Below are 57671 nucleotides of genomic sequence, written 5' to 3' on the forward strand. Positions count from 1 at the left end.
TTTGGACAAGTTTAAAGAAGATGCAGTTCAATATAGAAACGATGATCCTGAATTGACACTACACAAGACGTCTGAAAATATTGGGATTAGTGAATCAGTAGTGAAAAATTGGCTGAAATCATCAAAGGAACAGAAAGGAATTGCCAGTGAAACGTCAGGTTTCTGTCAGTGGGATGTTGCGCAAATTGTCTGTTTCACGTTCTGGTTGCAATGCATGGAAAACACATACTCCTTCTGAGAACGAAATTCGTCGAGGTGTACTCAAAAAAGAAATTTTGGATATTTGAAAAACTTAAGGAAGAAGGAAAAACTGTATTATATGGAGGGGAAACTGATTACAATACCATCTTTGCACGAGATATGGTAGAACAGTTTGAGAATGGAAAGTTCTATTGTGGTGTGAAATATATGGGTATGGCACATATACAAATATGAAAAAACTGTGGCAAATTACTATGTGCACGATTCTGGAATAATACAGAATAGAGAAGTTGTGGAAATGATTGTAAGTGATGACGCAAAGGTTGTTGACTATTTGGAGATTTTTACAGAGTATGAAAAAAATAGGAATATATAAAATTATTGGAGAAAAACCAGAATCATGTGATAATATTGAAGCGAGGTAAAGTCATTGTAAAGGAGTAGATTGGGATGACACTAAGCGAAGTAAGATGGAGTCAATTTGCAGGAAGATTATTGGGATATATTTCAGAAGGACGTAATAGATTGATTCAGACTGATTATGAAATTGATTTAGATATGTCTGATTTGGACATTCTCCATGAATTATGGAATGTTACCAGTGTTGAGCAATTATCACCGGAATTACAACGGGTTGCTAGAGAATATATGGAATGGGAAAAAAGACAAAAATTCTGATTGTGTGAGATGGTATTTAAGTAAGAAAGATGATGAGAAAAGTTATGAAAAGCAGTTCATTGAACCTATAGAGGAAAGAGTCGGGATAGACAAATTGCCAGCGATAGTTTTACTGGCTGATGAGGCAGTGTATATGAACCACACAGGAATAATTAATGTTGAGAAAGTAGTAGGTTGGATGAAAAATATAGAGATGTAGATACCACAGGTCAAAAAGGTCTGTGGTATTTTTATAGATGCTACATATGGTTTGGTGGAGAATGGTGCATTAAATAAGGAGATAGAAAAGGATTATAAGCGATTAACAGGCATTTCCCAAAAGTATGCAAAAGTTATTGAGGATATGTTATACTTAGAATATCCGGAAGCGTTCGAAAACGGAAGAAGAGGTATTAAACTAAAGAATGAGTACCGTGGTATATCTGATATTCTGAACGGAATGTCAAAAGGAGAAATACGTTTGGGTTATAGGCATGAAGATTCCTATTGGAAAAAGGAAAAAGTATTGGAACGAGAAACTTGGGTTCAATATGGAAGAATGTTATTTCAAAATGACAAGAAAGTCACGGAAATGGCAGAAACCCTCTTTCCTGAAACTACAAGAGAAGTATTCAGGATATTAAAGGAGATGATAAAATAATGTGGTATGGACGCATGACATCTGAATTAGAAGAATTGTATGACAAATATTATAACATGTTTAAAGGTGACCCTGACGAATACATAGACCTTGAATATGGGGAAGATGATTATGATGATTATGTAAGTGATATAAAGAAATCTTTAGAATTAAAAAAAGAGCTACCTGAATTATATGATTAAATACCACTGGGAAATAGTAGTTAATAGTATTGTTATATTCATTTTAGGAAGGGGTAAAGGAGATGCTTCCAAAGAAAGTAAGAGTATTGTTTAAAGAATATACAATAAAAGAATAGATAAAAGCAACATGTATATATGAAATTGTATATGCGTCAGATGATTGATTAGAAAAAAATAAAAAAGTTGAACACGTTGTTTTTGACAATTTTGTCATAACGTGTTCAACTTTTTTGTTTTAAACTAAAAGATGATAAATCTTTATGAAACAACCAATAATTGAATAAGTAAAAGCGACAGGGAAGAATGCTTAATCAAATAGCAAATGAATTGACGATGTAATATGTAAGAAAAGCTTGGTAGTAAACATAAGGATATTAAAAAACTATGTTTTATCTGTCAATTAATCCATCTAGATATGCTTGAAACAATTCCTTCTTCCTAGAATTTAAGTTTCTATACTTGTTGATAAGTTCATCTTCCTCTGGAGAAAGTGATGTATCGTTTAAAGGGTACGATTGAAAATCAAAAAATTCAGGAAGGGTAATATTCAAACCTTTACACAATTTTTCTATCGTTGCAACGGTAGGGCAGGTACGTCTATGCATAATATTATTGAGACTTGAATAAGGCATTTCCGAATTTTTAGCAAGACGATATAAACTAAGATGCTTTTTTTTAGAAAGTTCTTCGATACGTTCAAATACTTTGTCTTCTACCATTGATAGTCCTCGCTTTCGTTATATTATGTTTAGTATACCTAAAATGAGAAATAAAGATTAGTATTAACAATGGGTTACAACTTGACAAACATATCAATATGGAGTTATATTTATAAAAGAATATAATACTATGGAGGAAAGAGTAATGAGAAAGAAAAAAATGTGGAAACAAGTAATAGGTGCTTCGGTATGTTTGATGATGGTGCTTGTTTCGCCAAATGTACAAGCTGCAAATAATAATGTAGCATCTATGAAAAAAGTTGAAGAGGCATCTGTAAAACCGTCAGTTAAATGTAACCAAAAAGTATTTAATGGTAAAGATGATATTACATTTTATTTCAATCTAGGAAGTGGTAAAGATAAAGCAAGTGAGATTAAAATTGTTGACCTTTGGGTAGCATCAAACCCTTATGATGATACATCTGAGTTGGAAGAAGGCTTAGAGATAGAACCGAGTGAAGTAAAAATTGATTATGCTAAGGGAACTGTAACAATTAAAGCAGACTTACTTATTGATTTATTAGAAAATGCACAAGGGTATAGTGATGGAGTAAGATTTGGCTTAGGTTTAACATTTAATAATACAAAGAGTATTTTAGGTGGAGAACTTGTTGTAAACACAAAGGAAAAACCAGAGGTTCCATGGACTGACTTAACACCAGCAAAACCAATCGAGAAACCAGGTATGCCATGGACAGACTTGACACCTGCAAAACCTATTGAGAAACCAGGTATGCCATGGACTGACTTAACACCAGCAAAACCTATTGAGAAGCCAGAGATTCCATGGACAGACTTAACACCTGCAAAACCTATTGAAAATAATCATAGCACAGAACAGGTAAAACCAAATACAACTGTAAGTAAAGATAATATTTCTGTTGCAGATGGGAATGTAAGTACAGCTCCAAAAACAAGTGATACATCAAATGTAGTAGGATTAACAAGTGTCGGTCTTGGGGCGTTCGGATTAGCAGTAGCAGAATTGCTTAGAAGACTTAGAAAATAATTTGTTTGTAGTCAATTAAAGGAGTGAGATTTTTAAGATTCTCACTCCTTTGTTGTTTTTTGGTAGATTTTATTGTTGATTCTGATATTCATAGATAAAAAAATTCATTTTCGCTTTTTTGCCATTTATATTAAATGTAAATTCTTTGGCATTTTTTCTAACCATTCCTTGATGTTCGTAAAAACCATAATTACAACTAGTATCAGTAAACAAATAAAAAGTATCGATTTCTTCTTCTTTCATATAATTCAGAGCAGACTCAAATAATGTTTTTCCTATGCCTTTTCCCCGATAAGATGGTTCTATAGCAAATAAAGTAAGTTCTGCTGGATATTCTTTTTCACATTCTTTTAAAAGTTGTTTATCCATATCGTCTATGTGTTCAAAAATTTCAGATGCTTTTCGACCTTCTTTTGAAAAAAAGAGAGAGATCATTGCTCGAATAAATTGAAATTTTATGCCTATCGGGCATTTGTGTTTTATTTTGTTGTTTGCGAGTATAATTCCAATAGGTTCGCCCTGATCAAGAGCTACACGAGAAAATGTATGATTTGTTAGACAACTATATAAAAATACTTTTGATAGTTTCTGAGCTGTTTTGGGACTACAGAAGTCGTCATAACACCATGTTTTCCTAATGAGATTTTTTAATGTTTTAAAATCTTCTTTTTGATAGTTTCGAAATGTGATTTCCATGTCTACTTCTCCTTGTTACGCATGTTTATATTTTATATAATAAACTATACAGTAACTGTAAAGTCAATGATGAAAGGAAAAGAATATGAAATACAATTCTATAAAATTGACAATAGCTCAATTTGCCAAGTTACACAATGTTAATAAAAGAACTTTGCACTATTATGATGAGATTGGACTATTTTCACCTGTTACAAAAGGAGAAAATGGTTATAGGTATTACGATTTATCACAAAGTCTTGATTTTGAATATATTCGTATGTTAAAAGAATTGCACATGAGTATTGAGGAAATTCAACAATATATTAATCATCCAACACCTGAAAAATTTTTATCTATTGCAGATGCTAAAGAGGTTGAAATAGATCGAGAAATCAAAAAACTTATATATATGAAAAAGGCGATTCAAATGAAGAAAAAGCAAATAGAAATAACTACTAATTTACAAGAAAAAACAATAGAAATCGTAGAGTGTGAAGAAGAAAAATTAAGTTTTTTACCATATGATTTTTGCGATGATACTATTTTTACTGCTTTTTCTTATATAAAGAATGTTTGGGGAGTAGAACAAATTCGAATGGGGGTCGGTGCGATGATTTCGGTCGAAAAAATCTTAGCGGATGATTTTTCAAAGTATGATGGGATTTATACAGCTGCATCACATAATATATTGACAAAACATACTTTTTATAGACCAAAAGGAAAATATATTTGTTGCTATCATAAAGGAGAGTGGAATACACTGCCCAAAACATATCGAAAAATGATTTCCTATGCCAACAAAAAAAGACTTAAATTAACGGGGTATGCTTATGAAATGGGGATGAATGAATTTGCTATTGCAAAAGAAGAAGAGTATATTACAAAAATTATGATGAAAGTAGAAGAAGTTTCTTGATTATATCCATGTAAATAGCAACAAAATACAGATAAAAATTGAACAAAATACATATATAGATTTTTAGAAGCAAGAAAAAATACATCAAAAGTAATAAATTCATCTTGTTTTAATGCGGCAAGAGTGGTAAAATATAACAAAATGCGATTTCTGTATAGCAGATATAGAAGGAAATGAATGGAGGAAAAATTATGAAAAGAAAGCAAGTAATCGGTTTACTATTAGCAGTAACCCTTGCAAGTTCAAGTGTTTTTTCGGGGATAGCAACAATTGATGTTTCTGCAAAAACAACAGACGGTGTAACAGCAGAAGATTTATCAGACCACAAAATAAAGGAGCCAGAAAAAGATAAAGTCGTACCAAGTGAAAATCAGTATAAATATCAGAAAGATGAATTAGCTGCATTTTGCCATTTTGGTATGAACACATACACAGGAAGTGAATGGGGAAATGGAAAGGAAAAACCAGAACAATTTGCGTTGACAAATGATTTTGATGCAGAAACATTGGTCAAAACACTCCATGAAGCAGGATTTAAAAAGTTAATTGTAACAGCAAAACATCATGATGGATTTTGTATTTGGCCAAGTAAGTATACGAAACATGATTCAGAGACAGCAGGATATAAAGGTGATGTTTTAGCAGAATTATCAGCAGCTTGTACAAAATATAATATGGATATGGGACTTTATCTTTCGCCATGGGATGTAAATGCAAAAAGTTATGGATATTATGATAAAGATGGAAAGGCCCTCTGTGATAATAAGGGGAATCCTTTAAATAATAAAACGTGGAAAGAAGTAGAAGAACTGGATGTTGATGACTATAATGATTACTATAATAATCAATTAGAAGAAATTTTAGGTGATAAGAAATACGGAAATGATGGTCATTTTGTAGAAGTTTGGATGGATGGAGCTAAAGGCTCAGGTTCTGCTGTACAAAACTATGATTTCAAAAGATGGTTTGATACAATTCAAAAATATGAAGGAAAGAAAGACGGAAAATATAAAGATGATTGTATGTTGTTTGGGGCAGAGGCATATACAACAGTTCGTTGGATTGGAAACGAAAATGGTTTTGCAGATACAGAAACATGGTCGAAATCAAATGTAAATAAGGAGAAGAATACAATCGATAGTAATACACAAAATGGTTATACAAAAGGATTTGCGAATGGAAATCAATGGACAGTGCCGGAAGCAGATGCGCGTATTACATCAGGTTGGTTCTGGGGAGAAGGGAAAAAGACTCCAAAAGATATGAAAGCGTTATCTGAAATGTATTTCCGCTCTGTAGGACATAATGCACCATTATTATTAAATGTTCCACCAAACAAAGAGGGAAAAGTGGATCCAGCTATTTTAAATCGAGTAACTGAATTTGGAAAAGGGATAAAGGATACATTTAAAAATAATTTAGCAAAAGATGGGAAAGTAGCAGCAAGTAGTGTACGTGGAAATGATAAGAAATTTTCTCCACAGAATGTATTAGACGGAAAAGATGATACATATTGGACTGTTGATGATAATGCAAAAACAGGTACACTTACGATTGATTTAAATGGAGTTAAAACATTTGATGTTGTTTCTATTGAAGAGTCTATTGAATTTGGACAAAGAATCGGCTCATATAAAGTAGAATATGAAACAGAAAAAGGCGAATGGAAAACATTTGAGGAAGGAAAAACAATTGGAGCAAAACGTCTTTGTAGAAAAGCAGCTGTAAAAGGAAAGAAAGTTCGCATTACAGTTACAGCGGATGAGAAAGCAGAACACAAAGTCCCAATGCTAAGTGAAATTGGTGTATACAAAGCAACGGATGATATGGCATTAGGAAATGGTATTCCAGCAGGGTTAACAGTGACTGATGATAGAAATTTCAAAGCAACAGGTTGGACACAGGAATCAGGAGAACAGTTTGTTGAAGGTACAGGAATGTGGTGTGGACCTAATAAAGAGGCAACAGTTGAATTTCAAGGAACAAAGGCATGGCTTGTAGGAACTGTTGATCCAAATCATGGACCTGCAGATATTTATATTGATGATAAAAAAGTAGCTACAATTAATACAAAAGGAACGACAAGAAAATTAGGACAAAGAATTTTTGAATCGGATACTTTAGAAGATAAAAAGCATACTTTAAAAATTGTAAATACTGGAACAGGAAATCAAGCAATAGGAGTTGATGCATTACTTTCATTAAATAATGGTGGAAAAGGGATGTTAGATATTGAATATCCTTCTTACCGTGTAAACGAAGATAGCAAAGTGCCAATCAAAGTTAAACGTGTCGGTGGAACAAAAGGAGAAACAAAAGTAACATTCCAGGTAAATCCAGGTAGTGCATGGCAGGATCACTTCAATGCAGATGGAAATATGGAATTGACATTGAAGGATGGACAGGAAGAAGCAGAAGCATATGTAACAACAAAACGTGTTCCAGCTAAAACAGGAGATTTGTCATTTACAGCAGAATTGGTGAATCCAACAAATCAGGTTATTACAGGATTTAATACACCAACACGAATCACAATCTCAGATTCTGAAGAATTTGATAAGTCTGCATTAGAAAAGAAATTAAATGATGTAAAGAAAGCAAACTACAAAGAAGAGGAGTATTCAGCAGCAAGTTATAAAGCATTGCAGGATGCAATCCAGTTTGCTGAAAAAGTATTGAAGAAAGCAAAACCTTCAGCACAGGATTGTGCGGAAGCAGTTGGAAAATTGGATGCAGCAGTAAGAAGTCTTGCAAAGAGAGCAACTTATACGGCACAAGATCCTTATCAATTACCAAAGAGAAAAGGAAACAAAAAGAACTTAGAGGCAGAACATTTCATTTTGGATAAAGGAACATCTGCAGAAAATAAATATGTTCGTATTCAAGAAGATAAAGATGCAAGTAATGGAGCAAAAATAGGTTGGTTTGAACAAGGAAATAAAATTAAACTTCCATTCTATGCAGCAAAAGAAGGCACATATACATTTAAAGCAAGAATACAAAGCGGAAGAAGAGCAGATAATCCAAATGCTTTAAACTGGTCAGGAACAAATGTAGAATCAGGAAAGATTGATGTTCACAATGATGGAAAAGATAGTCAATATAAAGAAGTGGAATTTGATGTAAAAGTAACGAAAGCAGGAGCAGGTGAACTTGTTTTCACAGCAGATCAAAAAGCTTCACCAAACATTGATAAATTTGAAGTAACAGCAAAAGAAGTTGCTATGGGTAAATTTGATATCACTGCTTCAGCAGGAGAAAATGGAGCAATTTCACCAGCAGGAAAAGTGGAAGTAAATGAGGGTGAAAATAAAGAATTTACAATGCAACCAAAAGAAGGATACATGGTAAAAGATGTATTGGTAGATAATGTATCAGTAGGTAATGTGTTGAAATATACATTTACAGATGTAGATGCCGCTCATACAATTAAAGTAGAATTTGAAAAAGAAAAAATCACAGCAGATAATCGATTTGACTTCCCAACAACAGGAGAGAAGAGATTAGAGGCAGAAAGATTTGAGTTACACAATACAGGAGAACCAGAAGATTGGAAGTTGGAAATCAAAGCTGCCGACTGGGCAAGTAATGGAAAATTTGTTAATTCTTTAAATAAGGGTGATCAAATTAAATTATACTACAATGCAGAAAAAGCAGGGGATTACGCAGTGATCGTTACTTATCGAAGCGGTTCGGCAGAAAATGGATTCTCTTGGAGTGAAAAAGATGGAAAAATTGAAGCAGGAACAGCAACGGTAGGAGCTACAGATGGTGCAAAAGAAACACATCAAAAAGAAATTTTATTTAAAGTAAAAACTGCAGGAGCAGGTGTGTTAACAATTACTGGTGGAGAAAAAGGTGCACCACAAATTGATAAGTTTGATATTGTTAGTCCTGAACTAGTTACAGTTGAATTAGAAAAAGCAATTACAGATGGAAATAAAGTTGTTCTTGATGAATATAAAGATGGAGCGACAAAAGATGCATTTGTAAAAGCATTAAAAGATGCAAAAGATATTTTAGCGAAAGCAAAAGAAGGAAAAAGTACACAACAAGAAATTGATACAGCAGCAAAAGCACTAAAAGATGCACAAGGAAAATTAGAGGATAAAGATCAAGCTCCAACAATAGATAAGACGGCATTGAAAAACGCCATCGACAGAGCAAACGGAATTGATTTGAAAAAATATCAAGATGGTGTTGAAAAAGATGCATTTGCAAAAGCGTTAGACAAAGCAAAAGCAGTTTATGCAAATGCACAAGCAACAGAACAAGAAATTGCGGAAGCAACTTTGGAATTAAATACGTCGATTGGAAAACTGAAACTAATTGAAACATCTGAAGGTGGAAATAGCGAAAATAGCGGAAATAATGGAAATGGAAATAACCAGACTCCATCAGGAGATTCTACTCAAAAACCATCTGTACAAAAACCATCTGCCCCTGTAAAAACAGGAGATACAGCAGAACCAGTTGGTTACATGGTAGGAATTACAGCAGGACTTGCAGCTGTTGTAGCAATCCTTAGAAAAAGAAAATAAAACAAAGAAGGAAAAAGGCAGAGATTTTCTGTCTTTTTTCTATTTTAGTTGAATAATCATTTATAGGTATGCTATACTCATACAGAGGTGAAAATATGCTGAAGAAAAGAGAATTTCTGAAAGAATACAATATCACAGAAGAAGAATTTTGTGAGGCAGAAATAGAATGGAATGAGTTAGAAGCCATTTATGATCACTACAAAGAGATTGAAGATAAATTGAGAAAAATTGGTAAAGAATTTGTCAATGATTATTTGTATGATATAGAAAGAGCAGGAATACACTCCTATCGTTATCGAACGAAAGCAGCAGGGCACTTGATTGAGAAAATTATCCGCAAAAGAAGAGAAGCGAAAGAAAAATACGCTGGCATTAATCGGGATAATTATTATAAATATAATACAGATTTAATTGGAATTCGTGTGCTTTTTTTATATCGTGAAGATTGGATTCACTTTCATAAGTATATTACAACTGTTTTTGAAAACGATCCCAGTAAATATGTGGTAGATCGATTAAATGACTTTGATGAGGATACGACACATAATTATATCGCAGAGCGTCCCAAAGTGTATAAGCGCTCGGGAGATAGCCGTATATACGATGAAAATTTGATTGAAATCAAAGCAGGTGGAATATACCGTTCTCTACATTATATTATTAAATATAAAGGATATTATGTGGAGATTCAGGGAAGAACACTTTTTGAAGAAGGTTGGAGTGAAGTGGATCACGACATTGTTTATCCATATTTCCAAGATGACGCAATGTTAAAAGACTTTTCTACATTATTAAATCGTTTATCAGGAATGGCAGATGAAATGAGTTCTTATTTTCGAAGAATGAAAATGGAAAAAGAAGCCGAAAGGTTTCTAAAAGAAGAATAAAACAATGCTTATATATGTCCATAATTGGTTGGATGTCTCTACAAACTACCGTAATAGTTTACTATAAGCCTTGCTAAAGGCAGAAGACTATCTATCGGTAGTTTTTTGCTGTTTAAAAAGAAAAATGGAGGAATATATGAGTACATTTGTTTTAAAAGGAAATATTTGTTTTAGTAAAAATCAGACAAAGCTTACAATGAAAGAAAATGCATATCTTGTCTGTGAAGAGGGAATTTGTAAAGGAGTATACGAAGAACTACCAGAAAAATATAAAAGTTTACCATGTCATGATTATGGAGAGAAACTTATTATTCCGGGATTAATAGATTTACATGTTCATGCACCTCAATATACATTTCGTGGACTTGCAATGGATTTGGAGTTAATTGATTGGTTAAATACACATACATTTAAAGAAGAAGCAAAGTATGCAAATTTAGATTATGCTGAGCAAGCATATGAAATTTTTGTAGATGATTTAATGAAGAGTGCTACAACACGAGCATGTATTTTTGGAACTATTCATAATGAAGCCACATTAAAATTAATGGAAATGCTTGAAGATAGAGGGTTTAAAGGTTATGTTGGAAAAGTAAATATGGATAGAAATAGTCCAGAAGAATTGTGTGAAGAAAGTGATAGTGCGTCAGCAGAAAAGACAATAGAATGGATAGAAGAAGCAAAAAATCGATTCCATAAAATCAAACCAATTTTAACACCACGATTTATTCCTACATGTTCAGATGAATTGATGAAAAAGTTAGAAAGTATACAGGAAAAATATCATTTACCAGTACAATCTCATTTATCAGAGAATATAGGAGAAATTGAGTGGGTGCAAGAACTTTGTCCAAACACAAAATTTTATGGTGAAGCGTACAATCAATTTGGAATGTTTGGAAATAAATATCCTGCGATTATGGCACACTGTGTCCATAGCACAGAAGAAGAATTAGAATTAATGGAAAAACAAAATGTGTTTATTGCCCATTGTCCACAATCTAATACAAACCTTTCGTCAGGTGTTGCTCCAATACGAAAATATTTAGATAAAGGAATAAAAATAGGATTAGGAAGCGATGTTGCAGGAGGATTTGATTTATCAATTTTCAGAGCAATGGCAGATGCACTTCAGGTATCAAAATTGAGATGGAGATTATTGGATACAAATCTTACTCCATTAAAGCTAGAAGAAGCGTTCTACTTAGCAACAAAAGGAGGGGGACAATTCTTTGGAAAAGTTGGAAGTTTTGAAGAGGGATATGAATTTGATGCAGTGGTATTGGATGATTCTTTCTTTAGAACGATGAGAAAATTAAATGTAAAAGAAAGACTAGAACGCTTGATATATTTAGCAAATGATGCATGCATAGTTGATAAATATATTGCAGGTGAAAATGTGAAATAAGTGTGAAAAGGGACGTAGCATTTTTAAGTTTTGCTACGTCCCTTTTTACTATTCAGTTACAAAAATGAATTTAACTTCTCCGTCCATTTCATCAGAAATACCTGAGAAATTCTTATAATTTTTAGAACTGTCTAATATTGTATTTACTTTATCTAAAAGACCATCAATATCACCGTCAAATACATTGACAAGTTTTTCGATACCTTCTTTGTTGAATTTAATCATACCTTCGTTTAATGTAGTAGCACCTGCATCGAGTTTCTTTACGCCATCGATTAAGGCACTAGAACCTTGGTTTAATGTGTGTAATCCAGTGACAAGTGCGTTTGCACCAGTATCTAATTGGCTTGCACCAGCTGAAAGTTGTACAGTACCTTTATGCAATTCTTTTGCACCAGAATTAGCAAGGATCATTTTTTCATTTAATGTGGCAGCACCTGTATTTACTTTAGAAGCACCAGTAGCAAGTTGATTTAATCCATTAGCTAAACCGTTTTTTCCACCAATTCCTTCGCGAAGTTGTGAAGTACCATTCTTAAGCGAAGAAACGCCACCATTGATCTGTGCGATTAATCCGGATTTAGAATCTGTGACTTTTATATTTAACACTTTCGCACCTTGTGCTAATTGAGCACTTCCAACATTGATTTTAGCCATATTACCAGCTACCTTATCTGTGATTGCGCTAGTTGTTTTAGCTCCGATTACAACTTGTTGTAGGAGTTGTTGTGTATTTGCAATTGCTTTATTTTGTGCAGAATGTTGTACACCAATTTGTTTATCTAACTGTATAGCAGCAGCTTGACGTGCTTGTTTATCTTTTTCTAAAGAGGCAATATTTGCACGAATAGATGCTTTTGCGTCTTCCGGAATATCATCTCGATTCAATAAACTAGTTAAAGAAGCAATTGCTTTATCTGTTTCACCATTACCTTTTGCAACTGTTTCACCTGATATAGATGGTGCAGAAGAAGGTTTCATACTTTTTGCAAGTGCCTCTGCTGCATCAGCAGTATCCTTTGCAATTTTATTTAAACTTTTTCCACCTGTTTCAGCAGTACCTTTGTTTATCACATCATTTACAGCTGAAATACTTGCATTTAAACCTGGTTGAGAAGATGTGATCGGACTATTTAATCCTGCATCTAATTTTTGGACACCCTGTGCTAATTCTTTCATGCCTGGAGTTAATTTTTCTTGCATAGAAGAAACACCTTTGTCTAACTGCACAGCACCTGGAACTAATACGGAAGATGTTTTTGAAGATGCAGAAGCAAGACCTTCATTTACTTGAGAAGCACCTGCTTTCAAAGAATTTGTTCCGGATTGTAATTGAGTTGTGCCACTTGCAAGAGTTTGACTTCCGTTAACTAATGCTTTACTACCAGTTACAAGAGAAGAAGTTCCTTTCTTTAAAGTATCTCCTCCGTTTACTAATTTATGAATACCATCTGTTAGTGTGGCAGAAGACGAAAGGAGAGTATCCAGTCCTTTTTTTAATTCTCCTGAACCATTTACTAACTTATTAGCTGAATCTTGAAGTGTTTTCATAGAATTTTTTAATTCTGAAAGACTATCAAATTTGTCTGTTTCTAAATCGTTAAAGATATCATTAGTTGCAATTGTCATTCCTTCAGATAATTCATATTCTTTTACATCTGCCTCTACTTCAAAGTAATCAGGAATGTTAAGTTCTTTTACATCTAATTTTTCATTTAAGGAAGGAAGTCCCATACCTAAAATAACATCACGATCACCATCGGACATTAATTTTGCATTTGTTAATTTTACATTAGAAATTTTATTTGTGTCAAAAACCAATCCTGTTACCATTACAAATGGTACATATTCAGTGCTAGAAGCTGTTTTATTTATATATTGATAACGCATAACTAAATGTCCAGATTTTCCTTTTAATTCTTTTGCGTTAATTTCCTTTCCATCTAACACATAAGTGATTTTAATTCCAACAGGAAGAGATTGTGTTGTTGTACCTTGATAACAAATATCTTCTTTGTTTGTGTCCCAAATAAGAGAATTTTGTGTCTTTGAAAATTTTTCTTCTCCTTTTACATTCTCAATATTACTTAGAATAGAGTTATCTTTTAGTTTGTTTATGTGATCTAGATTTTTTAATTGGTCTGATACAGTAATAGAAGAGATATTTCCATTTCCATCAACTTTTGCATATACAGTTTCAGATTTAAAAGGCTTTACTTCAGTGCTATTTGTATTAGATGTTTTTTCAGAAGTTGTAGTCTCTATCGTAGTAGCTTTCTTATTATCTTTTGCATAGGAAGGAGAAACCATTCCTAAACTTCCTAAAACTAAAGCAGTAGAAGTAGCGATTGCTACAAGCGTTTTATAATCTCTATTTTTCATGTTTATTACCTCCTATAAAATTAAGCATTTGCTGAAGCATTCTTTTTTGCTTCTATTTTTTTCAAATTCATTTCTTTAGTAGTTGCACAAATTAATTTATCAAATACCATTAATGCAGATGGTAAAATAAATATTACGGTAATCATACTTATAATTGCACCACGTGCCATTAATGAACAAAGTGCAGAAATCATATCTATGTCTGAGTATAATCCAACACCAAATGTTGCTGCAAAGAATCCAAGTCCAGAAACAATGACAGAACTAATTGAAGAAGAAAGAGCAATATAAATTGCTTCCTTTTTAACTTTTCCTTTACAACGTTCTTTTTTATATCTTGTTGTCATTAAAATAGCATAGTCAACAGTTGCCCCTAATTGTATTGTACCGATAACAATAGATGCGATAAATGGCATTTTTGTTCCAGTAAAGTAAGGTATTCCTAAGTTAATAAAAATAGCAAATTCAATAACTGCTACAAGAATAACTGGTAATGAAACAGATTTGAATACAAATGCAATAATGATGAAAATAGCAATAATTGAAATGGCACTTACTACTTTAAAGTCTTTATCTGTAATTGTAATTAAATCTTTTGTACATGGAGCTTCTCCAATTAACATTGCAGAACGATCATGTTTTTTGATGATTTTATTTAATTCAGTACACTGTTTGTTGACTTCATTAGTTGCGGCTTTATACTCAGATTGAATTAAAATAAGTTGCCAATCTCCTTGTTTCAATTTATCTGTTAATTCAGATGGAACAATGTCACGTGGAACAGCTGCTCCAAGCAAGCTATCTAATCCCAATGCAAATTTTACACCTTTTACATCTGACATTTCGTTTAACATTTCTTTAGCTTCTTTTGCAGGAAGATCCGCATCTGCTAATACCATGTGAGTAGCGTTCATATCAAAAGTCTTTGATAGTTTTTCATTTGATTTAATGCTATCTAAATATTTAGGAAGAGTAGCATCTAAGTTGTAGTAAACTTCGGCTTTTGTATATCCCCAAATAGCAGGAATTAATAAAACAAGAAAGACAACGACAAATGTCTTGTAGTGATTTATAACAAAATGTGAAGTTTTTTCCATTTTCGGTATAAGTGATCGGTGTGAAGTCTTTTCAATTTGTTTGTCGAAAATCAAAATGAATGATGGAAGAATAGTTACACAACCAATTACACCAAGAACAACACCTTTTGCCATGACAATACCTAAATCTTTACCGAGAGTAAAACTCATAAAGCAAAGAGCGATAAATCCAGCAACGGTTGTTACAGAACTACCAAGTACAGATGAAAATGTGTTTGAAATGGCATGCGCCATAGCACGTTCTTTATCATTTGGAAAACGTTCTTGATTTTCTTGATAACTGTGCCACAAGAAAATGGAATAATCCATTGTAACACCAAGTTGTAAAACAGCGCTAAGTGCTTTGGTAATATAAGAAATTTCTCCTAAGAAATAGTTGGTTCCCATATTATACATGATTGCCATTCCGATACTTAGCATAAAGAAAATCGGAAGAATCCAGCAGTTTGTACATAGAGCTAAAACGATAGAAGTAAGAACTGCTGCAATTAGCACGTACATAGGTGTTTCTTTTTCAGATATTGCTTTAATATCAGTTACAACAGAAGACATACTACTTAAGTAACATTGTTTGTTTGTGACTTTTCGAATTTGTGTAATAGCGTCCATTGTTGCATCTGCAGATGTCGTATCGTTGAAGAAAATAGCCATTAAAGTAGCATCATCTTTTTGAAAAACATCTTTGATTTTATTTGGAAGAGCATTGATAGGAATAGATAAGTCTGCAAGTGAGTCATACCAAATAACATCAGCTACTCCGTCCACTTTTTCTATTTTCTTTTTCACATCAGTAACTTCTTTTGTACTCATGCCTTCCACAACTTCTAGAGCGAAAGCGCCTTTTCCAAAATCGTTCATTAAAATGTCTTGCCCTTTCATAGTATCTATATTATCAGGAAGATAATATAGAATGTCGTAATTGACTCTGGTCTTAAAGTATCCTAAAGCAGAAGGGATTAGAAGTAAAAAACCTAAGATTAAAATGAGAACTCGGAATTTTACTATTTTTTTTCCTACTTTAACCATGAATAATTCCTCCTTTTAATAAACATGACTATTAGTCACTTTTTGAATATATGCAGTATACTGCAAAAATGACTATAAGTCAATAATTTTTCAACAAAAAGTTGACTATTGGTCATTTTGAAACTATAATGAATAGAAACAACGGATAAAGAGGGAGATAGAAATGGGAAAAGTTGAAGAAAACAAACAACAGAAAGAGGAAGCCCTATTTGAAAGTGCGTATGATTTGTTTATGACAAAAGGCATTGCAAAAACATCTATACATGATATTGTACAAAATGCAGGAGTGGCCAAAGGAACCTTTTATTTGTATTTTAAAGATAAGTATGAAATAAGGGATAGACTGATTGCAAAAACAGCTAGTAGGCTATTTCATTCGGCAAATAGAGAACTTGAAAAGGCACAGATTCCAAAGTTTGAAGATAAAATTATTTTCATTGTAGATTTTGTATTAGATGAGATGCAAAAAAAGAAGGCAGTACTGCAGTTTGTATCTAAAAATTTAAGTTGGGGTATTTTTAGACAAGCAATAGAAAGCAAAGAGGAAAATACAGAAGTAAAGAAGTTGTTTTATAAATTATTAGAAGACGAGCCAGATGTTAAATTGCGAGCACCGGAAACGATGTTATTTCTTATTATAGAGTTAGCTAGTTCAACTTCGTATAGTACGATATTAGAGAATGATCCAATTAGTTATGAAGAACTAAAACCGTATCTTAATGAAAGTATAAGAGCGATTATACGGAATCATATGTGTTAATTTGAGTAAAGGAGACTTCATTATGTGAAGTCTCCTTATATATTTATCTTATGTTATCCTCTATAGCGATTAAAGCAGGCATAAATTTCTTGTGGTCGAGGAAGGGCAAGTCCTAATGAAATATAAGAAGAATCAAAAACAAAAGATAATCCATTTTCTTTTATTTGTGCAGTAAGTTTAGTAACAATTTCTTGAAGAGTTAAATTGTTTTCACCATAATGTGAAATTACATATTTTAATAAATAAGCAAGGCAGGCTGTTTGTTCGGAATCGATAAGTTGTTCAACATATCGTAAATCAACAGTTTGTCTATCAATTTGGAAAGAGTCTTTTCCATGAAACTTTAATTTGATCCGATCATTCGGATGATGGCTTTGTTTTCGGGAAAAAATAGTTCTTTGGAAATCGGGTATTTTATAATTTGGTGCAAAAAGAGAAGGTGCAGTTGTTTTTTTGCATCTTTCCTTTACTGTTTCAGTGATTTCTTTTGTTACATAACAATCCATTTGTAAAATCGTGTCAGCTGCATAAAAGTAGGAACCAGAACTTCCAGCGACAAGAATAGTGGAAATCTTGGACTGTTTATATAAATCGGTTACACGTTCTAAAAATGGTGTAATAGGTTCTTTTTCTCTAGTTACAATACTTTGCATTAATTCATCACGGACCATAAAGTTTGTGGCAGAAGTATCTTCATCAATTAAGAAAAGTTTACTTTCGGTTTCAATGGCTTCAATAACATTAGCTGCTTGAGAAGTACTTCCACTTGCGTTTTCTGTAGAAAAAGAACGAGTATCTTTTTTGTTTGGAAGATCATTGATAAAAAGAGAAATATCAGTATTTTTTATACATCGCCCATCTTCTGCACGAAGTTTTATGGCTGTGTTATTTGTGATGACATATTCTCTCCCGTCTCCTTTGATGTGATTGTACACACCTGCTTCGATCGCATTTAACAATGTAGATTTCCCATGATAACCTCCTCCTACAATGAGAGTTATTCCTTCTTTTATTCCCATTCCTTGTATTTTTCTTTGTCGAGGAAGTAGAAGTTCGACAAGCATAGAATGAGGGGATTGAAAAGGAATAGCATTTCTCATTGGTTTGTCAGAAATTCCAGATTCTCTGGGAAGAATAGAACCGTTTGCGATAAAGCAAACCAACTGTTTTTCTTTTAGTTGTTTGCGAATAGCAGTTTGATCTTCTGCAAGATAAATAACAGATGCGACATGATCTGCATTTAGATTTTTATAATAAAAAACAGATTCTACACATTTTGGAAGAAATTGAAAAAGAATTTTTTCTAATTCAGTTGCATTTATTGTTCTTCCGTTAGCAGGAAATCCAATTTCAAGTCGAACAATAATTTCTGTTTCGGTAAATTCGCAAGCAGTTCGTTCTAAAACTTTTTGCCCACACTGACTTGTGGCTAAAAGACCACTTTTTCCAGAACCTTTTGCTTTGAAACTAAATAAGGAAAGTTTTTCTGAAAAAAGACGTAAAAGATAATCTTGCAATGCAATTCGTTTATCATAACGATCAAAATATATTGAAGGAAATTGTGCTAATTTGTGTGGAATATGAATACTAACGGATGATGGAGAAGCAAAAGGATCTCCTTGTACATGATCAATGGATAAATGATAGTTCTTGAATGTATAATTTCCTTTTAATGATTTGTAGGCTGGATAACTTTTGCGATGAATCGATTGTAACTGTTTTTGTAATCTGTACATAGATTAAACTCCTTTATAATATGAAATTTATTTATGTATAGTATAAAGAAAAAGGTAGAAGAAAACAAGAGATGCTTATTTGACAGTTGATAAGAATATGCGTATTATATAAAGCAATAAATGAAAATTGTTGAAGAGGAGTTTGGAGATGGATTTTGTTCCCATTCAGAGTTTGTATACTTCGGATAATATGAATAACTGTATATGTAGTTTTGAAGTAGAAGTTTTTGAAGACGCTACAGAACCTTTAATACATCCAATGTCGAGATTGTGGTTGGTAAATGAAGGAATAGGAAAGATTCTAATAAATAATAAAGAATATATTGTAACAAAAGGAAGTCTTGTGTCTATACTTCCTTGGCAGATTACGGAAATTGTGGAAGTAAAAAAAACATTACAATTTTATGTGCTCCAATATCATTTTGAACAAGTTAACCAATTAGTTAAGACGTTGTTTAATCCGGATAAAGTACAATTAGCTTTTGTGCAAAAACTTAAGAATGAGCCGGTAATTACATTTGGAGAAGATAAATATGAGGAACTACAAAATGTGTTTCATCAAATACAAAATGAAATTAGACATGTGAATGAAGAAAAAAGTGACCAAGGAGAATGTATCATTAGTAATGTATATATTGCGAATAAGTTAACTGAGATTTTGATTTCTTTTATTCGAAGAAACAGAGAAGTAACGAAAGAAAAACGGGTTGATGTAAGCGAAATCTTGCAATTTATGTATACACACTTAAATGAAAAACTTACAATTTCTATACTTTCACAAAAATTTTATATGAGCGAGTCTGCAATTCGATCTTATATTAAAAGTACAACCGGATTATCTTTTTTTGATTTGTTAAATGAAATGAGAGTAGGAAAAATGATTAACTATTTACTTTATACAAATTTAACGGTAGAAGAATTGTCAGAAATTCTAGGGTTTACAGATGATTCACATATGTGTAAAGTTTTTAAAACACGAATGGGAATTAAGATAAATGAATTTCGTAATATATATCAGATTGTTGGTGAGCGATGCCATATCGCAGACAAAAAGGAATTTTATGAAATTATAGAGTATATTTACAGAAATCATACCGAGGATTTACAATTACAAGAAATTAGCAATCAGTTTCAAATGTCACCTAAAGATCTGAATAAAGTATTGCTTTATAAAGTAGAAATGAGTTTTAATGAATTTTTGAATTTTGTTCGTGTTAATCATGCTGCACAGTTATTGCTTAATAGCAATAAAAATATGCTGACAATCGCATTAGAGGTTGGATATAAGACAGAAAAGACATTGTCTCGAAATTTTCTTCAAATAAAGGGACGAACTGCAAGCGACTTCAGAAGAAAAGTAACATTTAAAAGATAACGTAAAATACAGAAATAATGTAATAAAATGTCGGATATATATATTACATATATGTTAAAATATTGTCATGATTATTTATAGATGTATAAATAGTATATAGAATTAAGGAGGTAAATATTATGTTAAATTTTGAAATGCCTAAGTATCATCATCCGGATTTCACACAAGAGATGTTTGTAAATGCACCAGATGCAAAATACGAAGAAGCGGAAAAGGATGGAGTAGTACCTGAATATTATCACAGTACATCTATGTATCCAGAATATTTTAAAATTGATGGAGAATGGAAACTTGCAGAAGAAAGCCGTATGGATTCATGTGTAGTTCTTTGTGATGATGGACATCTTGCAGTTGTTGAAGCGAGAAATATTAAAAAAGGTGACAAAGTACTTCTTGGAAGAACAGAAAGATGCGAAGAAGGAGTATATATGCACTGTCATGGATTTGAAGAGGCGGGAGAAAAATTGGATGACCAGTTTGTATTTCGTCAAGGAAGAAGTCGTGAAACATCATATGCAAGGGATTATGATAAGTTATTTGAATTATTAAAATATGAAAAAGAAAATGGTGGTAAAATTGTTTGGGTAATGGGTCCTGCATTTGCTTTTGATGCAAATGCAAGAGCAGCAATGCAAGCACTTGTTGAAAATGGATATGCACATGGTCTTTTAGCAGGAAATGCTTTAGCAACTCATGATTTAGAGGGGGCATTACTCCATACAGCACTTGGACAAGATATTTATACACAGAAATCTCAGCCAAACGGACATTATAATCACTTAGATGTATTGAATAAAGTAAGAAGAAGTGGATCTATTCCTCAATTTATGAAAGATTATAACTTGAATGACGGTATTATTTGTAGTTGTGTGAATAATAATGTTCCAATTGTACTTGCAGGATCTATCCGTGATGATGGACCACTTCCAGAAGTGTATGGAAATGTTTATGAAGCTGCAAATGCAATGCGAAGTATTGTTAAAGAAGCAACAACAGTTATTTGTCTTGCAACAATGTTACATACAATTGCTGTTGGTAATATGACACCTTCTTTCCGTGTATTAAAAGATGGAACGATTCGCCCAGTATATCTTTACACAGTAGATGCAGATGAATTTGTTGTAAATAAACTTTTAGATCGAGGAAGTTTATCAGCAACAACTATGGTTACTAATGTTCAGGACTTTATTACACGTGTTGCAAAAGGACTTGATGTAATAAAATAGTTCCTTATAGTGAAGGAATGGAGAAAACTTATGAAGAAAAATAGTATATTTGGTAAATTGGCTCTTTTATTCGTGGCAATTGCATGGGGAAGTTCTATGGTTGTGATCAAAGGTTCTACAGACACCCTACCTGCTGGAGCACTTCTTGCGTGTCGTTTTACGGTAGCAGGAGTACTTTTGGCCTTAGCGAATATAAAAAAATTAAAGCAACTTGATAAAGATTATATTAAGAGTGGTATTTTTATTGGTATATGTCTGTTTATGGCATACTTTACACAGACTATAGGTGTTATGCTTGAAATGCCTGGAAAGAGTCATTTTCTTTCTTCCGCATATTGCGTGTTTGTACCATTTCTTGGTTGGCTAATTTTAAAAGAAAAGCCAAAAGCTTATCATATTATTGCGGCAGCTATGTGTGCAATTGGTATTATATTGGTATCGGTTGCAGGAAATTTCAGTATAAGTTATGGGGATAGCATTTCTATTATTAGTTCAGTATTTTGGGCATCACAGATTATAGCTATTGCAAAATGGGGGAAAGATAAAGATCCAGCATTGATTACAATGCTTCAATTTGTTGTATGTGCTGTTTTAGCTTGGGTGTTTACATTAACAATGGAAGATCCAGGAGCAATCCAATGGAATATGGGAGCTGTTGGAGGCGTTTTATATCTTGGTATTGTTTGTTCGGGAATTTGTTTCTTATTGCAAACAATAGCACAGAAAACAGAAAATCCAACAAGTGTTTCAATTATTTTGAGTTTTGAAAATATTTTTGGACTTGTGTTTGGAGCAATTTTCTTTAATGAAAAGTTTACACCACGTTCAATTATGGGATTCGTAATGATTTTTGCTGCTATTATTATAGCGGAAACAGAATTCTCATTTTCGGGTAAAAAAAGCAAAAAACAGTAGGAAAAAGTTATTTGTCTAGATTTTTATAACTATATCATAAAATATCGGCGGCTAGATAACCGCCGATATTTTATGAAAAGATTGCCAGTATACCGAATATTCTGCTATACTATATGAAAGTACGAAAAAGAAATGAGGAGCAGAAATGAATATACTAATTGTAGATGCACAAGGTGGAGGTATGGGAAAACAACTTGTGTCAGCAATTAAACAAGAATTTCCTGAAGCAGAGATAACAGCAGTAGGAACAAATTCTTTGGCAACAACGAATATGTTGAAAGCAGGAGCAAATCATGCGGCAACAGGTGAGAATGCAGTTGTTGTTGGATGCAGAAAAGCAGACATAATTATAGGACCAGTAGGGATTGCAATTGCTGATTCTATGTATGGAGAAATTACTTCGAAAATGGCAGAAGCTATTGGACAAAGTGGAGCGAAAAAATTATTAATTCCGATGAATCATTGTAATAATATTATTGTTGGAGTTAGAAATACATCGATGAGTTTTTTAATCGCATCGGTAATTGAAGAATTAATTGAATATTCAAATTGCTAGAAAGCAATATCATATGAGTAGTATATGACCAAGAAAGACGACATGAAGCGTACAAGAAATACAGAAGTATTTCATAGAAAAGGTGAAATACAAAAAATCATATTGGTAAACGAAAATAGAAATGTCAGAAGGCGTAAGAATATATCCAGAAGGAGTATTCATATGCTTTTTTTCATTTAAGAAGAGAGGGAAAAATATGAAAAAAAGAATGTTAAGTATAGTATGTGTAATCGCTATGATGTCAGTAGTGATTTCTGGTTGCGGGAATAAAAAGGATGAAAAGAAGAGTTCAAGCAAAAAAGAAGGAATCAAAGCGTATGTAGGAACAACTTTATTTGAAGAGAGTTTAGACCCAATTAAAGGAGCGTTGCCACATGGATATCCATTTATTAATAATGCATTATTACGTGTAGATAGTAACTCGAAATATGTAGGAGATTTGGCAAAGAATTGGGAAGTGAGTAAAGATGCTTTGACGTATACTTTTCATTTGAACAAAGATATAAAATTTAGTGATGGTAGTGATTTTGATGCGGAAGATGTTGTGTTTACCTATGAAACAGTGAAAAAAAATCAGGCTGATAATGAATATGTAGATTTAACACGTCTTGATACAGTTAAAGCAATCGATAAAGAAACGGTTGAGTTTAAATTAAAAGAGGCATACTCTCCATTTTTGGATACAACAGCACTTCTTCAAATTGTACCTTCAGATGCATATGATAAAAAGTCCTTTGATACAAAACCAATAGGGACAGGTGCATATAAGGTTGTACAGTATGATGCAGATCAACAGATTATTTTAGAAGCAAATGAAAACTATTTTGGTAAAATTCCAGATATTAAAAAAGTGACTCTTGTAAAGATGGATATGGATTCCGCATTTGCAGCAGCAAAAGCTGGGGAATTAGATATTGTTATGGTTGGGACAAATTATGCTAAGGAGAAAATTTCCGGAATGACTTTGCAGAGACTAGAAACAATGGATGTGAGAAATGTTAGCCTTCCAGTGCGAAGAGTAACTGAAATGAAAAATTCTGATGGAAAAAAAGTAAAGGTTGGAAATAATGTAACATCAGATTTAGCAGTAAGAAAAGCACTTGCTATAGGGATTGATCGACAGAAAATCATTGATCATTCATCGGATGGAATAGGAATTTCGTCAGTAAATTTCACAGATAATCTTGTATGGGCAAGTAGAGATACATATAAAGATAAGCAAGTAGTTGAAGCAAAGAAACTTTTGGATGAAGCAGGATGGAAAGTTGGAAAAGATGGAATTCGTGAAAAAGCCGGACAAAAATGTAGTTTTGATTTATATGCGACAGCAGGAGAAACAGATAGATATAATCTTTGTGTAGCATTATCTGAAAATGCAAAAGAGTTAGGAATAGAAATAAAAGTAAAAACAGCAACATGGGAAGAAATTATTACATTGCAAAATACATCGGCAGTTTTGTGGGGGTGGGGACAGTATTCTCCAACTGTATTGTCATCACTTTTCCAATCAAATTTATTTTTAACTGGAGGATATGATAACGTAGTGGGATATAATAATCCAAAAGTAGATGCAAAAATTCAAGAAGCTTTATCTGCTAATAGTCAAGAATCAGCAATTGCGTCATGGAAAGAAGTGCAAAAAATTGCAGATGCAGATTATACAAATCTATTTCTTGTAAATATAGAGCATTGCTATTTTGTTAGTGATAATTTAGATATTTCTAAAAATACGCAGATTCCACATCCACATGGGCATGGAACGCCAATTATCTGTAATATGGCAGATTGGAAAATGAAATAGAACCGGAGAAAATGAATGAAAAATGGAAAGAAGTTAATAGAAGAATGTGTGCGAATGATATTGCTTTTGGTGGCAGTAAGTATTGTAGCTTTTTTATTAATTACAAAAGCTCCTATTGATCCGCTTGTTTCTTATGTAGGCACAAATTCAACATTGTCAGAAGCGGCGAAAGAAGAAATAGAAGAAGAATGGGGATTAAATAGACCACTTTCGGAGAGATTTATCAAGTGGGCAAATCATGCATTACATGGTGATTTTGGAATGTCTATTACATACAAAAAACCAGTTATAGAAATAATTAAAACAAGATTTTTGTATTCGATTGTGTTAATGATGCTAGCATGGGGATTATCTGGAGTTATTGGATTTATATTAGGTGTTAGTTGTGGAATGCATCAAGGCGGTATTTTAGATAAATTCGTAAAAATATTTTGTCTTATTATGAAATCGGCACCTGTATTTTGGGTTGGTCTTTTAGCTTTAACAATATTTGCTGTGCAACTTGGATGGTTTCCGATTGGAATGGCAGTTCCCGTAGGAAAATTAGCAGAAGATGTCACAATAAGTGACAGAATATATCATCTAATTTTGCCGGTATTTACATTAACAATTGTAAATATTAGTGAAGTTGTTCTATATACAAGACAAAAAGTAATTGAAATTATGAATAGCGATTTTATTTTGTATGCAAAAGCAAGAGGAGAAAGTAATATTCAACTTGTAAAACGTCACATCTTACGAAATGTTGCATTGCCAGCAATTACAGTGCAGTTTGCTTCTTTCAATGAATTATTTGGGGGAATGGCTTTGGCGGAAACGGTGTTTGCTTATCCTGGAATAGGAAATGCAATAACATCTGCTGCGATGAATGCAGATGTTCCCCTTCTTTTAGGAATAGCGGTGTTTAGTGCTGTGTTTGTATTTGTGGGAAATTTGATTGCGAATTTTTTATATGGAGTTTTTGACCCTAGAATTCGAGAGGGGGAAACACATGAATAAAAAGAAAATAGCGAATAGAAGAGTTAGGATGGTCTTATTAGTGACTTTTGCACTTATTTATTTAGGTGGAATCTTCTTTTGGGGAATATGTATGGATCCATCTCGTTATGCTTCTAACTATGCAGATAAATTTATGACACCGGGAATGCAACATTTATTTGGGACAGATTTTATAGGAAGAGATATGTTCTATCGTTCTATTAAAGGGCTGTCTAATAGTTTGATTATTGGTGTTTTGGCATCTATTGTTAGTTCTATTATTGCATTAATTGCAGGTATTTCCTCTGCTGTGTTTGGCGGATGGATAGATAAATTTGTTAATTGGTGTGTAGATTTATGTATGGGACTTCCACATTTAGTCCTTTTAATGTTGATTTCTTTTATGGTCGGAAAAGGAGTAAAAGGGGTGACAATAGCAGTAGCTTTGACTCATTGGCCTTCATTAACAAGAATTGTTCGAGCAGAAGTTATGCAGATAAGGTCTGCGCAGTATGTACAAGCAGCGTATAAAATGGGAAAATCTAAGATACAGGTGGCGGTACAACATATTTTACCTCATGTTCTGCCCGTGTATTTAATTGGATTGGTACTATTATTTCCGCATGCAATTATGCACGAAGCATCTATTACATTTCTTGGTTTTGGAATGCCAGCAGAGATGCCAGCGATAGGTGTTATTTTATCAGAGGCAATGAAGCATATTGCAACTGGTAAATGGTGGCTTGCATTATTTCCAGGTTTGATGCTTCTGATTGCAGTGATTGTATTTGACGTTATAGGAGAAAATTTAAAAAAACTTTGGAATCCAGGAAGTGCGAATGAATAGGAGAAGTACGATGAAAGAAACAAGGGTTTTAACAGTAGATGATTTAGTTGTGTCATTTAGCATGTATAAAGGAATTTTTCATAAACAGGATTTAGAGGTTGTTCATTCTCTTTCGTTAGATGTAAAAAAAGGAGAGATTGTTGCGGTAGTAGGTTCAAGTGGTTCGGGGAAAAGTCTTTTGGCACATGCTATTATGGGATTGCTTCCAAACAATGCGAATATAAAAGGTGAAATTTTTTATAATGGAGAGAAGTTGACGGAGAAAAAAAGAAAAGAATTTCTTGGAAGAAAGATTGTTTTTATTCCACAGTCAGTAGATTACTTAGACCCCGTAATGAAAGTGGGCAAACAGGTTGTTGGGGTATATTCTACAAAGGAAAGACAGAAGGAATTATTTGAAAAATATAAACTAGAAAAAGAGGTAGAAAACATGTACCCATTTCAACTTTCGGGAGGAATGGCTAGAAGGGTTCTTGTTTCTTCTGCAGTTATGGAAAATCCAGAACTGATTATTGCTGATGAGCCAACACCGGGATTGAGTATTGATATGGCAATGGATACATTGAAACATTTTAGAAAATTCGCAGATAACGGGGCGGGAGTACTTTTAATTACACATGATATTGATTTGGCATTTCATGTGGCTGATAGAATAGCAGTATTTTATGCGGGAACGATTGTTGAAATAGCTCCCGTTGAAGATTTTCTTGCTGGTACAGAAAAACTTCGTCATCCATATAGTAAAGCGTTGATTTCTGCATTACCACAAAATGAATTTAAAGCAATTAAAGGGATACAACCTTATGCAAATAATTTACCGACAGGATGTCTGTTTGCGGAACGGTGTCCTTATATGACAGAAGAATGTTGCGGAGAAATTCCTATAAGAAATTTAAGAGGCGGAAAGGTTAGGTGTGTACATGCAACTTAAGGCAGAAGAGATAAGTTTTCGTTATACGGATAAATCTCCTTGGATTTTAAAAGGTGTAAATATAGAAGTAAAAACAGGTGAACGAGTAGGGATTGTAGGTTCTTCAGGATGTGGAAAGAGTACACTGGCAAAAATTCTTGCAGGATATAATTGTGCGACTTCCGGACAAGTTTTATTAGATGGGAAACCTTTGCAGAAAAATGGTTTTTCTCCAGTACAAATGATTTATCAACATCCTGAGTTGGCAGTAAATCCAAGATGGAAGATGAAAAAGATATTAAATGAATGTTGGAATCCTGATGAGAAGATGTTGGAGCGTTTTGGTATTGAAAAGGAATGGTTAACAAGATGGCCAAGGGAACTTTCCGGTGGAGAATTACAACGCTTTTGTATTGTGAGATTATTAAGTCCAGAAAGTAAATTTCTTATTTGTGATGAAATTACAACTATGTTAGATGTGATTTCTCAAGCACAAATTTGGAATGCTTTATTGGAAATATCAAAGCAAAGGAATTATGGAATGATCATTATAACGCACAATATGGAATTGGCGAAACGTGTTTGTACAAGGATAGTGGATTTAAGCGAGATAAATCGGAGGGAATAAATATGGACACAAAGAAAATATTAGAACAGGTAAAAAAAGGTGAAATTTCTATAGAAGATGCAGAAGAACTTTTTCGAAGACAACCCTTTGAAGAGTTGGGATATGCAAAATTAGATACACATAGAAAATTACGCTCTGGTTGTGCGGAAGTAGTGTTTTGTAGCGGAAAGGCAGATGAACATCTTTTAAAGATATATGAAAGACTTTATGAAGAAGAAGGGGAAGTACTTGGAACTAGAGCTACAAAAGAACAGGCAGAGCTGGTGCAAGCAGAAATTCCAGAAGTGGAGTATGACGCGTTATCAAGAATTTTAAAAATTGAAAAAAAACAAAAAGAACATATAGGGAAAATTGTGGTTTGTACAGCAGGAACAGCAGACATTCCAGTGGCAGAAGAAGCAGCACAAACAGCAGAATTTTTCGGAAATACAGTGGAAAGAATATATGATGTAGGAGTAAGTGGACTTCACCGATTGCTTTCAAAAGTAGATGTGATTCAAAGTGCGAATTGTGTTATTGCAGTAGCCGGAATGGAAGGAGCATTGGCTAGTGTTATAGGAGGACTTGTAGATAAACCAGTAATTGCAGTGCCTACATCTGTTGGATATGGTGCAAGTATGAATGGAATTTCAGCACTATTAACGATGATCAATTCTTGTGCAAACGGTATTGCTACTGTAAATATTGATAATGGGTATGGTGCTGGTTATATTGCATCGCAAATTAATAGATTGGGGGTACATAAAGATGAATAAACAAAAATTATATTTGGAATGTTATGCTGGAATAAGCGGGGATATGACTGTGGCAGCTCTTTTGGACTTGGGAGCAGATGAAAAGGTACTTACAAAGGCATTAGATAGTTTGTCAATCCGTGAACAGTTTGAGACAAAAATTAGTAGAGTATCTAAAGCTGGGTTGGATGCTTGTGATTTCAATGTATTATTAGAAAAAGAAAATCACGATCATGATATGCAGTATTTGCATGGAAAGACACATCATCATGACCATCATCATGGACATAGTCATGATCATCACCATGACCATCGTGGTCTGATAGAAATTCAGGGAATTATTCGTTGTAGTGAAATGACAGAAAGAGCAAAAATGCTTGCGGAAAAGATTTTTGATATTTTAGCGAATGCAGAAGCTAAAGCACATGGAAAGTCAAAAACAGAAGTTCATTTTCATGAGGTGGGAGCAGTTGATTCTATAGTAGACATAGTGTCTGTTGCAATTTGTTTAGATAATTTGGGAATTGATGAAGTGATTATTCCTACACTGTATGAGGGGTGTGGAACTGTTCGCTGTCAACATGGGGTATTACCTATTCCTGTTCCTGCTGTTGCTAATATCGTTAATGCAGAAAATCTAACATTGCATATTACAGAAACAGAAGGAGAGTTTGTCACTCCAACGGGGGCGGCAATTGCAGCGGCAATTCGTACAGAAACAAAACTTCCAGAGAACTTTCGCATTTTAAGGACAGGTATTGGTGCAGGTAAAAGAAATTATGAAAGACCAAGTATTCTTCGTGCCATGCTTATTGAAGAGGAAGAAAGCCAAACGGTAGAAAAAGATGAGATTGTAAAAATGGAAAGTAATATTGATGATTGTACAGGGGAAGCGCTTGGTTATACAATGGAAAAACTTATGGAAGCAGGTGCAAGAGATGTTCATTATTTTCCTGTGTTTATGAAAAAAAATCGCCCTGGATATCAGTTAAATGTTATTTGTAAAGAAAACCAAATTTCTCAATTGCAAAAAATTATATTTGAAGAAACTACAAGTATTGGGATTCGCATTCAGTATATGGAAAGAAGTGTTTTGCCAAGAAGGATAGAAATTCGTGATACATCAATGGGAGAAGTGCAAATTAAAATTTGTACACTTTCTTCAGGTGAAAGAATTTATCCCGAACATGAAAGCATTGCAAAAATTTGTAAAGAAAGTGGAAAATCCTGGCAAGAAGTTTATCGTCAGATTATTGAGGAATGCCAGTAGATGAATAATTATGAGGAAAAAAGAAAAAAACTTCTTGAGAGAATAGACAATCTTACAAAAGAAAATATTGTGCTTGCTTTTTCAGGCGGAGTTGATAGTAGTTTATTGCTGAAAATTTGCTGTGATGCCTCTAAAAAAAGTGGGAAGAAAGTGTATGCAATAACTGTAGAGACAGAGTTGCATCCGATGAAAGATGTAGAGATTGCCACAATGGTGGCAAAAGAAGCGGGAGCGAAGCATTTGATTATTCGGATAGACGAATTGCACGAGGCAGGAATTCAATATAATCCAGTGGATAGATGTTATCTTTGCAAAAAATTACTTTTTAGCAAATTAAAAGAAAAAGCAAAGAAATTATGTATACAGACGATTGTGGAAGGAACAAACGAAGATGATCTTCATGTCTATCGTCCAGGCATTCGTGCATTAAAAGAATTAGAAATTCTAAGTCCTTTAGCGGAGTGTGGATTTACGAAAAGAGAAGTAAGAAAATTAGCAGAAGAATATGGAATATCTGTTGCGAATCGACCGGCTACTCCGTGTATGGCAACACGTTTTCCATATGGCACAGAATTAGATTACGAGAAAATGCGTTCTGTAGAAGAAGGAGAAGAATGGCTTAGAACATTTGGATTTTATAATGTAAGAATTCGAGTGCATGGAGATCTTGCTAGAATTGAAATTGATGAAAAAGATATGGAAATTCTTTTGCGCAATCGAATAAAAATAATTGAGAAATTAAAAACATTAGGATATTCATATATCACAATAGATTTGGAAGGATTCCGTTCTGGAAGTATGGACATTAATTTAAAATAAATGAATTATAAGAAAGACTCTGCGGGAAATAGTTTGTTTGTGCAGAGTCTTTTCTTGTGTTATAATGAAAATTCCTATTGATAAAGAAGAAAACAAAGAAAAACAGGAGTTAAAGATAAATGAATATATTAAATATAGAGCATATTAGTAAAATATTTGGAGAAAAAATTATTTTTGATGATGTTTCTTATGGCATACAAGAGGGAGAAAAAATAGGTGTTATTGGGATTAATGGAACGGGCAAGACAACATTGTTAAAAATAATTGCAGGTGAAGAGGAGGCCGATGAAGGGCAAATTGTAAAACAAAATGGCATACGTATTGCATATTTACCACAATCTCCAGTATTTCCGAAAGACGCAACAATACTCTCATATGTAAATGAAGGAATTGGAGAAAATGATTGGACAGCAAAAAGTGAAGTGAAAAGTGCGTTGACGAAACTTGGAATTACTGACTTTGAACAAAAGATCGAACATCTTTCAGGAGGACAGAAGAAAAAGATCGCTTTAGCAAAGACATTAACTTCTTCATTTGAGATACTCCTTCTTGATGAGCCTACAAACCACTTAGATAGTGAGATGATCGAATGGTTGGAAGAATATTTGCAAAAATATAAAGGTGTTGTCATTATGGTGACACATGATAGATATTTTTTGGATAAAGTGACAAATAAAATTTTAGAAATTAGCAGAGGAAAGCTATATGGTTATGAAGCAAATTATTCTCAGTTTTTAGAATTAAAAGCACAGAGGGAAGAAATGGAAAATGCCTCAGAGAGAAAAAGACAGAGCGTACTTCGTATGGAGATGGAATGGGCAAAAAGAGGGTGCAGAGCAAGAACAACGAAGCAGAAGGCTAGGTTAGAGCGATTGGAAACGTTGAAAGAACAAAAAGCACCTGTACAAGAAAAGGTAGCTCAAATTGATTCGGTAGAGACAAGAATGGGTAAAAAAACAATAGAGTTACATCATATAACGAAAAGTTATGGAGATAAAAAACTGATTGATGATTTTAGTTATATTGCCTTGAAAAATCAGAATATTGGTATTGTTGGTCCAAATGGTTGTGGAAAATCCACGCTTCTCAAAATTATTGCAGGTATAGTGAAAGCGGATAAAGGAGAGGTTGAAATTGGAGAAACAATCAAAATAGGATATTTTGCACAAGAAGTACCTGATATGGACACAAAACAAAAAGTAATTGATTATTTAAAAGATATTGCAGAATATATACCTACAAGAGAGGGGAAAATTACAGCATCACAAATGTTAGAACGTTTTTTGTTTACGGCAGATATGCAGTATGCTCCGATAGAAAAATTATCTGGTGGAGAGAAAAAACGACTATATCTTCTCAGTATTTTGCAAGGAGCACCGAATGTACTTATTTTTGATGAGGCAAATAATGATATTGATATTCCAACAATGACAATTTTAGAAGATTATTTGAATTCATTTCAAGGAATTGTGATTACAGTTTCCCATGACAGATATTTTCTTGATAATGTGGTTGATCGTATTTTCGAGTTTGATGGAGATGGGCATTTGCAGCAGTATGAAGGGGGATATACGGATTATATAGAAGCCAAACAAAGAAGAATAAAAGAATCTGTTGAGGTGAAAGAGAAAAAAGTATCAGCTAAAAATGATTGGAAACAAAATAGAGAGAAAAAGTTGAAATTTTCGTATAAAGAGCAACGAGAATACGAAACAATAGATGAAGATATCGCAAAATTAGAAAAGAAATTGGAACAGATAGATAATGATATAATGAAAAACGCAACAAACTCGCTTAAACTTTCTGAACTTACAAAGGAGAAAGAGGAAAAAGAGATTATGTTGGAAGAAAAAATGGAGCGTTGGGTTTATCTAAATGATTTGGCAGAACAAATAAAGGAGCAGAAAAAATAATTGGAAAAGATAGATGGAGCAATTTTTTTAAAGGAAATTACAGAAAAATTAGATGTACGTATTAGAAAATTGGAAGATGGGATTGAAAAAGGGCAGAAAGAAATTGAAGATATGCATACCTATTATTGGGAAAATTATACAGAAATGGACGAATATGGTTATGAAAATTACGATAACCAACAAGCACTTTTTCGCCAAGTAGATGCCAATCAAGAAAAATTACAGTTAAAATCCAGGTTTGAAAAAATGAAAGAATCTCCATTTTTTGCAAGGGTTGATTTTCAATATGAGGATGAGGAAGATGTAGAAATTTTTTACATTGGTATTGGAAATTTTGCAGAAAGTGCTGGGGCAACTCCGTTAATTTATGATTGGAGAGCTCCTGTAAGTAGTCTTTTTTATGATTATGATAAAGGGAATGCTTCTTATCAAGCACCAGCTGGTGTATTGGAAGGAGAAATTCTTGCAAAATGGCAGTATAAGATTAAATCTGGAAAAATGGTGTATGGTTTTGAAAGTGATATGAAAATTGATGATGACATTTTAAAACAGGAATTAGGAAGCAATGGTGATGTACAGTTAAAAAATATTGTAAGAACTATTCAAAAGGAGCAAAATGAAATTATTCGAAACACAAAGGATAAAATACTTGTGATTCAAGGGGTGGCTGGAAGTGGAAAAACCTCAGTAGCATTGCACAGAATAGCGTATTTGCTTTATCATGATAGAAAAAAAATACGTTCAACGAATGTGTTGATTTTATCGCCAAACGGTGTTTTTGCTGATTATATATCACATATTTTACCTGAATTAAATGAGGAAAATATCCAAGAAATGAGCTTTGATTTATTTGCTTACAAAGAATTGAGACATATTGTTTCGGATTGTGAAGATAGATATCATCAGATAGAGCGTCAGTTGTGCGAAAATGATAAAGTACAGGAAGAAAGATATAAAATAAAGCAATCAGCACAATTTGTTGGTTTTGTGGAAGGATTTTTGGCGCAATTAGAAGATGAATTAATGGATTTTACAGAGGTGGAATTTAAAGGAATGAGATTTTCTGAACAAGAACTTATTGACTTGTTTTACAATAAATTCCAAGATGTACCTATTTTATCTCGTATGAATGAAGTGATGGAATATTTTGTAGATTCATGGGAAACTTTAAGAGGGAGAGATTTATCGGAAGAAGAAAAAGAACATCTCTTAACAAAATTTATGAAAATGTATGTTACAAAGGATATCTATATTATTTATAATTGGCTTTTAGAGGAAATGGGATATCCTCAACTTCCGGAAGTTTCTTACGAGAGAAGAAAACTGGAATATGAAGATGTTTTTCCAATGTTATATTTAAAATATCGATTGGAAGGTGGAAAAAAACATAAGCAGATAAAACATTTAGTAATTGATGAGATGCAAGATTATTCTTATTTGCAATATGTTATTTTATCTTATTTATTTTCATGTAGAATGACAATTTTGGGGGATAAAGCACAGACGATTGACACGACGGAACGAGATGTGATGAGATTTTTATCTAAAATTTTAGGTAAAGACTTGCGAAAAATTGTTATGAATAAAAGTTATCGAAATACAGTAGAGATTGCGCAGTATGCGAATACTATTTCTGGAAATACAGACATGCAATTATTTGAACGACACGGAAAAGAAGTTGAAGAAAAAATAGTTACAGAAAAGGAAGCCATTCATTTTGTAGGGAATAAGATCAGTGAAATGAAGGAAAAATATGAAACAATAGCAATTATTACCCTGACGGAAAAGGAAGCATGGCAATTTTATCAAGCGTTCGTAGAAAAAGGGCTACAGGTTTCTTATTTAGATAGAGATAGTATGCGTTTTGAAAAAAATGTAATTGTTACGACATTTTATATGGCGAAAGGTTTGGAGTTTGATTGTGTATTTGGGATTTCTTCTGATTGGAATAAAGAAAAAGGAAAACAAGGAAAGTATATTTGTGCAACGCGAGCTCTGCATGAACTTTATATGTTGGAAGTGAAAAATATTTAAAAAGTAATGTAAATGAAAAATAAATAGAACGTGAGAAACTCAGAATCTGAACATGCAGTATAACGTGTATGTTAGTTTTTGAGTTTTTTTGTTTGAAAAACAAGGTTGAAAACAACTATATATTGTGATAACATAATTTCGAAACACAATAAATAGTGATGAGGTAGAAAAATGAAACGGAATGAAGAACGAAAATTAATAAATGTTTTTCCTGGGGTTGTAGAAATAGAGGAATTATTTTCTTGTATTGAAAAGGAATTTACAGAGGATGAATATGCGATAAGTCTATTGGAAGAAAAATTTTTTACATTTTATAAATCTGGAATTTCAGAGGAAGAGAAATTAGCACTTCTTATTCAAGCGGCGATTGAATTGACTACTCAAGAAGCACCAAAATGGGAAATGATTGCTGCGAGAATACTGTTCCTTTCTTTTATGCGTAAATTAAATGAAACGATGCGAGAATATGAAATAAAGTCTTTTTATGAAAAGATAGTTTTTTTGACTAAAGAAGGGCTTTATGGAAAATATATTTTGGAGACGTATACAAAGGAAGAAATAGATGACTTCGAAAAGTATTTAGATTTAGATAGAAACAAATTGTTTAATTATTCTGGATTAGAACTTTTGTTGAGTCGATATATTATACGGAATGGAAAAGGTGTAGCTTTTGAAACTCCACAGGAAATGTTTTTGGGAATTGCGATGCATCTTGCTATGAAAGAAGAAAAGAATAGGACACTTTGGGTAGAAAGATTTTATGATATGTTAAGCACACTGAAAGTAACCATGGCAACTCCTACTCTTTCAAATGCAAGAAAGCCATATCACCAACTTTCGTCTTGTTTTATTGATACAGTTCCAGATAGTTTAAATGGTATTTATCGAAGTATTGAGAATTTTGCAAAAGTAAGTAAATTTGGTGGTGGAATGGGCATGTATTTTGGAAAAGTACGTGCAAGTGGAAGCTCTATTCGTGGATTTCAAGGAGCTGCTGGAGGGGTAATAAGATGGATTCGTCTTGCAAATGATACAGCAGTTGCAGTAGATCAACTTGGAGTTCGGCAAGGAGCTGTAGCAGTTTATTTGGACGTGTGGCACAAAGATTTACCAGAATTTTTGAAATTAAGGACAAATAATGGTGATGATAGAATGAAGGCACATGATGTATTTCCAGCAGTTTGTTATCCGGATTATTTTTGGGAAGAAGCAAGAGATAATCTAGAAGGAGATTGGTATCTGATGTGTCCACATGAAATTTTTTCGGTAAAAGGATATGCTTTGGAGGATTCTTTTGGAGATGAGTGGAAAGAAAAATATTTAGAATGTGTAGCGGATGAAAGAATAGAAAAACGTATTATTCCGATTAAAGATATTATTAGATTGATTATTAAAAGTGCTGTGGAAACAGGGACTCCGTTTACCTTTAATAGAGATCATGTGAATAGAGCTAATCCAAATGGACATAGAGGAATAATTTATTGTAGCAATCTTTGTACAGAAATTGCACAGAATATGAGTGAAATTGAAGAAGTGGAAGAGCGAATAGAAACAGTGGATGGTGAAACAGTTATAGTTACAGTCACAAAACCAGGTGAATTTGTTGTGTGTAATTTGGCTAGTTTATCATTAGGGAAATTAGATGTAGAAGATGAACAAGAAGTTTCTGAAATCACTAGTTATGTAGTGAGGGCGTTGGATAATGTAATTGATTTGAATTTTTTCCCTGTGCCATATGCTAAAATTAATAATGAGAAATATAGACCGATTGGACTTGGAGTGAGTGGATATCATCATATGCTTGCTAAGCATGGAATTGCATGGGAGAGTGAAAAACATTTAGAATTTGTAGAAAAAATATTTTCACGTATTCATTATGCAGCGATTGAGGCTAGTAGCAATCTAGCGAAAGAGAAGGGAAGTTATCACTATTTTGAGAAAAGTGATTGGCAGACAGGAGAATATTTTGAAAAACGGGGATTAACAGATGAAAAATGGAGTCAGTTGCGTCAAAAAGTAGAAGTGCAAGGGCTTCGTAATGCATATTTGCTTGCAGCAGCACCAACTAGTAGTACAAGTATTATTTCTGGAACAACAGCAGGATTAGATCCGATTATGAATCGGTATTTTTTAGAAGAAAAGAAAAATGGATTAATGCCTCGTGTGGCCCCAGAACTTTCATTGGAAACATATTGGTTATACAAAAATGCTCATTATATTGATCAAAGCTGGTCTATTAGAGCGTGCGGGGTACGTCAGCGTCATATTGATCAGGCTCAGAGCATGAATCTTTATATTACTAATGAATACACATTTAGAAAAGTGTTAGATTTATATATTCTTGCATGGGAAAAAGGGGTAAAAACAATTTATTATATTAGATCCAAAAGTTTGGAAATAGAAGAGTGTGAATCTTGTTCGTCGTAGTTGAAAGGAGTAAAAGATGGAAAGTTTAAGAAAAAGACCGTTATTTAACCCTCGAGGAGATATAGATGTACGGAAAAGAAAAATGATAGGCGGGAACACAACGAATTTAAATGATTTTAACAATATGAAGTACCCTTGGGTAAGTGATTGGTATAGACAGGCAATGAATAATTTTTGGATTCCCGAAGAAATAAATTTAGGAGTAGATGTAAAAGATTATGTTAAATTACCCTGTCCAGAAAAAAGAGCATATAATAAGATATTATCGTTTTTGATTTTTTTAGATAGTATTCAGACTGCAAATCTTCCTAACATAGGAGAATATATTACAGCTAATGAGATTAATCTTTGTCTCTCTATTCAGTTGTTTCAAGAAGCGGTGCATAGTCAAAGTTATAGCTATATGCTAGATACAATTTGTGAACCACAGGAAAGAAATGAAGTTCTTTACCAGTGGAAAGAGGATGAGCATCTTTTGAAAAGAAATGAGTTTATTGGTAATCTTTATAATAGATTTCAAGAAGAAAAAAGTAAAGAAATACTTGTAAATACTATCGTGGCTAATTACATTTTGGAAGGAATTTATTTTTACAGTGGATTTATGTTTTTTTATAATTTAGGAAGAAACAACTTGATGCCAGGGTCTGTTCAGGAAATTCGTTATATTAATAGAGATGAGAATACACATTTATGGTTATTTAGAAATATTTTATTAGAATTAAAACAAGAAGAACCAGATTTATTTCGTAAAGAAGATATAGAACGTTATCGTAAGATGATTAGAGAAGGATGTGAACAAGAAATAAAGTGGGGGCATTATGTAATTGGAGATGATGTACAAGGGTTGAGTAAAAAAATGATTACAGATTACATACAATATCTAGGGAATTTAAGGTGTAGTAATCTTGGTTTTGAACCAATATATGAAGGGCATGAAGAAGAACCAACTAGCATGAAATGGGTTAGCCAGTATTCAAATGCAAATGCAATTAAAACAGACTTTTTTGAGGCAAGAAGTACAGCATATGCGAAAAGTAGTGCATTAATAGATGATTTATAGAAGATTAATAAAATAGATATAAAAAAGGGATTGTCCAATTGGTACAATCCCTTATATTTATTCAACTAACTGATTACATAATCCCGTTAACTGCTTTTGTTAAACGAGAAACTTTTCTTGCAGTAGTATTTTTGTGATAAACACCTTTGCTTCCTGCTTTGTTAATTTCAACGATAGCAACTTTTAATGCTTCTGTAGCAGCTGCTTTATCGTTAGCAGCAACAGCAGCTTCAACTTTTTTAATACAAGTTTTCACTTTAGATTTAATTGCTTTATTTCTAGCAGCTCTTGTCTCGTTTACTAAGATTCTTTTTTTAGCAGATTTAATATTAGCCAATCTGAACACCTCCAAATTATGTGAATTTTCAATTATTCTTTCATTAGAGCCGGACACGGAACGTTCTAATGAAACATACTCATTTATTGTAGGCTAATTAACTGTGCTTGTCAATACATATTTCTGAAAAAAGTGTAAAACATATGAATAAAAGGAAAAAATATAATGAAAGAGGTATGTAATGGTTGAAAAATATGCAATAAGAACAGATTTAGCGTTAGAAGAAAAAGAAAGATTTGAGGCAGATAATATAGAAGTACAAGGAGTTGTTTTGGAAGAAGAATATGACAAAGAACGAGAGATAAAAGTAACCAGGGTAATGGTTGAGACAGAAAATGGAGCAAAAACCATGGGAAAACCTGTTGGGACCTATATTACATTAGAAGTACCAAATCTTATAGTGCCTGATGAGGATTATCATAGAGAAATTTCTGAAAAATTAGCGCAATTAATAGAAGAATTAATAAAAGAAAAAAAGAAAGAATATAATGTACTTGTGATTGGCCTTGGGAATAGAGAAGTAACGCCGGATGCGTTAGGTCCCTATGTTGCGGATAATCTCATAGTTACGCGTCATATCATTAAAGAATATGGGAAATATGCAATGGGTGAAAAGAATATTCATATGGTGAGCGCCATTGTGCCAGGTGTAATGGGAAAAACGGGGATGGAGACAATGGAAATTGTAAATGGGATTGTAAAGGAAACAAAACCAGATTTTCTTATTGCGATAGACGCACTAGCGGCTAGAAGTACAAAACGTTTGAATCGTACAATACAAATAGCAGATACAGGAATACATCCTGGCGCCGGTGTTGGGAATAATAGAGGTGGTATTACAAAAGAAACAGTAGGAATTCCAGTTATTGCTATAGGTGTTCCTACAGTTGTAGATGCTGCGACTATCGTGAATGATACAATGGAAAATTTTTTGGTAGCACTTGAAAGTTCTGAAATGTTAAAAGGTGTGGGTGTAGTGTTGCAAGGATATAATGCGGCAGAAAAATACGAATTGATTAGAGAATTAATTTCGCCACATTTAAATGGTATGTTTGTTACACCAAAAGATATAGATGAAACGATGAAAAGAATTAGTTATACTATTTCGGAGGCACTTAATATTTTGTTTTCCACTGGACAGGCGTAATAAAAATGAAATGTTTTTCATATATTGGTAAATATTTGATTGAATATTGTTTGAAAGGTGGGAGAAAATTTGAGGGTTAGAAAAAATGTAATAAAAGTGTTTCTACAAGGTGTAATACTGTGTATGGGAGGATATGTTTTATATAATGGAGGTATTAGAATTGCAGATGATTTAAAAGAAGAGATGAATACTGTTTTGCAAAGAGAGGCTGAAAATACATTTATGAGTAATTTGGCTTATGTAAATAAAGAAAAAAAGAATTTGCAAGAATGGGTTACCAATCGGGCGATGGAGATGCTGCCTCTTGGCAGCTACATAAATGGGAAAGCGACTTGTGAGGCTGAAGTGGAAGATGAAATGACGTATGAAATGATTTTGGCAAAACAGGCTGAAGATGAGAATGAAGTGGATGAAAATGGGAAATTAGTAAAAAAAGAAGATGAACATATACAAGAACAAGTAAAAAAAGAAGCACAACCTATAAATAAAAGTAAGATGGACTTATCTGTAGATAAGCTGAAGGATTTTGAATATTTGCGAAGTCATTTTTATACAGTAGATAGTTCCACTTTTGTAAATGCAGAAGATTTGCAAGCGGAACAATTACTAAGTAAGAATTTAAAATTGAATAAAAATAAAAAAGGACCTAAAATTTTACTCTATCATACACATTCACAGGAAGCGTTTGCGGATTCTATACCAGGAGATGCAAATACCACTGTTGTAGGTGTAGGAAGATACTTGGCAAAATTATTAAATGAAAAATATGGAATTGAAACATTGCATCATGAAGGAATTTATGATATGAAAGATGGAAAAATAGATAGAACACGAGCGTACGAAAGAGCAAAGGGAAATATTCAAAAAATTCTAAATGATAATCCAAGTATTGAGATGGTGATTGACCTGCATCGAGATGGGGTGGGAGAAAATACTAGATTAGTAACAGAAGTGAATGGAAAGCCTGCTGCAAAACTAATGTTTTTTAATGGAATGAGTAGGACAAGAACAAATGGGAAATTAACTGTTTTACAAAATCCTTATATACAAGACAATCTTGCATTGTCATTGCAGATGAAGATAGAAGCGGAGAAAAGGTATCCTGGATTGACAAGAAATATTTATTTAAAAGGATATCGATATAATATGCATATGAAGCCTAAAACACTCTTGATCGAAGGTGGTGCACAAACGAACACAGTGGCAGAGATTATGAATTCGATGAATTATCTTGCGGAAATTTTAAATGCGGTTGTAGGGTAAAGTTTTTTGTGATACACTAATGATAATTTGGCGAATTTTGCTCTTAAGGGCAAAAGGTAGATAGGAAAGGAATGCGTATAAATGGCAAAGAAAAATACATATGATGCAGATAGCATATCAATACTAGAAGGGCTAGAAGCTGTTCGTGTAAGACCAGGAATGTATATTGGAAGTGTATCTACAAAAGGATTGAATCATTTGGTATATGAAATTGTGGATAATGCGGTTGATGAGCATTTGGCTGGATTTTGTAATCGTATAGAAGTGACTTTGGAAAAAGATGGATCAGCAACCGTTAGTGATAATGGAAGAGGAGTTCCAGTTGGACTGCATCAAAAGGGTGTATCTGCTGCACGTATTGTGTATACGACACTTCATGCAGGTGGAAAATTTGATGATTCTGCTTATAAAACAAGTGGTGGTTTACATGGGGTTGGATCTTCTGTCGTAAACGCACTTTCGACCTATATGGATGTAAAGATAAGTAGGGAAGGGGCAGTTCATCATGATCATTACGAACGTGGAATTCCAACAATTGAGTTAGAAGATGGACTTCTTCCGATTATTGCAAAAACAAGAAAAACAGGGACAACTGTAAATTTTCTTCCTGATGATACAATTTTTGAAAAAACGAGATTTAAAGCGGAAGAAATTAAAAGTAGATTACATGAAACAGCATATTTAAATCCAACATTGACGATTGTTTTTGAAGATAAGCGTGCAGCGGAGATAGAGCGTGTCGAATATCATGAACCTGATGGGATTCTTGGATTTATAGCAGATTTGAATAAAAAGAAAGAAACAGTACATGAGCCGGTGTATTTCAAAGGAGAAGCGGATGGAATAGAAGTTGAAGTGGCTTTTCAGTATGTAAATGAATTTCATGAAAATGTACTTGGATTTTGCAATAATATTTATAATGCAGAAGGTGGAACGCATTTGACAGGATTTAAGTCCACTTTTACGATGGTGATGAATCAGTATGCAAGAGAAATAGGTTTGCTAAAAGAAAAAGATCCTAATTTTACTGGAGCGGATATACGAAATGGAATGACGGCGATTGTATCGATAAAACATCCAGACCCAAGGTTTGAAGGACAGACAAAGACAAAATTAGATAATCAAGATGCCGGAAAATCGGCAAGTAAAGTAACGAATGATGAAATTACTAGATTCTTCGATAAGAACTTAGATACATTGAAAAAAGTACTTTCATGTGCGGAGAAAGCAGCAAAGATTAGAAAAACAGAAGAGAAAGCAAAAACGAATCTATTGACAAAGCAAAAGTATTCTTTTGATAGCAATGGTAAATTAGCGAATTGTGAAAGCAGAGATGCCAGTAAGTGTGAAATTTTTATTGTGGAAGGGGATTCTGCCGGTGGTTCGGCAAAGACGGCAAGGAATCGTCAGTTTCAAGCAATTTTGCCAATTCGTGGAAAAATTTTGAATGTTGAAAAAGCAAGTATAGATAAAGTGCTGGCAAATGCAGAAATTAAAACAATGATTAATGCTTTTGGATGTGGGTTTTCTGAAGGATATGGAAATGATTTCGACATTTCAAAATTGCGATATAACAAAATTATTATTATGGCGGATGCTGATGTAGATGGAGCGCATATTTCTACACTATTATTGACGCTATTTTATCGGTTTATGCCAGAACTCATTTTTGAAGGTCATGTGTATATTGCTATGCCCCCACTTTATAAAGCGACGACAAAAAAAGGCGAGGAAGAATATCTTTATGACGATCAAGCTTTAGAGAAATACAGAAAAAATCATAAAGGTACATACACCTTACAAAGATATAAGGGTTTGGGAGAAATGGATGCGGAACAATTATGGGATACAACATTAAATCCAGAAACAAGAATGCTAAAACTCATTGAAATAGAGGACGCAAGAATGGCATCTAGCGTAACAGAAATGCTTATGGGAACAGAAGTTCCGCCAAGACGGGCGTTTATTTATGAAAATGCAAGGGAAGCTGAATTAGATATATAATGGAGGTAAATATGCAGGAATCACAATTGATAAGGACCGAATACTCGGAAGTAATGAAAAAATCATATATTGATTATGCAATGAGTGTTATTGTTGCTAGAGCTCTTCCGGATGTAAGAGATGGTTTGAAACCGGTACAAAGAAGAACGTTGTATGATATGTATGAATTAGGAATAAAATATGATAAACCATATCGTAAATCTGCCCGTATTGTAGGAGATACAATGGGAAAATATCATCCTCACGGAGATAGTTCCATTTATGAATCGCTAGTTGTTATGGCGCAGGATTTTAAAAAAGGGATGCCTCTTGTAGATGGACATGGAAATTTTGGATCAATCGAAGGTGATGGTGCGGCGGCGATGCGTTATACAGAAGCACGATTGGCACGCATCACGCAAGAAGTGTACCTTTCGGATTTGGATAAAGACATTGTGGACTTTGTGCCGAATTTTGATGAAACTGAGAAAGAACCAGAAGTGTTGCCTGTTCGTGTACCCAATCTTTTGATAAATGGTGCAGAAGGAATTGCAGTTGGTATGGCAACAAGTATTCCTACGCATAATTTAGGAGAAGTTATCGATGCTGTGAAGGCATATATGAAAAATAACGAGATTACTACAAAACAATTAATGAAGTATGTCAAAGGACCAGATTTTCCAACAGGAGCTATTGTTGTTAATAAAGATGATTTGCTTTCGATATATGAAACGGGTACAGGGAAAATCAAACTACGAGGAAAAGTAGAAGTTGAGGAAGGACGAGGAGGGAAAAAGAAACTTGTTATTTCAGAAATTCCGTATACAATGATTGGTACCGGAATTGGAAAGTTTTTAAATGATGTGGCGGCTCTCGTGGAAACGAAAAAGACAAGCGATATAGTAGATATTTCTAATCAATCCTCGAAGGAAGGAATTCGAATTGTTTTAGAATTAAAAAAGGATACAGATGTAGAAAATCTGAAAAATATGCTGTATAAGAAAACGCGGTTAGAAGATACTTTTGGTGTAAATATGCTTGCTGTTTCTGACGGGAAACCAGAAACGATGGGATTGAAAAAAATTATTGAACATCATGTTGACTTTCAATTTGAACTTGCTACAAGAAAGTATAAGAATCTTCTTGGAAAAGAGTTGGAAAAAAAGGAAATTCAAGAAGGTTTGATTAAAGCGTGTGATGTTATTGATTTGATTATAGAAATTTTAAGAGGAAGCAAGTCAATTAAAGATGTTAAAGCTTGTTTGATGAGTGGGATTACAGATAACATTACATTTAAGTCAGAAGATTCTAAAGATATGGCGGCTATGTTAAGATTTACAGAGCGTCAAGCTACAGCTATTTTGGAAATGCGGTTGTATAAACTTATTGGACTTGAAATAGAAGCGTTGAAGAAAACATATAAGGAAACGATGGAAAATATCTTGCGTTATGAAGATATCTTAAATAATTATGAGTCTATGGCAGAAGTGATCATTGAAGAATTAGATTATTATAAGAAGATGTATGGAAAAAAACGTCGAACAGTGGTTGAAAATGCAGAGGAAGCAATTTATGAAGAAAAGAAGATTGAAGAACAGGACGTAGTTATTTTGATGGATCGTTTTGGTTATATAAGAACGATAGATACGGCGACTTATGAAAGGAATAAAGAGTCTGCAAATGGGGAAAATAAGCATATTATATTTTGTAAAAATACAAGTAAGATCTGCTTGTTCACCAATATAGGCAAGATGCATCAAGTGAAAGTGCTGGATATTCCTTTTGGAAAATTTAGAGATAAAGGGACGCCGGTGGATAACTTGAGTAATTATGATAGCACAGAAGAAAATATTGTTTATCTTTGTGACGAAGAACAGTTACATACGGCGAAAATGTTATTTGCAACAAAATATGGAATGATAAAACAAGTAGATGGATCGGAATTTGTTGTTGCAAAACGAACAATTACTGCAACAAAGTTACAAGAAGAGGATGAATTGATATCTATACAACCTATAAATAAAAATCAAAATATTGTCTTGCAGACAGAAGATGGTTACTTCCTTCGTTTCTTGGCAGAAGAAGTTGCTGAGAAGAAAAAAGGAGCTATTGGAGTTCGAGGAATTAAACTACAGAAGAAAGATGTTTTGGAAAAGGTGTATCTTTTTGAAGAAGGAACAGAGGCAAAAGTTCCTTATAAAGAAAAAGAAGTTACATTGAATAGACTAAAACTTGCAAAACGAGATGGAATGGGAACAAAGGCGAGAGGATAGTATGAAATCCCCTCTTGCTTTTATAAGAAAGCAGTGTTATACTATAACATAGTTACATAAGAAATTGACAGAAGAGTGGACGCAAAGTTCACTCTTCTTTGTTGCAGTGTGTATAATGGCAGAGTTATTTTAGAAGAAAGGAAGGTTAGTGTGTCAAAAAAAGAGGTATACGAACAAAAAACAGAAGAACTTTTGTTGCCAATAGTAGAAGAACATGGATTTGAATTAGTAGATGTAGAATATGTGAAAGAGGGAGGTACGTGGTATCTTAGAGCATATATTGATAAGCCGGGAGGAATTGCGGTGGATGATTGTGAAGTGGTAAGTAGAGCTTTTTCAGATATTCTTGATGAGAAAGATTATATTGAGGATACGTATATTTTTGAAGTGAGTTCCCCTGGACTTGGAAGACCTTTGAAAAAGGAAAAAGATTTTGTAAGAAGCATGGGAGAAGAAGTTGAGATAAGAACGTATCGTGCTATTGAACGCCAAAAAGAATTTGTTGGAATTTTAAAAGGGTATGATAAGGATACGGTAACAATTGAAATGGAAGATGGTTCGGAAAGGATATTTGAAAAAAATGATATTGCCTTAATTCGGTTGGCATTTGATTTTTAAAATAGGGAGGAAATAGAAATGAATACAGAATTATTAGAAGCATTAACTATTCTTGAACAGGAGAAAGATATTAGTAAAGAAACATTATTGGATGCAATTGAGAACTCATTGATTAATGCTTGCAAAAATCATTTTGGGAAAGCAGATAATATTAAAGTAATTATGAATCGTGAAACTTGTGATTACTCTGTATTTGCAGAAAAAACAGTTGTAGAAGAAGTTGAAGATGATGTAATGGAAATTAGTCTTGCAAATGCAAAAATGATTGACAGTAAATTTGAATTAGGGGATGTTGTACAGATTCCAGTAGAATCAAAAGAATTTGGGCGTATTGCGACACAAAATGCAAAAAATCTAATTTTACAAAAGATTCGTGAAGAAGAAAGAAAAGTAGTTTATGATCAGTATTTTGAAAAAGAAAAAGATATTGTGACAGGTATTGTACAGCGTTATGTGGGCAAAAATGTAAGTATCAATTTAGGAAAAGCAGATGCAATGCTTACAGAAAATGAACAAGTAAAGGGTGAAGTGTTTAAACCAACAGAAAGAATTAAATTATATGTTGTTGAAGTGAAAAATACAACTAAAGGACCTAAGATTTTAGTTTCACGTACACATCCTGAACTAGTAAAACGTTTATTTGAATCAGAAGTTGCCGAAGTAAAGGATGGAACAGTTGAAATTAAGAGCATTGCAAGAGAAGCAGGATCTCGTTCTAAAATTGCTGTGTGGTCAAATGATCCTGACGTGGATCCAGTTGGAGCATGTGTTGGTATGAATGGAGCAAGAGTAAATGCCATTGTAAACGAATTGCGAGGAGAAAAAATTGATATTATTAACTGGAGTGAAAATCCTGCAATTTTAATTGAAAATGCCCTTAGTCCAGCAAAAGTTATTTCTGTTATGGCAGATCCAGATGAAAAAACAGCAAGTGTAATTGTTCCGGATTATCAGTTGTCATTAGCAATTGGAAAAGAAGGACAGAATGCACGTCTTGCAGCACGCTTAACAGGATATAAGATTGATATTAAAAATGAAACACAGGCAATCGAATCGGGAGAACTTCCGAAAGATTATATGAATACACAAGTAGTAGAAGAAGCAGAAGAAATTGTAGAAGAGTAAAATAGGAAGTGAGTATTTGAGTGGTGTAAAGAAAATACCTATGCGAAAGTGTGTAGGGTGCGGAGAGATGAAGAGCAAAAAAGAAATGATTCGTGTTTTGAAAACTTCAGAAAATGAATTTTTATTAGATGTAACTGGAAAGAAGAACGGTAGAGGGGCTTATTTATGCCAATCAAAAGAATGTTTGGAAAAAGCAGTTAAGAATAAAGGTTTGGAACGTTCTTTTAAACAGGCTATTCCAAAGGAAGTTTACGCGATTTTGGAAAAGGAGATGGAAACACTTGAAACAAAGTAAAGTATTATCTATTATCGGTTTAGCCACAAGAGCGGGAAGAACAGTAAGCGGGGAATTTGCGACTGAAAAGGAGACGAAGTCAGGAAAAGCATGCCTGGTCATTGTTGCAAATGATGCGTCTGACAATACAAAGAAGAAATTTGAAAATATGTGTGATTTTTATGAAGTCCCAATTTGTTTTTACGGGAATAAGGATACCTTAGGGCATGCAATGGGAAAAGAATTTCGCGCATCACTGGCAGTGTTAGACAGTGGTTTTGCAAAGGAAATCATGAAGTATTTGGAAGCTGAAAAGAATATAATTGCATAGAGGAGGTAGCGAAAACATGTCTAAATCAAGAGTATATGAATTAGCAAAAGAGTTAAATAAATCAAATAAAGAATTACTTGACTTTTTAAAGTCAAAAGATATTGAGGTTAAAAATCATATGAGTTCTTTATCAGATGAACAGGTTCAGATGGTAAAAGGCGCAATGACAGATAATGTCGCAAAATCTGATGGAGAAGATGCGCAAAAGAAAAAGAATATTGTGCAAGTGTTTAGACCTCAGAATGGTAAACAGAACAGTAGACAAAAACAGAACAATCATAAACAAAATCAAAATAATAATAATCAAGGTAATACAAAGCAAATGAATAACGGTCAAAATAATACAAGACAAAATAATAACCAAGGAAAAAGACAGAATAATAATCAAGGTGGAAGATACCAAAATAATAACCAAAATGGTGAACGAAAAAACAATAATCAAGACGGAAGAAGAAATAATAATCAAAGCGGAAGACAAAATAATAATCAAAATGGGCGCTCAAACTTTAATAATTCGCAGCGAAGAGACGATCGAAGAGATGATAGACGCGATGATAACAGAAGAAATGATAAACGTACACCATCTATTCCAGCACCTGTACTTCCAGAACAAAAACCACAGCGTCAGAAAGCAAAAGATAAAGATGCCTATAAGAAGAAAGATTATCGTCAAGATGACAGGGAAGAAAGAAAAGTAAAACAGACAAAAAAAGGAAAACCAGCACCACAACCACAGAAACCACAGCCAAAAGTAGAAGAAAAAGTGGAAGAAAAAATTACAATGATTACAATCCCAGAAGTACTTACGATTAAAGAATTGGCTGATAAAATGAAAATTCAGCCTTCTGCAATTGTTAAGAAATTATTTATGCAAGGGAAAATTGTAACAGTAAATCAGGAAGTGGATTTTGAAACGGCAGAAGAAATTGCAATGGAATTTGAAGTCCTTTGTGAAAAAGAAGAAGTCGTAGATGTTATTGAGGAATTATTAAAAGAAGATGAAGAAGATGAAACAAAAATGGAAAAACGTCCTCCAGTTGTATGTGTTATGGGACACGTTGACCATGGAAAGACTTCTCTTCTTGATGCGATCCGTAATACAAATGTAATTGATCGAGAAGCTGGTGGAATTACACAGCATATTGGTGCATATGTTGCAAATGTAAATGGGGAAAGAATTACATTCTTAGATACTCCTGGACATGAAGCGTTTACAGCAATGCGTCTTAGAGGTGCTCAATCAACAGATATCGCAATATTAGTTGTAGCGGCAGATGACGGTGTGATGCCACAAACAGTTGAAGCGATTAGTCATGCGAAAGCTGCTGGAATTGAAATTATTGTAGCTGTAAATAAAATTGATAAACCAAGCGCTAATATTGAAAGAGTTAAGCAGGAATTAACAGAATATGAATTGATCGCAGAAGATTGGGGTGGAAGTACAATTTTTGTTCCAGTATCTGCTAAAACAGGAGAAGGTCTTGAAGATTTAATGGAAATGATTCTTTTAACAGCAGAAGTGTTAGAGTTAAAAGCAAATCCGAATAGACAAGCAAGAGGTCTTGTTATTGAGGCTGAATTAGATAAAGGAAAAGGTTCTGTTGCTACTGTTCTTGTACAGAAAGGTACATTACATGTTGGGGATGCGATTGCAGCAGGTTCAGCACATGGTCGTGTCAGAGCAATGATTGATGATAAAGGAAGACGTGTAAAAGAAGCAGGTCCATCTACACCAGTAGAAATTTTAGGGTTAAATGATGTTCCAAATGCCGGAGAAGTATTTGTTGGATGTGCAAATGATAAAGAAGCACGTAACTTTGCAGAAACATTTATTTCTCAAGGAAGAGTAAAAATGCTTGAGGAAACAAAATCAAAAATGTCATTAGATGATTTGTTTACACAGATTCAGGCGGGCAATTTAAAAGAACTTGGAATTATCGTTAAAGCAGATGTACAAGGATCTGTAGAGGCTGTAAAACAAAGTCTTGTAAAACTTTCAAACGATGAAGTTGTCATTAAAATCATTCATGGTGGTGTAGGTGCGATTAATGAATCAGATGTTACTTTAGCATCGGCATCCAATGCGATTATCATAGGATTTAATGTTCGACCTGATGCAACTGCAAAAGAAATTGCGGAACGAGAAGGAGTAGACTTAAGATTGTATCGTGTAATCTACAATGCTATTGAAGATGTAGAAGCGGCAATGAAAGGTATGTTAGATCCTGTATTCGAAGAAAAAGTACTTGGCCATGCAGAAGTTCGTCAGACATTTAAGGCTTCAGGTGTGGGTACAATTGCAGGTTCCTATGTACTTGATGGTATATTTGAAAGAAATTGTTCAGCTAGGGTTGTTCGTGATGGCGTAGTTATTTTTGATGGTGCTTTAGCATCTTTAAAGAGATTCAAAGATGATGTAAAAGAAGTAAAAGCAGGATATGAATGTGGATTTGTATTTGAGAAATTTAATGATGTAAAAGAAGGCGATCAAGTAGAAGCGTACAAAATGGTTGAAATTCCAAGATAATTCTTGAAGATTGGAGGAGTAAAATTGAGAAAAAATAGTATTAAAAATACAAGAGTCAATATGGAAGTGCAAAGAGAATTAAGCAATATTGTAAGAGGAGGAATAAAAGATCCTCGAGTTGCACCAATGACTTCAGTTGTTGCAGTAGAAGTTGCTCCCGATTTAAAAACATGCAAAGCATATATTAGTGTATTTGGTGATGAAAAAGCACAGGAAGATACATTAAAAGGATTACAAAGTGCTGAAGGATATATTAGAAGGGAATTGGCCCATAATTTGAATATGAGAAATACACCTGAAATTAAATTTGTATTAGATCAATCGATCGCTTATGGTGTAGCGATGTCGAAAAAAATTGATGATGTGACAAAAGATATAAAAGAAGAAGGTGAATAGAGTGTTGCAGAAAACTTTAGCAAAAGCAAAGTCTGTGGCAATAGGAGGACATATGAGACCCGATGGAGATTGTGTTGGGTCTTGTATGGCAATGTATCAATATATATGTACATGGTATCCGGAAATACGGGTAGATGTTTACTTAGAAGAAATACCAAACAGTTTTCGATTTATTGAGGCGACTCAAAAAATTTCTCATGAAATTAAAGATACAACATATGATTTATTTATTTCACTTGATTGTGGTGATGAAGGACGTTTGGGATTTTCGGCTCCATTATTTAAAAATGCAAGAGAAACATTTTGTGTAGATCATCATGTGAGTAATTCTTCTTTTGGAAAAAATAATTATATTAAGCCGGACGCTAGTTCTACTTGCGAATTAGTATTTGAACTTATGGAAGAAGAAAAAATTACAAAGCAAATTGCGGAGTGTTTATATTTAGGAATTGTGCATGATACAGGTGTATTTCAGTATTCGTGCACATCTCCAGAGACAATGATAGTAGCGTCAAAATTAATGGCAAAAGGAATTGATTATTCAAAAATTATTCATGACACATATTATGAAAAAACATATGTGCAGAATCAAATTTTAGGAAGAGCTCTTCTTGAAAGTGTTTTATTTATGGAGAGAAAGTGTATTGTGTCAGTGATTGATAAAAAAATCATGGATTTTTATGGTGCTACTTCAAAAGACTTAGAAGGAATTGTAAGCCAGCTAAGATTGACAAGTGGAGTAAATGTTGCTGTATTCTTGTATGAGTTGCAACCACATGAATTTAAAATCAGCCTTCGGTCGGACGATACTGTTGATGTAAGCAAAGTGGCAGGATATTTTGGTGGCGGAGGACATAGAAAGGCAGCAGGTCTTACTTTAAGAGGAACAGCCCATGATGTAATTAACAATATTGCAAAGCAGATAGAATTACAATTGCAGAAAAAATAGGAGCATAAATATGATACATGGTGTTTTAAATGTATATAAAGAAAAAGGCTATACGTCTCATGATGTTGTTGCAAAGTTAAGAGGAATTGTGGGACAGAAAAAAATAGGTCATACAGGAACACTTGATCCAGACGCAACGGGTGTTCTTCCAGTATGCCTAGGGAAAGCGACAAAACTTTGCGATATGTTAACAGACAAAAATAAAACATATGAAACAGTATTATTGTTGGGACAAGTAACGGATACTCAAGACATAAGCGGAAGTGTACTTGAAAGAAAAAATACAGACTATTTAATGGAAGAACAAGTAAGAGAAGTTATTGAGAAATTTGTTGGAGTATATGAGCAAATTCCACCGATGTATTCAGCACTAAAAGTGAATGGAAAAAAATTGTATGAGCTTGCGAGACAAGGAATAGAAATAGAAAGAAAAGCAAGACAAGTACAGATCTATAAAATACATATAAAGGAAATAGATTTGCCAAGAGTAAAAATGGAAGTTACTTGTTCTAAAGGGACTTATATAAGAACATTGTGCCATGATATAGGGCAGAAACTGCAATGTGGAGGTTGCATGGAAAATTTGATTCGAACAAGAGTTAGTTCTTTTCGTATAGAGGATAGTTTTTCTTTAGGACAGATTGCACAGTTTCAAGATGAAAATAGGTTAAAAGAAATTCTTGTTCCGATAGATAAGATGTTTTTGCAGTACAAGAAAATAGTCGTTCAAGGGAAAGCTGCTTCGCTTGTGTATAATGGCAATCCGTTTTTTAGAAGACAGGTGGAAACAATCGAGGAATTGTCAGAAGGGGAACTCGTAAGAGTGTATGATGATCAAGATAAATTTATCGCAATTTTTGTTTATAATGAAGAAAAAGAAATGTTTAAACTTGTTAAAATGTTTTTTGATAAAGGTGAATAGATATGCAGTATATAAGAGGGATAGAAAATTATACTTGTACAAATCCTACTGCGATTACATTAGGAAAATTTGATGGTTTGCATAAAGGGCATCAGAAGTTGATTGAACAAGTGGAGAAATATGCAGATGAACAAATAAAAAGCGTTGTTTTTTCATTTGATATGCTTCCTTTTTTTGAGGAGATGGGGAAGCAAAAACATATACTAATGACGAAAAAAGAAAAATGTTTGCATTTGGAAAATAGAGTAGATTATTTGGTTGAATGTCCCTTTGTGGAACAAATTTATACAATGGAAGCAGAAACGTTTATCGAGGAAATATTAATAAGAAAATTTCATGCAAAGTATGTAGTTGTAGGTACGGATTTTCGCTTTGGATATCAAAAGAAGGGCGATATTAATTTATTAGAAAAATATCAACAGAAGTATGGATATAAGCTTATTGTAATAGAAAAAGAAAAGTATGCAGGACGAGAAATAAGTAGTACTTTTATTAAAGAAGAGGTTCGAAAAGGACATATGGAAAGGGTTCAAGAACTTTTAGGGTATCCGTACACAATAGACGGGATAGTTGAATTTGGGGAACAATTAGGAAGAAAGATAGGTTTTCCGACAATGAATATCATTCCTGTTAAAGAAAAACTTCTTGTTCCAAATGGGGTATATGCAAGTAGCGTGATTTTAGAAGGAAAAAAATATAAAGGGATAAGCAATGTTGGATGTAAACCGACAGTTTCGGATAAAGGCGTGAACTTGGTAGAAACATTTTTGTTTGATTATACTGGAAATGCATATGGAAAAGAAATTCAAGTTGAATTATATAAATTTATCCGTAGAGAAAAGGTCTTTCCTTCAGTAGCGGAATTAAAAGAGCAGATGTGTTTAGATATTCAAGAAGCAGAAGTAATCTTAAAAAAATAGTTTACATATAGAAATAAATATGTTATACTAATCAAGTATGAAATAAGCCGATGTTCAGTAAATGGAAACTCCAACCTTTACTTAATATTAGGCGTTAAATTAGAAAAATAGGAGGAATTAAGTCAATGATAGCAAAAGACAAAAAACAAGCAATCATCGCTGAATATGGCAGAACAGAAGGAGATACAGGTTCACCAGAAGTTCAGGTAGCTATTTTAACAGCAAGAATTAACGAATTAACAGAACACTTCAAAGTGAATCCAAAAGATCACCACTCAAGAAGAGGACTTCTTAAAATGGTAGGTCAGAGAAGAGGATTACTTGCTTATTTAAAGAAAACAGATATTGAAAGATATCGTTCTTTAATTGAAAGATTAGGATTAAGAAAATAATCTAAACCAAATTATTGGAAAACATATAGACACACAACACAACAAATCATGACCACCCGTCCAACGGGTGGTTTGTTCTAGGGCTATAAGCCCTTGTTACTAGGTCAGCGTCGCAAGGCGCTGGCTTTTTCTTTCGGCTATGGGGATTCTGTTTACACAGCCTTCCCACACCTCCGTTCAAGCTATATTGCTCTTGGCTCGTTGCTACTCCTTAAGGGGTAGTGTTACTACTGGGCATTCCCCCTAAAAAGGGTCTTCATATTTTTTTGCACTTAATTTATCCATTGCAATATCATGCTTTTCCTGTTTTTTGAATATATTTTTTATTGTTGCCTCATTTAATCCGACTGTACTAACATAATATCCCTCCGTTATCTTCAGCGGAATACTTACTAACATATGAATATGATTTGGCATTAGATGGTCTTCAATTATTTCAACACCTTTATTATAACTACATAATTGTTTTATAATATCTCTGATGTTCACTTTATATTGATTGTAAATTACTTTTCGTCTATATTTTGGTGTGAAGATGATATGATATTTGCACATCCATTTTGTATGTGCGAGTGAATATTCTTTCTTCGACATAAATTACCTTTCCTTTTTTGTCAGATGCTCTACAAACTATCATAAACATTCAATCCCCAAATTTCTCCACAGCTTCACCAATACTCACTATGCTTCACTTTCTCTCATATATTCTTTACGAATTTATTTGATCTCGCAAAGGATAAATCATACACCCTCGTCTGTGTGATTATTAAGCCACTCAATTGCTGCCCTGTGTTCCTGTCTAGCTTTTCTTACCAGCCATATGACCAAGTCAGCATCTTTACCAGATGTATATGTAATCAACTTTCCTAAATGATCATGATCAGTTTCTTTAAGCTGATTTTCTATAATAATTCTTCTGCCACCATACTATATTCTGTTTTGTTTTCATATGGCACATTTCTATGTTCTACAAAAGAAACTACATTGTCCTTATTGTTCTCGTTAATTTTTCTATGTAATAAATAAAATTTTTATTTTATTGTTATAATATTATAATTTAGAAACGGAAAAATACATTGCTTTATACCCATTAAGATTATATAATGATATTATAAAAAGTTTAATAAATCATTAAAAAGTACACATTTGTTAGTCTTAGCGAAAGAAAGATAATTAAGCGATCAATTAAAACAAGAAAGGCTCTTAAAAAATAGTTTGAATGGAGGAAATGTTATGAAAGATCAAAAGTTGTGGAAAGAAAGAAAAAAGGATATCTATATCCTCATTGGTATGGTGATTTGTTCTGGAATTTTGGCATATTTTTTCCGAGATTTATTTTCAAAACGGTTTGAAGCACCTTTTGTATGGATATGGTGTCTAGTTATGTTAGAACCTATTTTTGTTGCTTATTCGGAAAGCAGAGACAATGATGAATTTGTGACAGGAAAGACACAGACTCTTGGAGTAGTCAATAGCTTTACTACAGCCACTGTTGTGCTTGCTATTATGGCGAAGTGGTTTATAAGTTGGCTGATTATCTCAGTTGTAGTTGCAATCTGTATGTTTGCGGCAAGAGAACTGGGACGAAAAAAGCGTAGAAAATTACAAGAAAATTATTTGATGAAGAAAGGCGTACTCCTCACAGACCTACATAATTATGGAATAGCATCCATCAACGGGAGAAGTGTCAAAGTGTGTTCTAAGAAGGAGTTGCAGGAAGGAACAGAGATAGTTATATCAGAGGTCAAAGGGAAATATTTATATGTAGAAGAAGTATAAGTGTTTGGAAAATCTTAATAAAAACCTAAAAACTAGAAAGAAAAGAACAAAAATAATAGGTTCTAGTTCTAGTGAGGGGCGCTCGAATCATAAGTGCACTCTTACCTTTTAGATATCCCATAAATGAAGATACGCTTATCTTCGGCGGAATACTTACTAACATATGAATATGATTTGGCATCAGATGGTCTTCAATTATTTCAACATCTTTATAACTACATAATTGTTTTATAATATCTCTGATGTCCACTTTATATTGATTATAAATTACTTTTCGTCTATACTTTGGTGTGAAGACGATATGATATTTGCACATCCATTTTGTATGTGCAAGTGAATATTCTTTCTTCGACATAAATTACCTTTCCTTTCTACAATATAGCCTGAACAACTTTATTGTACACGGAAAGGTGATTTTTTTGTATAACACAATAGCGGGCGAAACAGACTCAAGTTCATATTTAAAGAAGCGGTATTCCGCTTCTTTTTTTGTAAAGAAAGCGGAGAATAAGTGACTTTTTTTAGTTGTTGTGGTAAAATGAAAAGGCATTTGTTTTAGGAGGCTAAGAATATGGAATATAGAAGGATAAAAAATACGATTATCGCAAGAATTGATAAGAACGAAGAAATATTAGAACAGGTAAAAATATTAGCTTTAGAAGAAAATATACAATTGGCAAGTGTACAGGCATTGGGAGCAATTAAAGATTTTACAGTTGGTGCTTTACAGACGAAAGAAAAAGAATATAAATCGAATCGTTTTCAAGGAGATTTTGAAATCGTTTCCCTTATAGGAACAATTAACACAATGAATAGTGAGTTCTATACACACCTTCATCTAAGTGCTGGGAATGAAAGAGGAGAAGTTTTTGGTGGACATTTAAATAGAGCGATTGTCAGTGCTACTTGTGAGATGGTTATACAGATTATTGATGGACAAGTGGATAGAAAATTTGATGGAGATACAGGACTAAATTTGTTTAACTTTTAGACAAATAGACAGGGGTGCTCTAGTGAAAAAATATATAAACATCATTTTAAAAAAAATAAAAGAAAAAAAGGTAATATCTATAATGTGTTTGATTTATGTTATAGTTATTTTATTCGTTTTTTTTGATGCAAGATTGTATAAGACTCCTATAGTAAAAATTACAGAAATTCGAACGGAGGAAAAAGAAAAAGAAGAGGGAACAAGAGGGGGAGAAGAAATACATTACAGACAGTTTTTAAAAGGAATTGTCTTGAATGGTGAATATAAAAAAGAAAGAATACAATTGAAAAATGAATATGCTGAATCAGAAGTGACCTCTCAAAAATACAAAAAATATGACAGAGTATTTGTGGAAATAAGAGAAAAATCAAATGCACTATCAGGAAATATAAAAGGATTAAAAAGAGATACAGGAGTTGCAGCCCTACTTGGGCTAATGATTTTATTGTTGCTTGTTATAACAAAAAAGCAAGGGCTTCGAACAATTTTTACGGTAGTTGTAAATATTAGTATTTATATGATTGGGTTTGCATTTTTTCTAAATGGAAAAGATATATTGAAAATATGCAATATTATGGTAATTGCCTTTTCGATAGGAACACTCCTTTTATTAAACGGAGTAAATAAAAGAACTGTGGCATCAATACTTTCTACGCTTTGTGTCTTGGCAGTGATTATGGGGATTTTTCATCTTGTCATGAATAATTTAGGAGAAACAGATTATGCATCAATGGAATATTTAGGAAGTTTAGATAATCCTTCAGAATTATTTGAAGCGGAAGTGATGCTTGCGGGATTAGGTGCGATTATGGATGTAACAGCGACCATTTCGGCTACATTGGGAGAATTAGTAAGAAAAAGACCTTCGATTCGATGGAAAGAACTATTTCACTCTGGAAGAGAGGTCGGTTATGATATTATGGGGACGATGATTAGTGTTTTATTATTTACCTTTGGTTGTGGACTAATTCCTACATTTCTTATTAGAATGAACAATGAGATTTCCTTTCTTACTATAGTTAAACTAAATATTCCATTTGAAATTTGTAGGTTTCTTATAGAAAGTATAGGGATTGTTATTGCTATTCCAA

General features: G+C 33.3%; 51 protein-coding genes, 1 pseudogene and 1 riboswitch (1 of these 53 running past the window's edge). Of the genes and pseudogenes, 44 read left to right on the plus strand and 8 right to left on the minus strand.

Annotated features, from left to right (window positions below):
- The 5 genes and pseudogenes from ACY2U7_RS07525 to ACY2U7_RS07545 form a co-directional block, all read left to right on the plus strand.
- Nucleotides 1-238, plus strand: a pseudogene (locus ACY2U7_RS07525) (hypothetical protein); the annotation flags it as partial.
- 413 nt (nt 239-651) lie between these two features.
- On the plus strand, nt 652-879 hold the full coding sequence (locus ACY2U7_RS07530; RefSeq protein WP_461816153.1) for a hypothetical protein: 228 nt from the start codon (nt 652-654) through the stop codon (nt 877-879).
- 4 nt (nt 880-883) lie between these two features.
- Nucleotides 884-1078, plus strand: coding sequence for a hypothetical protein (locus ACY2U7_RS07535; protein WP_461868117.1), 195 nt, complete (start codon nt 884-886; stop codon nt 1076-1078).
- Nucleotides 1079-1132: 54 nt separating this feature from the next.
- Nucleotides 1133-1519 (plus strand): hypothetical protein, encoded by a 387-nt coding sequence (locus ACY2U7_RS07540; protein WP_461816155.1) that lies wholly within the window; start codon nt 1133-1135, stop codon nt 1517-1519.
- A complete protein-coding gene (locus ACY2U7_RS07545; RefSeq protein ID WP_461816156.1) occupies nt 1519-1701 on the plus strand; it encodes a hypothetical protein in 183 nt (60 codons plus the stop codon). The genes ACY2U7_RS07540 and ACY2U7_RS07545 overlap by 1 nt, the downstream gene beginning before the upstream one ends.
- 389 nt (nt 1702-2090) lie before the next feature.
- Here ACY2U7_RS07545 and ACY2U7_RS07550 read toward each other — a convergent pair whose 3' ends face one another.
- Nucleotides 2091-2420, minus strand: a complete 330-nt coding sequence (locus ACY2U7_RS07550; RefSeq protein WP_461816157.1) for a helix-turn-helix domain-containing protein — start codon at nt 2418-2420, stop codon at nt 2091-2093.
- Nucleotides 2421-2565: 145 nt separating this feature from the next.
- Between ACY2U7_RS07550 and ACY2U7_RS07555 the strand changes: the two genes are divergently transcribed.
- Nucleotides 2566-3429: a hypothetical protein gene (locus tag ACY2U7_RS07555; protein WP_461816158.1), complete on the plus strand. Its 864-nt coding sequence runs from the start codon at nt 2566-2568 to the stop codon at nt 3427-3429.
- Between the two features lie 69 nt (nt 3430-3498).
- Here ACY2U7_RS07555 and ACY2U7_RS07560 read toward each other — a convergent pair whose 3' ends face one another.
- A complete protein-coding gene (locus ACY2U7_RS07560) occupies nt 3499-4125 on the minus strand; it encodes a GNAT family N-acetyltransferase (protein ID WP_461816159.1) in 627 nt (208 codons plus the stop codon).
- Between the two features lie 85 nt (nt 4126-4210).
- On the opposite strand from ACY2U7_RS07560, the gene ACY2U7_RS07565 reads away from it, so the two are divergent.
- The 4 genes from ACY2U7_RS07565 to ACY2U7_RS07580 all read left to right on the plus strand — a co-directional run bounded on the left by ACY2U7_RS07565 (nt 4211) and on the right by ACY2U7_RS07580 (nt 11859).
- On the plus strand, nt 4211-5023 hold the full coding sequence (locus ACY2U7_RS07565; RefSeq protein ID WP_461811728.1) for a MerR family transcriptional regulator: 813 nt from the start codon (nt 4211-4213) through the stop codon (nt 5021-5023).
- Nucleotides 5024-5214: 191 nt separating this feature from the next.
- On the plus strand, nt 5215-9564 hold the full coding sequence (locus ACY2U7_RS07570) for an alpha-L-fucosidase (protein ID WP_461816160.1): 4350 nt from the start codon (nt 5215-5217) through the stop codon (nt 9562-9564).
- A 95-nt stretch (nt 9565-9659) separates the two neighbouring features.
- Nucleotides 9660-10451, plus strand: a complete 792-nt coding sequence (locus ACY2U7_RS07575; RefSeq protein ID WP_461813001.1) for a RelA/SpoT-related domain-containing protein — start codon at nt 9660-9662, stop codon at nt 10449-10451.
- Nucleotides 10440-10535, plus strand: a riboswitch (purine riboswitch). It overlaps the preceding gene by 12 nt.
- A gap of 52 nt (nt 10536-10587) precedes the next feature.
- Nucleotides 10588-11859 carry an amidohydrolase family protein gene (locus ACY2U7_RS07580; RefSeq protein WP_461816161.1) on the plus strand — a complete coding sequence of 424 codons (1272 nt, stop codon included), beginning with the start codon at nt 10588-10590 and terminating at the stop codon, nt 11857-11859.
- A 48-nt stretch (nt 11860-11907) separates the two neighbouring features.
- Here the strand turns inward: ACY2U7_RS07580 and ACY2U7_RS07585 are convergent, their stop codons facing one another.
- Both ACY2U7_RS07585 and ACY2U7_RS07590 read right to left on the minus strand, forming a co-directional pair.
- The gene (locus tag ACY2U7_RS07585; RefSeq protein WP_461816162.1) at nt 11908-14241 is read right to left on the minus strand and encodes a hypothetical protein; all 2334 of its coding nucleotides are present in this window, start codon (nt 14239-14241) and stop codon (nt 11908-11910) included.
- A gap of 20 nt (nt 14242-14261) precedes the next feature.
- Complete coding sequence (locus tag ACY2U7_RS07590) at nt 14262-16364, minus strand: efflux RND transporter permease subunit (RefSeq protein ID WP_461816163.1); 2103 nt, start codon at nt 16362-16364, stop codon at nt 14262-14264.
- 163 nt (nt 16365-16527) lie between these two features.
- Between ACY2U7_RS07590 and ACY2U7_RS07595 the strand changes: the two genes are divergently transcribed.
- Nucleotides 16528-17124, plus strand: a complete 597-nt coding sequence (locus ACY2U7_RS07595; RefSeq protein WP_461816164.1) for a TetR/AcrR family transcriptional regulator — start codon at nt 16528-16530, stop codon at nt 17122-17124.
- A 53-nt stretch (nt 17125-17177) separates the two neighbouring features.
- Here ACY2U7_RS07595 and ACY2U7_RS07600 read toward each other — a convergent pair whose 3' ends face one another.
- Nucleotides 17178-18860 (minus strand): ABC-ATPase domain-containing protein, encoded by a 1683-nt coding sequence (locus ACY2U7_RS07600; protein ID WP_461816165.1) that lies wholly within the window; start codon nt 18858-18860, stop codon nt 17178-17180.
- 148 nt (nt 18861-19008) lie between these two features.
- On the opposite strand from ACY2U7_RS07600, the gene ACY2U7_RS07605 reads away from it, so the two are divergent.
- The 16 genes from ACY2U7_RS07605 to ACY2U7_RS07680 all read left to right on the plus strand — a co-directional run bounded on the left by ACY2U7_RS07605 (nt 19009) and on the right by ACY2U7_RS07680 (nt 38353).
- Nucleotides 19009-20235, plus strand: coding sequence for an AraC family transcriptional regulator (locus ACY2U7_RS07605; protein WP_461816166.1), 1227 nt, complete (start codon nt 19009-19011; stop codon nt 20233-20235).
- 119 nt (nt 20236-20354) lie between these two features.
- Nucleotides 20355-21461: a putative NPN-dependent ornithine cyclodeaminase gene (locus ACY2U7_RS07610; protein ID WP_461812994.1), complete on the plus strand. Its 1107-nt coding sequence runs from the start codon at nt 20355-20357 to the stop codon at nt 21459-21461.
- A gap of 30 nt (nt 21462-21491) precedes the next feature.
- Nucleotides 21492-22376, plus strand: a complete 885-nt coding sequence (locus ACY2U7_RS07615; RefSeq protein ID WP_461812993.1) for a DMT family transporter — start codon at nt 21492-21494, stop codon at nt 22374-22376.
- 145 nt (nt 22377-22521) lie between these two features.
- Nucleotides 22522-22932, plus strand: a complete 411-nt coding sequence (locus ACY2U7_RS07620; RefSeq protein ID WP_461812992.1) for a DUF3842 family protein — start codon at nt 22522-22524, stop codon at nt 22930-22932.
- 196 nt (nt 22933-23128) lie between these two features.
- Entirely contained in the window at nt 23129-24733 is a 1605-nt protein-coding gene (locus ACY2U7_RS07625; RefSeq protein ID WP_461816167.1) for an ABC transporter substrate-binding protein, read from the plus strand.
- Between the two features lie 15 nt (nt 24734-24748).
- Nucleotides 24749-25732, plus strand: a complete 984-nt coding sequence (locus ACY2U7_RS07630) for an ABC transporter permease (RefSeq protein WP_461812990.1) — start codon at nt 24749-24751, stop codon at nt 25730-25732.
- On the plus strand, nt 25725-26558 hold the full coding sequence (locus ACY2U7_RS07635) for an ABC transporter permease (protein ID WP_461812989.1): 834 nt from the start codon (nt 25725-25727) through the stop codon (nt 26556-26558). The genes ACY2U7_RS07630 and ACY2U7_RS07635 overlap by 8 nt, the downstream gene beginning before the upstream one ends.
- A 10-nt stretch (nt 26559-26568) precedes the next feature.
- On the plus strand, nt 26569-27489 hold the full coding sequence (locus ACY2U7_RS07640; protein ID WP_461812988.1) for an ABC transporter ATP-binding protein: 921 nt from the start codon (nt 26569-26571) through the stop codon (nt 27487-27489).
- Nucleotides 27479-28096: an ABC transporter ATP-binding protein gene (locus ACY2U7_RS07645; RefSeq protein WP_461816168.1), complete on the plus strand. Its 618-nt coding sequence runs from the start codon at nt 27479-27481 to the stop codon at nt 28094-28096. The genes ACY2U7_RS07640 and ACY2U7_RS07645 overlap by 11 nt, the downstream gene beginning before the upstream one ends.
- Before the next feature lie 2 nt (nt 28097-28098).
- Nucleotides 28099-28851 carry a nickel pincer cofactor biosynthesis protein LarB gene (gene larB / locus ACY2U7_RS07650; RefSeq protein ID WP_461812986.1) on the plus strand — a complete coding sequence of 251 codons (753 nt, stop codon included), beginning with the start codon at nt 28099-28101 and terminating at the stop codon, nt 28849-28851.
- Complete coding sequence (gene larC, locus ACY2U7_RS07655) at nt 28844-30100, plus strand: nickel pincer cofactor biosynthesis protein LarC (RefSeq protein ID WP_461816169.1); 1257 nt, start codon at nt 28844-28846, stop codon at nt 30098-30100. Before larB ends, larC begins: the two co-directional genes overlap by 8 nt.
- Nucleotides 30101-30919, plus strand: a complete 819-nt coding sequence (gene larE, locus ACY2U7_RS07660; protein ID WP_461816170.1) for an ATP-dependent sacrificial sulfur transferase LarE — start codon at nt 30101-30103, stop codon at nt 30917-30919.
- A gap of 119 nt (nt 30920-31038) precedes the next feature.
- On the plus strand, nt 31039-32832 hold the full coding sequence (locus ACY2U7_RS07665) for an ABC-F family ATP-binding cassette domain-containing protein (protein WP_461812983.1): 1794 nt from the start codon (nt 31039-31041) through the stop codon (nt 32830-32832).
- Nucleotides 32833-34866 carry a HelD family protein gene (locus tag ACY2U7_RS07670; protein ID WP_461816171.1) on the plus strand — a complete coding sequence of 678 codons (2034 nt, stop codon included), beginning with the start codon at nt 32833-32835 and terminating at the stop codon, nt 34864-34866.
- A 171-nt stretch (nt 34867-35037) separates the two neighbouring features.
- Entirely contained in the window at nt 35038-37293 is a 2256-nt protein-coding gene (locus tag ACY2U7_RS07675) for a ribonucleoside-diphosphate reductase subunit alpha (protein ID WP_461812981.1), read from the plus strand.
- A gap of 16 nt (nt 37294-37309) precedes the next feature.
- The gene (locus ACY2U7_RS07680; protein ID WP_461812980.1) at nt 37310-38353 is read left to right on the plus strand and encodes a ribonucleotide-diphosphate reductase subunit beta; all 1044 of its coding nucleotides are present in this window, start codon (nt 37310-37312) and stop codon (nt 38351-38353) included.
- Between the two features lie 73 nt (nt 38354-38426).
- Here ACY2U7_RS07680 and rpsT read toward each other — a convergent pair whose 3' ends face one another.
- Nucleotides 38427-38690: a 30S ribosomal protein S20 gene (rpsT, locus tag ACY2U7_RS07685; RefSeq protein WP_461812979.1), complete on the minus strand. Its 264-nt coding sequence runs from the start codon at nt 38688-38690 to the stop codon at nt 38427-38429.
- A gap of 181 nt (nt 38691-38871) precedes the next feature.
- Between rpsT and gpr the strand changes: the two genes are divergently transcribed.
- The 14 genes from gpr (at nt 38872) to rpsO (ending at nt 53810) form a co-directional block, all read left to right on the plus strand.
- On the plus strand, nt 38872-39837 hold the full coding sequence (gpr, locus tag ACY2U7_RS07690; RefSeq protein ID WP_461816172.1) for a GPR endopeptidase: 966 nt from the start codon (nt 38872-38874) through the stop codon (nt 39835-39837).
- Between the two features lie 123 nt (nt 39838-39960).
- Complete coding sequence (spoIIP, locus tag ACY2U7_RS07695) at nt 39961-41100, plus strand: stage II sporulation protein P (RefSeq protein WP_461816173.1); 1140 nt, start codon at nt 39961-39963, stop codon at nt 41098-41100.
- 81 nt (nt 41101-41181) lie between these two features.
- Complete coding sequence (locus ACY2U7_RS07700; protein WP_461812976.1) at nt 41182-43104, plus strand: DNA gyrase/topoisomerase IV subunit B; 1923 nt, start codon at nt 41182-41184, stop codon at nt 43102-43104.
- An 11-nt stretch (nt 43105-43115) separates the two neighbouring features.
- Nucleotides 43116-45356, plus strand: coding sequence for a DNA gyrase/topoisomerase IV subunit A (locus ACY2U7_RS07705; RefSeq protein WP_461816174.1), 2241 nt, complete (start codon nt 43116-43118; stop codon nt 45354-45356).
- A 150-nt stretch (nt 45357-45506) separates the two neighbouring features.
- Entirely contained in the window at nt 45507-45974 is a 468-nt protein-coding gene (gene rimP / locus ACY2U7_RS07710) for a ribosome maturation factor RimP (protein WP_461812974.1), read from the plus strand.
- An 18-nt stretch (nt 45975-45992) separates the two neighbouring features.
- Nucleotides 45993-47099 carry a transcription termination factor NusA gene (gene nusA / locus ACY2U7_RS07715; protein ID WP_461812973.1) on the plus strand — a complete coding sequence of 369 codons (1107 nt, stop codon included), beginning with the start codon at nt 45993-45995 and terminating at the stop codon, nt 47097-47099.
- Nucleotides 47100-47115: 16 nt separating this feature from the next.
- Nucleotides 47116-47394: an RNase P modulator RnpM gene (gene rnpM, locus ACY2U7_RS07720; RefSeq protein ID WP_498040798.1), complete on the plus strand. Its 279-nt coding sequence runs from the start codon at nt 47116-47118 to the stop codon at nt 47392-47394.
- Complete coding sequence (locus ACY2U7_RS07725) at nt 47381-47704, plus strand: L7Ae/L30e/S12e/Gadd45 family ribosomal protein (protein ID WP_461812971.1); 324 nt, start codon at nt 47381-47383, stop codon at nt 47702-47704. Before rnpM ends, ACY2U7_RS07725 begins: the two co-directional genes overlap by 14 nt.
- 16 nt (nt 47705-47720) lie before the next feature.
- Entirely contained in the window at nt 47721-50231 is a 2511-nt protein-coding gene (gene infB / locus ACY2U7_RS07730) for a translation initiation factor IF-2 (protein ID WP_461812970.1), read from the plus strand.
- A 24-nt stretch (nt 50232-50255) separates the two neighbouring features.
- On the plus strand, nt 50256-50627 hold the full coding sequence (rbfA, locus tag ACY2U7_RS07735; RefSeq protein WP_461812969.1) for a 30S ribosome-binding factor RbfA: 372 nt from the start codon (nt 50256-50258) through the stop codon (nt 50625-50627).
- A gap of 1 nt (nt 50628) precedes the next feature.
- Nucleotides 50629-51576: a DHH family phosphoesterase gene (locus ACY2U7_RS07740; protein ID WP_461812968.1), complete on the plus strand. Its 948-nt coding sequence runs from the start codon at nt 50629-50631 to the stop codon at nt 51574-51576.
- A gap of 10 nt (nt 51577-51586) precedes the next feature.
- On the plus strand, nt 51587-52498 hold the full coding sequence (gene truB / locus ACY2U7_RS07745; protein ID WP_461816175.1) for a tRNA pseudouridine(55) synthase TruB: 912 nt from the start codon (nt 51587-51589) through the stop codon (nt 52496-52498).
- 2 nt (nt 52499-52500) lie between these two features.
- A complete protein-coding gene (locus tag ACY2U7_RS07750; RefSeq protein ID WP_461812966.1) occupies nt 52501-53418 on the plus strand; it encodes a bifunctional riboflavin kinase/FAD synthetase in 918 nt (305 codons plus the stop codon).
- A 125-nt stretch (nt 53419-53543) separates the two neighbouring features.
- Nucleotides 53544-53810 (plus strand): 30S ribosomal protein S15, encoded by a 267-nt coding sequence (gene rpsO / locus ACY2U7_RS07755; protein WP_461810658.1) that lies wholly within the window; start codon nt 53544-53546, stop codon nt 53808-53810.
- 243 nt (nt 53811-54053) lie between these two features.
- Here the strand turns inward: rpsO and tnpA (ACY2U7_RS07760) are convergent, their stop codons facing one another.
- The gene (tnpA, locus tag ACY2U7_RS07760) at nt 54054-54404 is read right to left on the minus strand and encodes an IS200/IS605 family transposase (protein ID WP_461816176.1); all 351 of its coding nucleotides are present in this window, start codon (nt 54402-54404) and stop codon (nt 54054-54056) included.
- Between the two features lie 639 nt (nt 54405-55043).
- Here tnpA (ACY2U7_RS07760) and ACY2U7_RS07765 point away from each other — a divergent pair.
- Nucleotides 55044-55589, plus strand: a complete 546-nt coding sequence (locus tag ACY2U7_RS07765) for a hypothetical protein (RefSeq protein WP_461816177.1) — start codon at nt 55044-55046, stop codon at nt 55587-55589.
- A gap of 25 nt (nt 55590-55614) precedes the next feature.
- Here ACY2U7_RS07765 and tnpA (ACY2U7_RS07770) read toward each other — a convergent pair whose 3' ends face one another.
- Nucleotides 55615-55944 (minus strand): IS200/IS605 family transposase, encoded by a 330-nt coding sequence (gene tnpA / locus ACY2U7_RS07770; RefSeq protein ID WP_461816178.1) that lies wholly within the window; start codon nt 55942-55944, stop codon nt 55615-55617.
- Between the two features lie 216 nt (nt 55945-56160).
- On the opposite strand from tnpA (ACY2U7_RS07770), the gene ACY2U7_RS07775 reads away from it, so the two are divergent.
- Nucleotides 56161-56580 (plus strand): PPC domain-containing DNA-binding protein, encoded by a 420-nt coding sequence (locus tag ACY2U7_RS07775; protein ID WP_461812965.1) that lies wholly within the window; start codon nt 56161-56163, stop codon nt 56578-56580.
- 82 nt (nt 56581-56662) lie between these two features.
- Nucleotides 56663-57671 carry the 5' portion of a YibE/F family protein gene (locus tag ACY2U7_RS07780; protein ID WP_461812964.1) on the plus strand. The gene runs 62 nt beyond the window's last position, so only the first 1009 of its 1071 coding nucleotides appear in the window; its start codon is at nt 56663-56665; its stop codon lies beyond the right edge, outside the window.

Source organism: Faecalimonas sp., assembly GCA_029264305.1.
In the GTDB taxonomy this organism is placed as follows: Bacteria; Bacillota; Clostridia; order Lachnospirales; family Lachnospiraceae; genus Faecalimonas.

Excerpts from the sequence above, each read along its gene's own strand:
- ACY2U7_RS07530 (WP_461816153.1), top strand. The coding sequence starts at position 652 with ATGACACTAAGCGAAGTAAGATGGAGTCAATTTGCAGGAAGATTATTG.
- ACY2U7_RS07545 (WP_461816156.1), top strand. The coding sequence starts at position 1,519 with ATGTGGTATGGACGCATGACATCTGAATTAGAAGAATTGTATGACAAA.
- ACY2U7_RS07550 (WP_461816157.1), bottom strand. The coding sequence starts at position 2,420 with ATGGTAGAAGACAAAGTATTTGAACGTATCGAAGAACTTTCTAAAAAA.
- ACY2U7_RS07555 (WP_461816158.1), top strand. The coding sequence starts at position 2,566 with ATGAGAAAGAAAAAAATGTGGAAACAAGTAATAGGTGCTTCGGTATGT.
- ACY2U7_RS07560 (WP_461816159.1), bottom strand. The coding sequence starts at position 4,125 with ATGGAAATCACATTTCGAAACTATCAAAAAGAAGATTTTAAAACATTA.
- ACY2U7_RS07565 (WP_461811728.1), top strand. The coding sequence starts at position 4,211 with ATGAAATACAATTCTATAAAATTGACAATAGCTCAATTTGCCAAGTTA.
- ACY2U7_RS07570 (WP_461816160.1), top strand. The coding sequence starts at position 5,215 with ATGAAAAGAAAGCAAGTAATCGGTTTACTATTAGCAGTAACCCTTGCA.
- ACY2U7_RS07575 (WP_461813001.1), top strand. The coding sequence starts at position 9,660 with ATGCTGAAGAAAAGAGAATTTCTGAAAGAATACAATATCACAGAAGAA.
- ACY2U7_RS07580 (WP_461816161.1), top strand. The coding sequence starts at position 10,588 with ATGAGTACATTTGTTTTAAAAGGAAATATTTGTTTTAGTAAAAATCAG.
- ACY2U7_RS07585 (WP_461816162.1), bottom strand. The coding sequence starts at position 14,241 with ATGAAAAATAGAGATTATAAAACGCTTGTAGCAATCGCTACTTCTACT.
- ACY2U7_RS07590 (WP_461816163.1), bottom strand. The coding sequence starts at position 16,364 with ATGGTTAAAGTAGGAAAAAAAATAGTAAAATTCCGAGTTCTCATTTTA.
- ACY2U7_RS07595 (WP_461816164.1), top strand. The coding sequence starts at position 16,528 with ATGGGAAAAGTTGAAGAAAACAAACAACAGAAAGAGGAAGCCCTATTT.
- ACY2U7_RS07600 (WP_461816165.1), bottom strand. The coding sequence starts at position 18,860 with ATGTACAGATTACAAAAACAGTTACAATCGATTCATCGCAAAAGTTAT.
- ACY2U7_RS07605 (WP_461816166.1), top strand. The coding sequence starts at position 19,009 with ATGGATTTTGTTCCCATTCAGAGTTTGTATACTTCGGATAATATGAAT.
- ACY2U7_RS07610 (WP_461812994.1), top strand. The coding sequence starts at position 20,355 with ATGTTAAATTTTGAAATGCCTAAGTATCATCATCCGGATTTCACACAA.
- ACY2U7_RS07615 (WP_461812993.1), top strand. The coding sequence starts at position 21,492 with ATGAAGAAAAATAGTATATTTGGTAAATTGGCTCTTTTATTCGTGGCA.
- ACY2U7_RS07620 (WP_461812992.1), top strand. The coding sequence starts at position 22,522 with ATGAATATACTAATTGTAGATGCACAAGGTGGAGGTATGGGAAAACAA.
- ACY2U7_RS07625 (WP_461816167.1), top strand. The coding sequence starts at position 23,129 with ATGAAAAAAAGAATGTTAAGTATAGTATGTGTAATCGCTATGATGTCA.
- ACY2U7_RS07630 (WP_461812990.1), top strand. The coding sequence starts at position 24,749 with ATGAAAAATGGAAAGAAGTTAATAGAAGAATGTGTGCGAATGATATTG.
- ACY2U7_RS07635 (WP_461812989.1), top strand. The coding sequence starts at position 25,725 with ATGAATAAAAAGAAAATAGCGAATAGAAGAGTTAGGATGGTCTTATTA.
- ACY2U7_RS07640 (WP_461812988.1), top strand. The coding sequence starts at position 26,569 with ATGAAAGAAACAAGGGTTTTAACAGTAGATGATTTAGTTGTGTCATTT.
- ACY2U7_RS07645 (WP_461816168.1), top strand. The coding sequence starts at position 27,479 with ATGCAACTTAAGGCAGAAGAGATAAGTTTTCGTTATACGGATAAATCT.
- larB (WP_461812986.1), top strand. The coding sequence starts at position 28,099 with ATGGACACAAAGAAAATATTAGAACAGGTAAAAAAAGGTGAAATTTCT.
- larC (WP_461816169.1), top strand. The coding sequence starts at position 28,844 with ATGAATAAACAAAAATTATATTTGGAATGTTATGCTGGAATAAGCGGG.
- larE (WP_461816170.1), top strand. The coding sequence starts at position 30,101 with ATGAATAATTATGAGGAAAAAAGAAAAAAACTTCTTGAGAGAATAGAC.
- ACY2U7_RS07665 (WP_461812983.1), top strand. The coding sequence starts at position 31,039 with ATGAATATATTAAATATAGAGCATATTAGTAAAATATTTGGAGAAAAA.
- ACY2U7_RS07675 (WP_461812981.1), top strand. The coding sequence starts at position 35,038 with ATGAAACGGAATGAAGAACGAAAATTAATAAATGTTTTTCCTGGGGTT.
- ACY2U7_RS07680 (WP_461812980.1), top strand. The coding sequence starts at position 37,310 with ATGGAAAGTTTAAGAAAAAGACCGTTATTTAACCCTCGAGGAGATATA.
- gpr (WP_461816172.1), top strand. The coding sequence starts at position 38,872 with ATGGTTGAAAAATATGCAATAAGAACAGATTTAGCGTTAGAAGAAAAA.
- spoIIP (WP_461816173.1), top strand. The coding sequence starts at position 39,961 with ATGGGAGGATATGTTTTATATAATGGAGGTATTAGAATTGCAGATGAT.
- ACY2U7_RS07700 (WP_461812976.1), top strand. The coding sequence starts at position 41,182 with ATGGCAAAGAAAAATACATATGATGCAGATAGCATATCAATACTAGAA.
- ACY2U7_RS07705 (WP_461816174.1), top strand. The coding sequence starts at position 43,116 with ATGCAGGAATCACAATTGATAAGGACCGAATACTCGGAAGTAATGAAA.
- nusA (WP_461812973.1), top strand. The coding sequence starts at position 45,993 with ATGAATACAGAATTATTAGAAGCATTAACTATTCTTGAACAGGAGAAA.
- infB (WP_461812970.1), top strand. The coding sequence starts at position 47,721 with ATGTCTAAATCAAGAGTATATGAATTAGCAAAAGAGTTAAATAAATCA.
- truB (WP_461816175.1), top strand. The coding sequence starts at position 51,587 with ATGATACATGGTGTTTTAAATGTATATAAAGAAAAAGGCTATACGTCT.
- ACY2U7_RS07750 (WP_461812966.1), top strand. The coding sequence starts at position 52,501 with ATGCAGTATATAAGAGGGATAGAAAATTATACTTGTACAAATCCTACT.
- rpsO (WP_461810658.1), top strand. The coding sequence starts at position 53,544 with ATGATAGCAAAAGACAAAAAACAAGCAATCATCGCTGAATATGGCAGA.
- tnpA (WP_461816176.1), bottom strand. The coding sequence starts at position 54,404 with ATGTCGAAGAAAGAATATTCACTCGCACATACAAAATGGATGTGCAAA.
- ACY2U7_RS07765 (WP_461816177.1), top strand. The coding sequence starts at position 55,044 with ATGAAAGATCAAAAGTTGTGGAAAGAAAGAAAAAAGGATATCTATATC.
- tnpA (WP_461816178.1), bottom strand. The coding sequence starts at position 55,944 with ATGTCGAAGAAAGAATATTCACTTGCACATACAAAATGGATGTGCAAA.
- ACY2U7_RS07775 (WP_461812965.1), top strand. The coding sequence starts at position 56,161 with ATGGAATATAGAAGGATAAAAAATACGATTATCGCAAGAATTGATAAG.